The organism is Streptomyces sp. NPDC006552 (genome assembly GCF_040611655.1).
Taxonomy (GTDB): Bacteria; Actinomycetota; Actinomycetes; order Streptomycetales; family Streptomycetaceae; genus Streptomyces.
Genome location: NZ_JBEXOS010000021.1, coordinates 56376 through 98862 on the forward strand (window position 1 = coordinate 56376; position 42487 = coordinate 98862).

The 42487-nt window shown below is 72.7% G+C and carries 42 protein-coding genes (1 of these 42 running past the window's edge); 11 read left to right on the forward strand and 31 right to left on the reverse strand.

The features are described 5' to 3' along the window. Positions 1-441: the 3' portion of a DUF5995 family protein gene (locus tag ABZY33_RS15245; protein ID WP_356492021.1), read on the forward strand. It extends 276 nt beyond the left edge of the window; only the last 441 of its 717 coding nucleotides appear in the window; its start codon lies beyond the left edge, outside the window; it ends in the stop codon at positions 439-441. An 86-nt stretch (positions 442-527) separates the two neighbouring features. Further along, on the forward strand, positions 528-1457 hold the full coding sequence (locus tag ABZY33_RS15250; RefSeq protein ID WP_356492022.1) for an LLM class F420-dependent oxidoreductase: 930 nt from the start codon (positions 528-530) through the stop codon (positions 1455-1457). Positions 1458-1461: 4 nt separating this feature from the next. Here ABZY33_RS15250 and ABZY33_RS15255 read toward each other — a convergent pair whose 3' ends face one another. From ABZY33_RS15255 to ABZY33_RS15265, 3 genes are all read right to left on the reverse strand, one after another. After that, complete coding sequence (locus ABZY33_RS15255; protein WP_356492023.1) at positions 1462-3165, reverse strand: NAD(P)/FAD-dependent oxidoreductase; 1704 nt, start codon at positions 3163-3165, stop codon at positions 1462-1464. Positions 3166-3414: 249 nt separating this feature from the next. Then, on the reverse strand, positions 3415-3867 hold the full coding sequence (locus ABZY33_RS15260; RefSeq protein ID WP_356492024.1) for an Lrp/AsnC family transcriptional regulator: 453 nt from the start codon (positions 3865-3867) through the stop codon (positions 3415-3417). A gap of 10 nt (positions 3868-3877) precedes the next feature. Further along, entirely contained in the window at positions 3878-5359 is a 1482-nt protein-coding gene (locus tag ABZY33_RS15265; protein ID WP_356492025.1) for an amino acid permease, read from the reverse strand. 448 nt (positions 5360-5807) lie between these two features. Here ABZY33_RS15265 and ABZY33_RS15270 point away from each other — a divergent pair, with 448 nt between their 5' ends. Genes ABZY33_RS15270 through ABZY33_RS15300 form a run of 7 tightly spaced genes read left to right on the forward strand, consistent with a single transcriptional unit; the run spans position 5808 to position 10541 of the window. Then, positions 5808-6692, forward strand: a complete 885-nt coding sequence (locus ABZY33_RS15270; RefSeq protein WP_356492026.1) for an STAS domain-containing protein — start codon at positions 5808-5810, stop codon at positions 6690-6692. Further along, positions 6689-7090, forward strand: coding sequence for an STAS domain-containing protein (locus tag ABZY33_RS15275; RefSeq protein ID WP_356492027.1), 402 nt, complete (start codon positions 6689-6691; stop codon positions 7088-7090). Before ABZY33_RS15270 ends, ABZY33_RS15275 begins: the two co-directional genes overlap by 4 nt. Further along, positions 7080-7532 carry an ATP-binding protein gene (locus ABZY33_RS15280; protein WP_356492061.1) on the forward strand — a complete coding sequence of 151 codons (453 nt, stop codon included), beginning with the start codon at positions 7080-7082 and terminating at the stop codon, positions 7530-7532. Before ABZY33_RS15275 ends, ABZY33_RS15280 begins: the two co-directional genes overlap by 11 nt. Then, positions 7529-8542, forward strand: a complete 1014-nt coding sequence (locus ABZY33_RS15285) for an ATP-binding protein (protein WP_356492028.1) — start codon at positions 7529-7531, stop codon at positions 8540-8542. The genes ABZY33_RS15280 and ABZY33_RS15285 overlap by 4 nt, the downstream gene beginning before the upstream one ends. Beyond that, the gene (locus tag ABZY33_RS15290) at positions 8539-9777 is read left to right on the forward strand and encodes a PP2C family protein-serine/threonine phosphatase (RefSeq protein WP_356492029.1); all 1239 of its coding nucleotides are present in this window, start codon (positions 8539-8541) and stop codon (positions 9775-9777) included. The genes ABZY33_RS15285 and ABZY33_RS15290 overlap by 4 nt, the downstream gene beginning before the upstream one ends. Then, the gene (locus tag ABZY33_RS15295) at positions 9774-10166 is read left to right on the forward strand and encodes an STAS domain-containing protein (RefSeq protein ID WP_356492030.1); all 393 of its coding nucleotides are present in this window, start codon (positions 9774-9776) and stop codon (positions 10164-10166) included. Before ABZY33_RS15290 ends, ABZY33_RS15295 begins: the two co-directional genes overlap by 4 nt. 9 nt (positions 10167-10175) lie before the next feature. Then, positions 10176-10541: an ATP-binding protein gene (locus tag ABZY33_RS15300; RefSeq protein ID WP_356492031.1), complete on the forward strand. Its 366-nt coding sequence runs from the start codon at positions 10176-10178 to the stop codon at positions 10539-10541. A 19-nt stretch (positions 10542-10560) separates the two neighbouring features. On the opposite strand, the gene ABZY33_RS15305 is transcribed toward ABZY33_RS15300, so the two are convergent. From ABZY33_RS15305 to fmt, 6 genes are all read right to left on the reverse strand, one after another. Then, a complete protein-coding gene (locus ABZY33_RS15305) occupies positions 10561-12003 on the reverse strand; it encodes a GuaB1 family IMP dehydrogenase-related protein (protein ID WP_356492032.1) in 1443 nt (480 codons plus the stop codon). 167 nt (positions 12004-12170) lie between these two features. After that, complete coding sequence (locus tag ABZY33_RS15310; RefSeq protein ID WP_356492033.1) at positions 12171-12470, reverse strand: barstar family protein; 300 nt, start codon at positions 12468-12470, stop codon at positions 12171-12173. Positions 12471-12534: 64 nt separating this feature from the next. Beyond that, positions 12535-13515, reverse strand: coding sequence for a sugar-binding domain-containing protein (locus tag ABZY33_RS15315; protein ID WP_356492062.1), 981 nt, complete (start codon positions 13513-13515; stop codon positions 12535-12537). Positions 13516-13672: 157 nt separating this feature from the next. Continuing rightward, the gene (rpe, locus tag ABZY33_RS15320; protein ID WP_356492034.1) at positions 13673-14356 is read right to left on the reverse strand and encodes a ribulose-phosphate 3-epimerase; all 684 of its coding nucleotides are present in this window, start codon (positions 14354-14356) and stop codon (positions 13673-13675) included. 110 nt (positions 14357-14466) lie between these two features. Then, positions 14467-15837, reverse strand: a complete 1371-nt coding sequence (locus tag ABZY33_RS15325) for a transcription antitermination factor NusB (RefSeq protein WP_356492063.1) — start codon at positions 15835-15837, stop codon at positions 14467-14469. Between the two features lie 244 nt (positions 15838-16081). Next, positions 16082-17011 (reverse strand): methionyl-tRNA formyltransferase, encoded by a 930-nt coding sequence (gene fmt, locus ABZY33_RS15330; RefSeq protein ID WP_356492035.1) that lies wholly within the window; start codon positions 17009-17011, stop codon positions 16082-16084. A gap of 441 nt (positions 17012-17452) precedes the next feature. On the opposite strand from fmt, the gene ABZY33_RS15335 reads away from it, so the two are divergent. Then, positions 17453-17995 (forward strand): hypothetical protein, encoded by a 543-nt coding sequence (locus tag ABZY33_RS15335; RefSeq protein ID WP_356492036.1) that lies wholly within the window; start codon positions 17453-17455, stop codon positions 17993-17995. 197 nt (positions 17996-18192) lie between these two features. On the opposite strand, the gene ABZY33_RS15340 is transcribed toward ABZY33_RS15335, so the two are convergent. The 14 genes from ABZY33_RS15340 to pyrR all read right to left on the reverse strand — a co-directional run bounded on the left by ABZY33_RS15340 (position 18193) and on the right by pyrR (position 34670). Further along, complete coding sequence (locus ABZY33_RS15340) at positions 18193-20340, reverse strand: primosomal protein N' (protein ID WP_356492037.1); 2148 nt, start codon at positions 20338-20340, stop codon at positions 18193-18195. A gap of 105 nt (positions 20341-20445) precedes the next feature. After that, positions 20446-21654, reverse strand: coding sequence for a methionine adenosyltransferase (metK, locus tag ABZY33_RS15345; protein WP_356492038.1), 1209 nt, complete (start codon positions 21652-21654; stop codon positions 20446-20448). 211 nt (positions 21655-21865) lie between these two features. Next, entirely contained in the window at positions 21866-23074 is a 1209-nt protein-coding gene (gene coaBC / locus ABZY33_RS15350) for a bifunctional phosphopantothenoylcysteine decarboxylase/phosphopantothenate--cysteine ligase CoaBC (protein ID WP_356492039.1), read from the reverse strand. Between the two features lie 92 nt (positions 23075-23166). Next, entirely contained in the window at positions 23167-23439 is a 273-nt protein-coding gene (gene rpoZ, locus ABZY33_RS15355; protein ID WP_005319902.1) for a DNA-directed RNA polymerase subunit omega, read from the reverse strand. Positions 23440-23489: 50 nt separating this feature from the next. Continuing rightward, positions 23490-24047, reverse strand: a complete 558-nt coding sequence (gene gmk / locus ABZY33_RS15360) for a guanylate kinase (RefSeq protein WP_356492040.1) — start codon at positions 24045-24047, stop codon at positions 23490-23492. 61 nt (positions 24048-24108) lie between these two features. Beyond that, entirely contained in the window at positions 24109-24432 is a 324-nt protein-coding gene (locus ABZY33_RS15365; protein WP_026246651.1) for an integration host factor, read from the reverse strand. A gap of 236 nt (positions 24433-24668) precedes the next feature. Further along, complete coding sequence (gene pyrF / locus ABZY33_RS15370; protein WP_356492041.1) at positions 24669-25517, reverse strand: orotidine-5'-phosphate decarboxylase; 849 nt, start codon at positions 25515-25517, stop codon at positions 24669-24671. Next, the gene (locus tag ABZY33_RS15375) at positions 25514-26620 is read right to left on the reverse strand and encodes a quinone-dependent dihydroorotate dehydrogenase (RefSeq protein WP_356492064.1); all 1107 of its coding nucleotides are present in this window, start codon (positions 26618-26620) and stop codon (positions 25514-25516) included. The genes pyrF and ABZY33_RS15375 overlap by 4 nt, the downstream gene beginning before the upstream one ends. 65 nt (positions 26621-26685) lie before the next feature. After that, positions 26686-29994: a carbamoyl-phosphate synthase large subunit gene (carB, locus tag ABZY33_RS15380; RefSeq protein ID WP_356492042.1), complete on the reverse strand. Its 3309-nt coding sequence runs from the start codon at positions 29992-29994 to the stop codon at positions 26686-26688. Further along, positions 29987-31129, reverse strand: a complete 1143-nt coding sequence (gene carA, locus ABZY33_RS15385) for a glutamine-hydrolyzing carbamoyl-phosphate synthase small subunit (protein WP_356492043.1) — start codon at positions 31127-31129, stop codon at positions 29987-29989. Before carA ends, carB begins: the two co-directional genes overlap by 8 nt. After that, positions 31126-31716: a hypothetical protein gene (locus ABZY33_RS15390; RefSeq protein ID WP_356492044.1), complete on the reverse strand. Its 591-nt coding sequence runs from the start codon at positions 31714-31716 to the stop codon at positions 31126-31128. Before ABZY33_RS15390 ends, carA begins: the two co-directional genes overlap by 4 nt. Beyond that, positions 31713-33002, reverse strand: a complete 1290-nt coding sequence (locus ABZY33_RS15395; protein WP_356492045.1) for a dihydroorotase — start codon at positions 33000-33002, stop codon at positions 31713-31715. Before ABZY33_RS15395 ends, ABZY33_RS15390 begins: the two co-directional genes overlap by 4 nt. Before the next feature lie 2 nt (positions 33003-33004). Beyond that, positions 33005-33982, reverse strand: a complete 978-nt coding sequence (locus ABZY33_RS15400) for an aspartate carbamoyltransferase catalytic subunit (RefSeq protein ID WP_356492046.1) — start codon at positions 33980-33982, stop codon at positions 33005-33007. A gap of 106 nt (positions 33983-34088) precedes the next feature. Then, entirely contained in the window at positions 34089-34670 is a 582-nt protein-coding gene (pyrR, locus tag ABZY33_RS15405) for a bifunctional pyr operon transcriptional regulator/uracil phosphoribosyltransferase PyrR (RefSeq protein WP_356492047.1), read from the reverse strand. Positions 34671-34913: 243 nt separating this feature from the next. On the opposite strand from pyrR, the gene bldD reads away from it, so the two are divergent. Further along, a complete protein-coding gene (gene bldD, locus ABZY33_RS15410) occupies positions 34914-35414 on the forward strand; it encodes a transcriptional regulator BldD (RefSeq protein ID WP_338694408.1) in 501 nt (166 codons plus the stop codon). Positions 35415-35536: 122 nt separating this feature from the next. On the opposite strand, the gene ABZY33_RS15415 is transcribed toward bldD, so the two are convergent. From ABZY33_RS15415 to ABZY33_RS15450, 8 genes are all read right to left on the reverse strand, one after another. After that, positions 35537-36985: an aminotransferase class V-fold PLP-dependent enzyme gene (locus ABZY33_RS15415; RefSeq protein ID WP_356492048.1), complete on the reverse strand. Its 1449-nt coding sequence runs from the start codon at positions 36983-36985 to the stop codon at positions 35537-35539. A gap of 100 nt (positions 36986-37085) precedes the next feature. Then, entirely contained in the window at positions 37086-37520 is a 435-nt protein-coding gene (gene nusB / locus ABZY33_RS15420; protein WP_356492049.1) for a transcription antitermination factor NusB, read from the reverse strand. Between the two features lie 2 nt (positions 37521-37522). Then, positions 37523-38089 (reverse strand): elongation factor P, encoded by a 567-nt coding sequence (gene efp / locus ABZY33_RS15425; RefSeq protein WP_356492050.1) that lies wholly within the window; start codon positions 38087-38089, stop codon positions 37523-37525. 72 nt (positions 38090-38161) lie between these two features. Then, the gene (locus tag ABZY33_RS15430; protein ID WP_356492051.1) at positions 38162-39280 is read right to left on the reverse strand and encodes an aminopeptidase P family protein; all 1119 of its coding nucleotides are present in this window, start codon (positions 39278-39280) and stop codon (positions 38162-38164) included. Positions 39281-39651: 371 nt separating this feature from the next. Continuing rightward, complete coding sequence (locus tag ABZY33_RS15435; RefSeq protein WP_356492052.1) at positions 39652-40500, reverse strand: Pro-rich N-terminal domain-containing protein; 849 nt, start codon at positions 40498-40500, stop codon at positions 39652-39654. A gap of 135 nt (positions 40501-40635) precedes the next feature. Beyond that, complete coding sequence (gene aroB / locus ABZY33_RS15440) at positions 40636-41727, reverse strand: 3-dehydroquinate synthase (protein ID WP_356492053.1); 1092 nt, start codon at positions 41725-41727, stop codon at positions 40636-40638. Further along, a complete protein-coding gene (locus ABZY33_RS15445) occupies positions 41724-42239 on the reverse strand; it encodes a shikimate kinase (protein WP_356492054.1) in 516 nt (171 codons plus the stop codon). The genes aroB and ABZY33_RS15445 overlap by 4 nt, the downstream gene beginning before the upstream one ends. Further along, positions 42236-42487: chorismate synthase (locus ABZY33_RS15450; RefSeq protein ID WP_356492055.1), on the reverse strand; the 252-nt coding region annotated here is incomplete at its 5' end. The genes ABZY33_RS15445 and ABZY33_RS15450, both read right to left, overlap by 4 nt.

A 42487-nucleotide genomic window follows, 5' to 3' on the forward strand; every position in this document is an offset into this window, starting at 1 on the left:
CGCGAGCCCGCGTGCTGGCGCCCCCTGCTGCAATTCCGCCGCCATCCCGGCGTCCGCCCTCTGCAGTTCGCGCTCGCCGGCATCAACGCCCACATCGGCCACGATCTGGCGCTGGCCGTCGTGGACGCCTGCCGCACGCTCGGCTGCCCGCCGGCCGCGCTGGAGGACGAGTTCGAACGCGTCGGCGACCTGCTCATCGCCCTGGAGGAGCACATCCGCGAAGAGCTGATGCCGGGCCCCGACCTCCTCCAGATCGCCGACCCGCTCACCCACCTGCTCGGCTCCTGGAGTCTGGAGCGGGCGCGCGACGCGGCGTGGAGCACCGCCCGCGCCCTGTGGGCCCTGCGCGAACTGCCGTCCGTGGCGGACGAGTTCGCCTACCGGCTCGACACGTCGGTGGGGCTGGTGAGCCGCATGCTGCTCACCCCGCTCCCCGACTGACCCGTCTCCTTCTCTCCGGAACTCGTCGGCGGTGACCGCGCGTTGAACGGTGCGACACCCGGTGCGCATGCGACGAAGGAGTACCTATGGCGACCCGACTCGGCCTCGGCCTCCCGCAGATGCGGCAGTACGACATCGGCCGCGACATCCCGGACGTGGCGCGCGCCGCGGAGGCGACGGGGTACGAGAGCCTGTGGGTCTTCGAGCGCGTCCTGTTCCCCGAGCCCGCCCGGCAGGGGCTCTACGGCATACCGGGGCTGCCCTGGCCGGACCGGTACCGGTCGGTCGCCGACCCGCTCGTCTGCCTCGCCCTCGCCGCCGCGGCCACCTCGCGCGCCCGGCTGGGCACGAGCGTGCTGGTCGCGCCGTTGCACGTCCCCTTCCAACTGGCCCGCTCGCTCGCGTCGCTGGACGCGGCGAGCGGCGGCCGGGTCGTCGCCGGACTCGGCACCGGCTGGTCGCACGACGAGTACGCGGCCGCGGCGGTGGCCCCCTTCGAGCGGCGCGGCGCGGTCCTGGACGAGCTGATCGCCGTGTGCCGCGCGGTGTGGGGCCCCGACCCGGTGGCGTACGAGGGCGAGTGGACGACCGTCGCGCCGTCGGTGGTGGGGCCCAAGCCCGCCGGTCCCCTGCCGATCCTGCTCCCGGCGGGCGGCCCGCGGGCCGCCCGCCGCCTGGTCGACCGGGCGGACGGCTGGATGCCCGCGGCGGCCGGCGTCGAGACGCTCACGCGGCAGTGGACAGAGCTGAGGACGCTCGCGCAGGAGCGGGGCCGCACCGCGCCCCTGCAGAGCGTGCTGCGCGCCAACACGCTGTACACGCGCGACCCCTGCTCCGGTGCCGACCGCCGGCCCTTCCAGGGCAACGTGGACCAGATCGTCGAGGACCTGGTCGCGCACGCCGAGGTGGGGTTCGAGGAGATCCTCCTCGACCTCCAGGGCGACCTGCGCGACGCCCAGGAGCTCAAGGACCTCGCGGCGGAGGTGTACGAGAAGGCCCGCGCCGCCGGGGTGTGACGGGCTAGTCCTCCGGGAGTTCGACCGGCGCGATCGCGTCGTACACGTCGCCGGGCCCGGGGTTGGTCGCGTCGGTGGCGCCGCCGAGGTGGTGCATGACGCCCCACACCGCGTTGAGCGCGGTCTGCACGGCGCCCTCGGCCCAGCCGGCCGTCCAGGAGATGTCGTCACCGGCGAGGAAGATGCCGCGCCGGTCCGCGGGCAGCCGGTCCTGCATGAAGTGGGTGAACAGGCGCCGCTGGTAGCGGTAGTGGCCGGGCAGGTTGGCCTTGAACGCGCCCATGAAGTAGGGCTCGTTCTCCCAGGAGACCGTCACCGGGTTGCCGATGACGTGCTTGCGGATGTCGACCTTGGGATAGATCTCGCCCAGCGACTTGAGCATGACCTCCATCCGTTCGCCCGCGGAGAGCGGCAGCCACTTCAGGCTGTCGTCGCACCAGGTGTAGGAGAGGCAGATGACGGCGGGCTTGTCCGGCCCGTCGTCCAGGAGGTAGGTGCCGCGCGTCATCCGGTCGGTGAGCGTCATCGACATGGTGTCGCGGCCGGTCGTCTCGTCCTTGTCCAGCCAGAACGGCCGGTCGACGGGGACGAACAGCTTGCTGGACTCCATGTAGTGGGTCCGCTCGATGGCCGTCCAGTGGTCGATCGGGAAGAGCGCGTCGTCGCAGGCCACCTTGGACAGGAGCATCCAGGACTGCGCGGTGAAGATCGCGGTCCGGTACGTGCGGATGTCGCCGTCGGCGTCCGTGACGGTGATGTGGTTCCCGGCGGTACGGGCGAGCCGGGTCACCGCGGGCCGCGGGGTCCGGCGCGCGTGCAGCGACGCGAGCGAGGTGCCGGGCGCCCAGTGCACGATCTTGGCGGGCTCGCGCTCCCACAGCCGCAGCGGCAGCTGCTGGGAGCCGCCGACGATGCCGCGGTGGTGGTCGTCGGCCTCGGTGTAGACGACGCGCAGGATCTCCAGGATGGAGTTGGGGAAGTCGGTGTCCCAGCCGCCGGTGCCGAAGCCGACCTGGCCGAAGATCTCCCGGTGCCGGAAGGACTTGAAGGCCGCGGAGTCGCACAGGAACCCGTAGAACGTCTGGTTGTCGAGCTTCTCCACGAGCTGCGACCAGATCTCCCGGATGCGCGGCACGTCGCGCTCGCGCATCGCCTGGTTCATGTCCGTGAAGTCGGCGCCCTCCTCCAGGCAGGCGTTCCACGCGGCGGCGACGTCACGGTAGACCTGCGGCAGGTCGTCGATCGTCTCGGCGTAGTGGCTCTCGCCCTTGAGGTCGACGACGGTCGAGGGGGTCGCCGGGGAGAGCGGGTTGGGGAACGGCCGGGTCTCGAGGCCCACCAGGTCGATGTAGTGCTGCAGCGCGGTCGACGACGGCGGGAAGCGCATCGCGCCCATCTCCGCGCTCAGCCCGGCGGCGTCCGGCGGCGTCCCGTCGAAGCCGACCGTCCGCAGCCGCCCGCCGATCTGGTCCGCCTCGTACACGACGGGCTTGAGGCCCATCTTCATCAGCTCGTACGCGGCGACGATGCCGGAGAGGCCGCCGCCGATGACCGCGACCTCGGTGCCGTGCTCGGTCGCCGGTATCTGGCCGAGGCCGGCCGGGTGCGCAAGGAAGTCGTCGTACGCGTACGGGAAGTCCGGCCCGAACATGGTGATCGGCGGCTGCGCTCGGGTGTGCTGGACGGCGGTGGGCACCGTGGACGTCATGGGGTACGGACTCCTTGCGGATACGCGGGTACGCGGGTACGGGTGCGCGGCGACGACGGCAGGGCTGTGCTCAGCGACGGACGGCGTACGAACGGCGAGAGAGGGGCGGCCGGGGCTGCCCGCGACCGTTACGACGGTACGTTTGCGCCGGTGCGGCGGGGAAGACCGGACCGTTGCGTCTGTGCGTGCGATCCGTTGCGCGGGCCGGAGCCGAAACGGTGATTCGTTGCGCGGGGGCGGCGGCCCGGCTCAGACGGGCGAGCCCGAGGTGAAGCGGCGCATCAGCGGCGAGAGCACGAGCACGGACTTCGTCCGCTCGACGAAGGGCTCCCCCGCGATCCGCTCCAGGACCCGCTCGAAGTGGCGCATGTCCGAGGCGAAGACCTGGACCAGGGCGTCCGCCTCACCGGTGACGGTGGAGGCGGCCGCGACCTCGGGGTACCGCTCCAGACCCCGCCGGATCGCGTCCGGCGAGGTGTTGCGGCGGCAGTAGATCTCGATGAACCCCTCGGTCTCCCAGCCGAGCGCGGCCGGGTCGACCCGCACGGTGAACCCGGTGATCGCGCCGGTGGCCCGCAGCCGGTCCACGCGCCGCTTCACGGCGGGCGCGGAGAGGCCGACCAGCATGCCGATGTCGGCGTAGGAGCGGCGGGCGTCCTCGGCGAGGGCGTGCACGATGCGTTCGTCGAGATCGTTCAGCAAGGCAGGCGGTTCACTTCTGTGGTTCTGCGGCATCCGCGGGGGCGGCGAGACGGGAGCGTCGCATCCCGTAGCAGAAGTAGAACACGAGGCCGATGGCCATCCAGACACCGAAGACGATCCAGGTGATCTCGGACAGCGAACCCATCATCCACAGGCAGAGGGCGAAGCCGATGACGGGCAGGACCGGCATGAGCGGCACCCGGAAGGTGCGCGGCATGTCGGGCCGGGTCCGGCGCAGCACGATCACCGCGACGTTGACCAGGGCGAAGGCGAAGAGGGTGCCGATGCTCGTGGCGTCGGCGAGCTGGCCCAGCGGGACGGCGGCGGCGAGCACCCCGCAGAAGAGGGAGACGAGGACGGTGTTGACGCGCGGCGTCCCGCTCTTGGCGTGCACCTTGGAGAAGGCCTTGGGCACGAGTCCGTCGCGGCTCATCGCGAACAGGACGCGGGTCTGCCCGTAGAGCACGGTCAGCACGACCGACGCGATGGCGATGACCGCGCCGGCGGCCAGCAGGGTCGCCCAGAACGACTGGCCCGTCACGTCCTTCATGATCCCGGCGAGCGCGGCCTCGGAGTCGTTGAACTGCTTCCAGGGCCTGGCCCCGACGGCCACCGCGGCGACCAGGACGTACAGCGCGGTGACGATGACGAGCGAGAGCATGATCGCGCGCGGCAGGTCGCGCTGCGGGTTCTTGGCCTCCTCGCCGGCCGTGGAGGCGGCGTCGAAGCCGATGTACGAGAAGAAGAGGGTGGCGCCGGCGGCGCTGACCCCGGCCATGCCGAGCGGCATGAAGTGCTCGTAGTTGCCGGACTGGAAGCCCTTGAGGCCGATGGCGCAGAACAGCAGCAGGGAGACGATCTTCACCGCGACCATGATCGTGTTTGCGCGGGCGGACTCCTTGGCGCCGCCGAGCAGGAAGACCATGGCGAGCAGCACCACGATGAGCGCGGGCAGGTTGAAGACGCCGCCGTCGCCGGGCGGCGCCGAGAGCGCGTCGGGGAGGGTGACGCCGATGGTGCCGTCGAGCAGCTCGTTCAGGTACTGGCCCCAGCCGACGGCGACGGCCGCGACGGACACCCCGTACTCCAGGACCAGGCACCAGCCGCAGATCCAGGCGATCAGCTCGCCCATCGTTGCGTATGCGTACGAGTACGAGGAGCCCGCGACCGGGATGGAGCCGGCCAGTTCGGCGTAGGAGAGAGCCGAGAAGAGAGCGGTCAGGCCCGCGATGACGAACGACAGGGTGACGGCGGGTCCGGCCTTCGGGACGGCCTCGCCGAGGACTACGAAGATGCCGGTGCCCAGCGTCGCGCCGATGCTGATCATGGTCAGCTGCCAGAGTCCGAGCGAGCGCCGCAGCGAGCCGCCCTCGCCCTGTCCGCCCTCGTCCACCAGGCGTTCCACCGGCTTGCGGCGCATCAGGCGGGCACCGAGGCCCGCGGTTGCGGTCTCGGTCTGCGGGGTGCGCGGGGGTGCGCCGTGGTCGAGCACGGACTGGCTCCTTCATCGCTGCCGGTTGGGGTCGGGCGGGGCGTGGGAGCGCATGGCGGCGGTCACACCCGGACCGGGGACCGTCGCGCAGGCCGTTCCCCGCCGTGCCGCCTTCAGCGCATGACTCTAAGGGACGGAGCTTCCCAGCTGTAATGCAGCAACCTTGCGCGCCCACGGGTGATCGTTGCGCGGATCGGCGCCGGGCGGGGGTTCGTTGCGACGTCCGTTTCGTCTGTTGCGCTCGCTGTGTCGAGCGTCACATGCGACGCCGGGGAATGAAGAGGCGTTCCGCGGGTACGCGGGCGGGCCGTCCCAGGCGTCGGCCGGCCTCGGCCTCCGCCCGGGACGCCGCTGCGCCGACCCCCGGGTTGGGGCAACAAACGTTCGATGTGTGCATGATGTGGAGACGGCACACGGCCGCCAGAGAAGAACGGTGTGAGACGGGCTTGTGAGTACCAGCGAAACCGACATCCGCAATCTGCTGCTCGAGGCGCTGCGCGACCAGGAGGGGCAGATCGCCGACCGGTGGACGCTGCTCCAGCTGGAGCAGGCGGCCCTCGGTACCGACATGACCGAGAGCGAGCTGCGCGAGGAGGCGCATCTGCTCATCGACGCCCTCACCGAGGCGCTGGCCAGCGACACGCCGGTCGCACGGCTCGTCACGTCCCACCACAACCTGCGGACGACCGTGGTCCAGCTCTCCCTGCGCCGGGTGCGGGCCGGGGCGACCCCCACCGACACCTCCCTCGCCGTCCTCTCCCTCAAGGAGGCGCTGCTCGCGGCGGTGCAGCACACCACCCGCGACAGCAGCGAACTGTTCTCGGCCGCCGTCGTGGTCAACCGGATGCTCGACGCGGCGGGCGCTCTCTCCTTCGAGACCTACGTCGAGGGGCGCGAGGAGATCATCCAGCGCCAGAGCCGCCAGCTGATGGAGCTCTCGACGCCGGTCGTGCGGCTGTGGCGCCAGGTGCTGGCCGTCCCGCTGATCGGCACGCTGGACACGGCCCGCACCCAGATCGTCATGGAGTCGCTGCTCCAGGCGATCCAGGACGACGAGGCCAAGATCGCCATCATCGACATCACCGGGGTGCTGACCGTCGACACGGCGGTCGCCCAGCACCTCATGCACACGGTCAACGCGGTCCGTCTGATGGGCGCTGACTGCGTCATCAGCGGCATCCGGCCGCCCATCGCCCAGACCATCGCCCAGTTGGGAATCGACCTGTCCACCATCCTGACCCGCGCGACGCTGGCCGACGCGCTGGCCGACGCGGTGAAACTGACCGATCAGCCGGACGTCGGCTTCACCGTGACCGGATCGGCACCGCGGTGACCACCCCGCGCCCCACGGGCGTTCCCATCCTGCGGCTCGCCGACGTCCTGGTGACCGGGCTCCTGAACGAGCTGGACGACCGGTCCGCGGTCGCCTTCACCGACGAGCTGACCGAGCGGATCGTCGCCGACCGCGCCCGCGGCGTGCTCATCGACATCTCCCGCCTCGAACTCATCGACTCGTTCGTGGCCCGCACCCTGATGGAGCTCACCAACATGGCCCGGCTCCTGGGCGCCCGGGTCATCGTCGCGGGCATGCGTCCCGCCGTCGCCATCACCCTGGTCGAGCTGGGCATCCAGCTCACCGGTGTGGAGACGGCACTCAACGCCGAGCAGGGGCTGACCGCGCTCGGCTGGCAGCGGACCCCGGAGGGCCCAGGCCGTGACCATGTCGGATGAGCTCGCCGCACACCTGCGTCCCGCGGCGGCGGCCCAGGTGACCGTCCGCCGCCAGTACGAAGTGCGCTCCGAGGACGACCTCCTGACGGTCCGTCACGCCGTGCGCGCGGCCACCGTCGAGTGCGGTTTCGGCCTGGTCGACCAGACCCGGGTGGTCACCGCCGCCAGCGAACTGGCCCGCAACGCCTACATCCACGGCGGCGGCGGCACCCTCACCGTGGAGCTGCTCAAGCGGCGCGGCGGTGACGGCATCCGGCTCGTCATACAGGACGAGGGACCGGGCATCCCCGACATCGGTGCCGCGATGACGGACGGCTGGACCTCCGGCAACGGCCTGGGCCACGGCCTGGGCGGTGCCCGGCGGCTGATGGACGAGTTCCACCTCGACACCCGGCCCGGCCTCGGCACCACCGTCACCGTGGCGCGCTGGACGGTGCGGTGACGGTCTTCGCCGACGCCGCCGTGACCGCGCACGTCGTCGTCGACCACTCCAGCGCCGTGCACCACGCGGCGACGCTGGCCAGGGACGCGGCGCGGGCGGCCGGTCTCGGCCCCACCCCCGTCGAGCGGGCCACGGTCCTGACCAGCGAACTCGCCGGGAATCTGCTGCGGCACGCGGTCGGCGGGGCCGTCTACGTGCAGCGGCATCCGCAGGGCGGCGGGATCGACGTGGTCGCCGTCGACCGGGGCCCCGGCATGACCCGCCCCGACCGGGCCATGGTCGACGGGTACAGCACCACCGGGACGCTCGGCTCCGGCATGGGCGCGCTGCGCCGGCTCGCCGACGAGCTGACGCTGCGCACCCTGCCCGGCGCCGGCACCCTGATCTGCGCCCGCTTCCTGCACCCCGACGCCGGTCCGGCCCGGGCCGACGTCGGCCTGCTCTGTCTGCCCCTGCTCGGCGAGGACGAGTGCGGGGACAGCGCGGCCGTGGCGGATGCGCCGGGCGGCCGGACGGCGGCCGTCGTGGACGGGCTCGGCCACGGCGCCGAGGCCGCCGAGGCGAGCGCCGCCGCCGTGCGGGTCTTCCACGAGGGCCCCGAGCGGCCGCTGCCCGAGCTGCTGGCGGCGATGGACCGGGCGCTGCGCGGTGGCCGCGGCGCCGCCGTCGGCCTGATCCGGCTGCGGCCCGGCACCCTCGAACACTGCGGGGTGGGCAACATACGGCTGCTGCTCGTCGGCCACGACGGCACCGGCCCCCGGGCCGCCGGGCAGCCCGGCGTCGTCGGCTGGAACATGCCGCGGCCGCGGCCGGTCACGCTGCCCATGCCCGACACGAGCGCGGCGGTCCTGCACAGCGACGGGATCGCGGCGCGCTGGGCGGAGACGGCCACGCCGTTCCTGCTGGGGCTGCCGCCCCGGCTGCTCGCCGCCGCTCTGGGCCATGGCTATCGTTCGGTCCGGGATGATGCGACCGCCCTCGTCACCGGGGCGGCTAGGAGGAGTTCATGACCGACCGGGCAGCCGCGCCCGCTCAGCGCACCACCCACCGTACGGCGGCCGAACTGCGTGCCGCCGTACGGGCGTTGGCGGTCACCTTCCGGCTCTCCGCCGAGCTGCGCACCCGGCTGGCGCTCTCCGTGGCGCGGGTCGCGGAGTCCGAACTGCGGGCGGGACGGCCCGTGACGCTGGAGTCGGCGTACGAACAGAGCACGCACCGCCAGTCCCTGACGGTCCGTCTGCACGCCCCGCGGACGCCGTGGGCGGCACCGGTCGAGGCGCTGCCGCTGCCCGCCGTGCACGAGGCGGGAACCACGGTGTGGCGCGTGCCGCTGCCCGGACAGCGCCGCCCGCCGGACCTGGAGTCCGCCGCGCCCTCCCCCACCGAACTCCTGGAGGAGGAGCTGCGGGTCGCGGTCGCCCGCGCCGACGCCCTGGAGGCGGACCGGCGCCGGCTCACCCACGAACTGGACGAGACCAACAGCGGGGTCCTCGCCCTCTACGTCCAGCTGGAGGAGCGCGACGAGCAACTGCGCCGCGCCCACGGCCAGATGCTCCGCGAGCTGGAGGACGCGCTGCGCCCCGGGCCGATGAAGGTCGACGGGCTCGAACTGGCCATCCACTACGCGCCCGCCGGCACCGACGCCCCGACCGGCGGCGATCTGTACGACTGGTTCCAGCTCCCCGACGGCACCGTGCACATCACGGTCGTCGACGCGCTCGGCCACGGCCTGACCAGTACCAGCAGCGCCCTGAACGTGACGCACGCCGTCCGCACGCTCGCGCTGGAGGGCCACCCGCTGGAGACGATCGTGGCCCGCACCGACGAGATCCTGCTCCCCTACGACCGCGAGCTGATGGCGACGGTCCTGCTGGCCCGGATCGATCCGGGGTCGGGCCACATCGTCCTCGCCAACGGCAGCCATCCGCCGCCCCTGGTCGTCTCCGAGGACGGCGAGGCCCGCTTCCTTGAGGTACGCGGCCGGGGCATCGGCTACCCGATGGCCGGCAGCGACCGGCTCTGGCACGAGGACCTCGCCCCCGGCGACCTGCTCGTGCTCTACACCGACGGCCTGACCGAGAGCCGTCGCGACCCCTACGAGGGCGAGCGCCGGCTCGTGTCGGCGGCCGTCCGCCACCGGGGCCGCCCGACCGAGGAGATCCCCGGCGCGCTCGCCGAGGAGATGCACACCGTGATCCTGCACCCGGACGACACACTCGCACTGACCGTACGGAGAAGCCGATGACGCACGCGGCACCCGAGTCCATACCCGACGGGCCCCGCGCCGTCCTGTCGTGTACCGGCGCGGACGGGCCGGAGGGACCCGTCGTGACGCTCACCGGCGACCTGGACTACGAGACGGCCCCCGAGCTGCTCGCCGCGGTGACGGCGCTCGCCGCCCCGGCCGGCACCACCGTGACCCTCGATCTGTCGGGCGTGGAGTTCCTCGACTCGGGCGGCATCAACGTGCTGCTGCGGGCCCGCGCCGCGCTCCAGGAGCGCGGCGCCGAACTGGCCGTCCGCCGCCCCTCCGCCGTCGTCGAGCGGATCTTCCACATCACGGGCCTCGACACCGTCCTCGCCCCCGCCCCGCAGGCCGCGGCCGGGGACCTTGAAGATCCGGCGGTGGGGTAGCTGTCCGCTATGGAGATCGTGGTGGACGGCCCCGTGACGGGGACACAGGCCAGGAGCGCGGCAGCCGGGTTCCTCGCCGAGTACTGCCCGTGGGCCGACGCCGACGCGGTCCTGCTCGTCGTCTCGGAGCTGGTCACCAACGCGGCCCGGCACACCGGCGCCCTCGGGCGCCTGCGGCTGCGGGTGGACGCGGGCGGCCTGTCGGTGGCCGTGGAGGACGGCGACCCGCGCCCGCCGGTGCCGCGCACCCCGGACCTGGGCGGCGGAGGCGGCTTCGGCTGGCACATGGTGGAGCGGCTGGCCGAGCGGCTCGCCGTGCTGCCGGCGCCGGGCGGCAAGTGCATCGAGGCGGCGTGGGCGGCACCGGCCCGCTGACCGGCGCCGCCCCGCGCGGTCAGCTCCAGCTGGCGTGCAGCGGCTTGCCCTCGGCGTAGCCGGCGGCGGACTGGATGCCGACGACGGCCTTCTGCGCGAACTCGGCGAGCGAGTGGGCACCGGCGTACGTGCAGGACGAGCGGACGCCCGCGATGATCGAGTCGATCAGGTCCTCGACGCCCGGGCGCTCCGGGTCGAGGAACATCCGGGAGGTGGAGATGCCCTCCTCGAAGAGCGCCTTGCGGGCGCGGTCGTAGGCGGACTCCTCGGAGGTCCGGTTCTTCACGGCCCGCGCGGAGGCCATGCCGAAGGACTCCTTGTAGGCGCGGCCCTTGGCGTCGTGCTGGAGGTCGCCCGGGGACTCGTAGGTGCCCGCGAACCAGGAGCCGATCATCACGTTCGACGCGCCGGCGGCGAGCGCCATGGCGACGTCGCGCGGGTGGCGGACGCCGCCGTCGGCCCAGACGTGCTTGCCGTACTTCGCGGCCTCGGCGGCACACTCCATGACGGCGGAGAACTGCGGCCGGCCGACGCCGGTCATCATCCGGGTGGTGCACATGGCGCCGGGGCCGACCCCGACCTTGATGATGTCCGCGCCGGCCTCGATCAGGTCCTTGACGCCCTCGGCGGCGACGATGTTCCCGGCCACGATCGGGACCTGCGGGTCGAGCGCGCGCACGGTCCGCACGGCGCTGATCATCGACTCCTGGTGGCCGTGGGCCGTGTCGATGACGAGGGTGTCGACGCCCGCGTCCAGCAGCTGCTTGGCCTTGCCCGCCACGTCGCCGTTGATGCCGACGGCGGCGGCGACGCGCAGCTTGCCGTCCGCGTCGGTGGCCGGGGTGTAGAGGGTGGCGCGCAGGGCGCCGGTGCGGGTCAGGATGCCGGCGAGCTTGCCGTCCTTGCCGACCGCGGGGGCGTAGCGGCGGTTGGCGCCGTCCAGCTTGTTGAAGGCGTCGCGCGGGTCGATGTCCGCGTCGAGCAGCAGCAGGTCGCGGGACATGACCTCGGAGAGCTGGGTGAAGCGGTCCACGCCGGTCAGGTCCTGGTCGGTGACGACGCCGACGGGGCGCAGCTCGTCGTCGACGACGACGCCCGCGTTGTGCGCGCGCTTGGGCAGCAGCGCGAGGGCGTCGGCGACGGTCTGCGTCGGCGCCAGGATGATGGGGGTGTCGAGCACCAGGTGGCGGGTCTTGACCCAGGAGATGACCTCGGTGACGACCTCGATCGGGATGTCCTGGGGGATGACGACGAGGCCGCCGCGGCGGGCCAGCGTCTCGGCCATCCGGCGTCCGGCGATCGCGGTCATGTTGGCGACGACCAGCGGGATCGTGGTGCCCGTGCCGTCCGGCGAGGAGAGGTCGACGGCCTGGCGGGAGCCGACGGCGCTCCGGCTCGGCACCATGAAGACGTCGTCGTACGTGAGGTCGTACGCGGGCTTGATGTCATTGAGGAAACGCACGTGCGGACATCCCAGTCGGTAGAAGGGGCCCCCGGGAGGAGCCCTCCGGGGCACAAAGCACGTACTTCATTTTCCCACGGCTGCCGCGGCTCCGTCTCCGGGCCGAACGTCCCAAGGTCGGGGCGCCGCCTCAGATGATCATCCAAGCGAGGCGGGGCGCGGGCGGCTCAGCCGAGGCCGAGCGCCACCGTGAGGGCGCCCGGAGTGCCGCGCCGGCGCCGTACCGCCTCGGTGAACACGTCCCGGGCCGTCGCCCACTCCCGTGGACGGCGGTCCGCGAAGCTCTGCCATCCGGTCACGACGATCACCAGGCCGTCCCCGGTCCCGGGCCGAAGACCCGGGTCGGCGAGACAGTCGGCCAGCGCATCCCAGTTCCGCCCGAACCAGTCGGGCAGGTCCAGGGCGACGGCACAGCGCTCCATGAAGGCGGCCTTGTCCGTGACGTCGCTCAGCTCAAGGAAGCGCACGGCCGCCTCAAGCCCCTCCGGCGATCGAGGAGCGGGGTCCGGGACAGAGCCCCGGGACACCGGCTCACTCATCCGGATCGGCCCGCTGCAGCGCCGGCTTCGGCGCGGCCCCCGCCGCCAGCAGGAAATCGGCCGCGGCGGTGTCGGTGACCAGACTGGTCACCAGCCCGGACCGCAGCACCGCGTCGATGGCGGCGGCCTTGCGCTGGCCGCCGGCGATGGCGACGACCTCGGGTATCCGCCGCAGCCGGTCGGTCTCGACCGTGATGCACCGCTCCCCCAGGTCACGCCCGACCCGCCGGCCCTGCGCGTCGAAGAGGTGGGCGGACATCTCGGCGGCGACGCCGAGGGACGCGTAGTGCGCGCGCTCCTCGTCGCTGAGCATGTCGTGCACGGTCGAGATGCCGGGCTCCCAGGAGCCGATCGACACACAGGCCACGGTGACCTTGTCGAAGTACTCGAAGGCGCGGGCGATCCCGGTCTGGTTGCGCAGCGCCGACGCGGTGGCGGCGTCCGGCAGCAGCATGGGCGCGTAGATGGGGTGCGCGTCCCCGCCCGACACCTGGGCGGCGCGCCGCACGGCCTCCACCGAGCCGCGCTCGGCGGTCCCGGCGTCGTACACGCCCGTCAGCTGCACGACGGTGCAGGGCGGGAGCCGGTCGAGGGCGGCGGCCATGTGGATGGTGGAGCGGCCCCAGGCGAGGCCGAGGACGTCGCCCTCGTTCACCAGTTCGCCGAGCAGGTCCGCGGCGACCTCGCCGAGGTTCTCCGGGTCGGGGGACTCCTCCGCCTCGGCGGGCGACTCCACGACCACCGCGTGCCGCAGGCCGTACCGGGCGCGCAGCGCGTCCGAGCGCTCGGCGTCCAGCTCGGCCGGGACCCGGATCTCGATACGGACGAGATCTCGCTCCAGGGCGGTCTCCAGGACCCGGGCCACCTTGAAGCGGCTGACGCCGAACTCCTCGGCGATCTGGATCTTGGACTTGCCCTCCAGGTAGAAGCGACGGGCCATGGCCGCCGCCTGCACCAGCTCCGCGGGTCCCATCCGCAGGGCTGACCGACCTGCCGATGATGCGGACACGGCGATCTCCTCACTGCTCTTCTGCACGACTCACTGCGTTCACAACCGGGATACGCCGTTCATCCTTGCAGATCCTGCGGGCTTGATCAGCCCTGATGGACGGCGTTCACGTATCCGTGGCTCAGTGGTCGCATGCCCACGCCGCCGATGCCGTCGCGCCCCGCGCCTGGGTGCGCAGTGCACGGACCGCCTCGGCCGGGTCGTCCGCCCCGTATACGGCCGATCCGGCGACGAAGACGTCCGCCCCGGCCTCGGCGCACCGCTCGATCGTCGACGCGGAGACGCCCCCGTCGACCTGGAGCCACAGTTCGAGGCCGTGCTTGGCGATGAGCTGCCGGGTCCTGCGGATCTTCGGGAGCATGAGGTCGAGGAAGGCCTGGCCGCCGAAGCCGGGCTCCACCGTCATGATCAGCAGCATGTCGAGCTCGGGCAGCAGGTCCTCGTACGGCTCGATGGGCGTGGCCGGCTTCAGGGCCATGGAGGCGCGGGCGCCCTTGGCCCGGATCTCGCGGGCCAGGCGGACCGGGGCGGCGGCCGCCTCGGCGTGGAAGGTGACGGAACCGGCCCCCGCTTCGACGTACTGCGGTGCCCACCGATCGGGGTCCTCGATCATCAGATGGCAGTCCAGCGGCGTCTGCGTCGCCCGTGCCAGGGACTCTACGACCGGCACGCCCAGCGTGAGGTTGGGGACGAAGTGGTTGTCCATGACGTCGACATGGAGCCAGTCGGCGCCCTCGACGGCCCGCGCCTCGTCGGCGAGGCGGGCGAAGTCCGCGGACAGGATGCTGGGGTTGATCTGAGCCATGCCCCCACCCTGCCATGTCCGGCGCCCCGCGCCCGCCCCGGTCCGTACCTGTCCGCCCAACCGATGCCGAGCCGTGCCCTGCCGGGCCGCCGCAGCCCGGCCCCGCGGGGTCAGGCGGTGCGGCGGATCAGCGCCAGGTACATGGCGTCGGTGCCGTGCAGATGCGGCCACAGCTGGACGTCGGGGCCGTCCCCGATGGCGGGCACACCCTGCATCAGCGGCCGCGCGTCGAGCAGTTCGGCGCCGCCGGCGGCCTTCAGCACGTCGTCGACGACGGCCCGCGTCTCGGCCAGGTGCGGCGAGCAGGTCGCGTACCCGACGACACCGCCGACGCGCACGGACTCCAGCGCCATCGTCAGCAGGGACCGCTGGAGCGGGGCGAACCCTTCGAGGTCCTGCGGACGCCGCCGCCAGCGTGCCTCGGGGCGGCGGCGCAGCGCGCCGAGCCCGGTGCAGGGCACGTCCACCAGGACCCGGTCGAAGGTGCCGGGCCGCCACGGCGGGCGGGTGCCGTCGGCGGCGATCACCTGGTAGGGCCCCGGGTTCCCGTCGAGCGCCTTCGCGACGAGCCCGGCGCGGTGCGGCTGCTTCTCGGCGGCGAGCAGCCGCGCCCCGCGCTGTGCGGCGAGCCCGGCCAGCATCGCGGCCTTGCCGCCGGGGCCCGCGCAGCCGTCGAGCCACGTCTCGTCCGGGCCCTCCAGCGGCGCGTTCGCGAGAGCAAGGGCGACCAGCTGGCTGCCCTCGTCCTGGACCCCGGCCCGCCCGGAGCGCACGGCGTCGAGCGCCCCCGGCTCCCCGCCCTCGGCCAGCCGCACCGCGTACGGGGACCAGCGTCCCGGCAGCCCGGACTCCTCACCGACCTCGGCGAGGACGGCCTCGGCCGTGGTCCGCCCGGGCCGGGCCACGAGCGTCACCTCGGGCCGTTCGTTGTCCGCCTCCAGCAGGTCCTCGATCCCGGCGCGGCCGCCGCCCAGGGAGTCCCAGAGCGCGGAGACGACCCATCGCGGATGCGAATGCACCACGGCGAGGTGTTCCTCGGCGTCCTCGGCGTAGGGCGGCGCGACCCGCTCCAGCCAGGTGTCGAGATCGTCCCGCGAGACCTTGCGCAGCACGGCGTTGACGAACTTGGCCCGGCCGTCGCCGAGCACCACGCGGGCCAGCTCGACGGAGGCGGAGACCGCGGCGTGCGTGGGGATACGGGTGCCGAGCAGTTGGTGCACGCCGAGGTTCAGCACGTCGAGCACCGGCGGGTCGACCTCGCGCAGCGGCCGGTCGATGCAGGCCGCCACGATCGCGTCGTACGTGCCCTGGCGGCGCAGCGTCCCGTACACCAGCTCGGTGGCGAGCGCGGCGTCCCGGGCGTCGAACTTCCCGGGCCCCTCCTTCTCGCGCGCCTTGCGCAGCAGCGGCGGCAGCACGAGGTTGGCGTAGGCGTCCCGCTCGTCGACGGCGCGCAGCGCCTCGAAGGCGAGGAAGCGCACCGGGTCCTTCTGCGGACGCCGGTGCGGCTTGCCGGTCCTGCCCGGCTTTGCGGACTTCCCGGTGCCCCCGCCCCGGCCGGCCGGGCCGGACGTGCTGGGGCGGCGGTTCGACGAGGTCGGCTGGTCGCTCAAAGGTGCTCCGCTGGTGGGGTCGTACGGGCGGTACGCCGAGGTCGTACGCCGGAATGAACCCTCCCAGCCTACGTCGCGGCGGCCCGTCCGGCGGTCCGGCCCCCGGGCGGGCTCAGCCGAGCCGCTCGCCCGTGGTGATGCGCACCCCGCGCGCCCAGTCCGCGGCGGCCATCGGCTTCTTGCCCTGGGCCTGCACCCACAGCAGTTCGACGGCGTCCGAGCCGGTGCCCACGTACAGGTTCTTCTTGCCGACGCCCAGCTCGCCGGGGGCGAGGTCCACCTGGTCCGGTGCGAGCACGGCCGTGCGCACCTTCAGCCGCTCGCCGCGGAACTCCGTCCAGGCGCCCGGCGCGGGGGTGCAGCCGCGCACCACCCGGTCGACGCGGAGCGCGGGCGCGCTCCATTCGATCCGGGCGTCCTCGACGGTGATCTTCGGGGCGAGCGAGACGCCGTCTGCGGGCTGCGGCACGGCCCGCAGGGAACCGTCCTCGATGCCGTCCATGGTGGCCACGAGCAGTCCGGAGCCCGCGAAGGCGAGCCGGGTCAGCAGGTCACCGCTGGTGTCGGTGGGGCGGACCGGCTCGGTCACCGTGCCGTAGACGGGCCCGGAGTCGAGCCCCTCCTCGATGAGGAAGGTGGAGGCGCCGGTGATCTCGTCACCCGCCATCACGGCGTGCTGCACGGGCGCGGCTCCGCGCCAGGCGGGGAGCAGCGAGAAGTGGAGGTTGACCCAGCCGCGGGCCGGCACGTCCAGGGCGACCTTCGGCAGCAGCGCCCCGTAGGCGACGACCGGGCAGCAGTCGGGGCCGATCTCGCGGAGCCGGGCGAGGAACTCCTCGTCACGCGGCCTGCCCGGCTTGAGCACCTCGATCCCGGCTTCCTCGGCCCGCTCGGCGACCGGGCTCGCGACGAGGCGGCGGCCGCGCCCCGCGGGGGCGTCCGGGCGGGTGACGACGGCGGCGACCTCGTGCCGGTCGGAGGCGATCAGGGCGTCCAGAGCGGGTACGGCGACCTCGGGGGTGCCGGCGAAGACGAGCTTCATCAGGGGCTGGGGCCTTTCGTGTGCATCAGGCTGGATCAGGGAACGGGGTCCGGTGCGTGTGCTCGCAAGGCGGAGGACCGAGTGATGGCGGAGCCATCGCGACGGACGACAACGCCGCGAGCGCGCGTGCCGGGGCACGCGAGCCCAGCCTGATCCACAGGAGAGGCCGTAACGGCCTCTCGGGGCAGGGTCACGGGCAGCGCACCAGTCTATGGCGGCCCGGCCGCGGCCACACATGGGGCGCACGCCTGAACGTGCGCCCCGCGCATATGCGGATGCGCCCGAACAGCGTGACCCCGTACTCGATGGCGCGTTGGTCAAGAGAGAGTTGACCAGTCCAGGGGCCGTGATCACTCGTGTGATCACTCGGTCGGCAGCGGAAGTTGTCGCTGCGGCGAGCGCGGCCCCCTCCTTTTCACCGCCGGTTCGAGAGGCTTGTCTATGGCCGACCACGCAACCCACGACGCCCAGGCACGGGCCAGCCTGCACCTGCTGGTGCGGGACATCGAGCGGGTCCGCCGGCAGGTGGACGCACTGCGCACCCTCACCGCGCAGCTCGGCAACGTCTACCGCCCGCGCCGCTCCGGCCCCTCCGCGGGGTTCGTCGTCTACGGACGGGCCCCCGCCCCGACCGTCCGTCTCGCCCAGGAGTTGCGCGACAGCGTCGAGACCCTGGTGACCGCCGCCGTGGACTTCGACCGTTCGCTGGGCTTCTCGTGGGACGCGGTGGGTTCCGCGCTGGGCGTCACCAAGCAGGCGGTGCACCGCCGTTACGGGGCCCGCAGGGCCGTCACGCAGGCCGCCGCCGACGCCGAGCGGGCCGCCGACACGCCGGCCGCCCCGCGCCCGGCGCTGCCGCTCGGCGCGGGCCCGCTGCCGACGGTGCCCGCCGCCCGCGCCATGCCGAGCCAGCCCACCGCGGGCAGCCCGGCGCTGCGCGACGAGGCCCGGCCCGGCGCGTTTCCCGGCCCACGGAACGGTTGAGCCAAGCTTTTCGGACTGCCTCCCCGCCTCGGCTGCGGGGAGGCAGCGCTGCGTCGGACGCCGTGCGCAACTCCCGCTGACGCCGTCGCACCTGACGCCGTCGCACGAACCCGGTCGACGCCCCCGAGTCCCCCTCAAGGAACGCCTTCACGTCACTCTCGGCTGACGGCCGCACGTCACCCCCGGCTGACGCCCGGTCAGCCGATGTCGAGGGGGTCCACCCGTACGCGCACCGGCTCGACCCCGCCGCGGGCCATCCGCGCGGCCTGCGCCTGCTTGAGGGCGCGGGCGAGCGCGGCCCCGCTGCCGGGCGGCACCCGCACCAGGACCCGCTCGCCCGGCGCGGCGGCCGGCGGCGCCCCGGGCCGCCGGGCGGCGCCCGGTCCGGAGGCGGGCAGCGGCACCGGACCCAGCACCTCGGCATCCCCGGGCAGTTCGACCGCGCCGAGGAAATCCTGGAGCGCGGCTGGGGTCCCGCTCACCGACGCCATCCGGGAGACCGGCGGGAAGCCCAGCTCGGCCCGGTCCGCGAGTTCCCGCACGGCGTGCCCGGCCGGGTCCCAGCGCACCAGGGCCTGCACCGGACGCAGCGTCGGCTCCGCCATGATCACCACGGTGCCGCCCGCCTCCTGGGGCCGGACCAGGGCCGCCGCGGCGATCCAGCGGCGCAGCGCGTCCTCCCCCGCCCGCAGGTCGGGCCGGCCCAGCATGGCCCAGCCGTCGAGCAGCAGCGCGGCCGCGTACCCGCCCTCGGCGACGGGCTCGGCGCCGGGCGTGCTCACCACGAGGGCCGGCTCGCCCGGCACCGTGTCGAGCACCTGCTCGCGCCCCGAGGTGCGCACCGGCACCGTGGAGAAGGCCCGGCCCAGCTCCTCCGCGGTGCGCCGCGCCCCGACCACCTGGGCCCGCAGCCGGGTGCCCCCGCAGGTGTCGCACTGCCAGCCGGCCTCCGACCGGCCGCACCAGCCGCAGGCCAGCACACCGGTGGCCTCCCGGGCCTCCAGCGGGCCCGCGCAGTGCCGGCACCGGGCGGGCTCCCGGCACCGCTGGCAGGCGAGCCGGGGCACGTACCCGCGCCGTGGCACCTGGACCAGGACCGGCCCGGTGCGCAGGGCGGCCCGGGCCACGTCCCAGGCGATGCTGGGCAGCCGCGCGGCCCGCGCCGCCTCGTCCCGGGCCTCGTCCAGGTCTCCGACGGTGCGCACCAGCGGCGCGGCGCGGCGCACCGCTTCCCGGGGCGCGGCGACCGCCGCCGCCCAGCCGCTGCGCACCAGCTGGGCGGCTTCGACGGTGCAGCTCCAGCCGCCGAGCAGGAACGCGCAGCCGTCCCGGGTGGCCCGCAGTTCCAGGACCTCGCGGACGTGCGGGAAGGGCGCGCGCTCGTCGCTGTGGTGTCCGTCCCCGTCGTCCCACACCACGACCAGGCCCAGGTCCCGTACGGGCGCGAACATGGCGGCCCGCGTCCCCACCACGGCCCGCACGGCGCCCCGGCGCACGGCGAGCCACTCCTGATAGCGGCGCTGCTGCCCGGCGTCGGCGGTGAGCAGGGCGTGCTGTCCCTCCCCCAGTGCCTCCCGCAGCGCGGCGTCGATCCGCGCCGCGAGCCGCACGGTGGGGGCGACCACGAGAGCGCCCCGCCCCGAGGCGAGGGTCGCCTGGACGGCCCGGGCGATCTCGGCGGCCCACTCGGGCCCGGGCAGTGCGGTCCACACGGCTCGTGGCGCGCCGCCGGCGGCCAGGGTCGCCAGCAGGTCGGGCCCGCGCTCGTAGCGCTGCCACGATCCCGGCGCGGGGGCGGGCGGCGGGGGCGGCGGAGCCGGGAACCGGTGTGCCTCCGCCTTGGCGTGCCGCGGCGGCACCGCGAGTTGCAGCACGTCCGCGAGGCTGCCCGCGTAACGGTCGGCGACGGCGCGCGTCAGCCCCAACAGCCCGGGGTCGAGCACCTGTTCCGGCGAGACGACCTGCGCCAGGGCGGCCAGCGGCCCCTGGTACGCGGCCTCGGCGACCCGCTCCAGCAGGAACCCGTCGATCAGGCCACCGCCCTCGCGCCGGCCGTCCCGCACGTTCTTCGAGCCCGCGCCGAACCGTACCCGCACCCGCACGCCGGGCTGCGCGACGACGTCCAGCTCCTCCGGCACGGCGTACTCGAAGTACCGGTCGAGGTGGAGCACCCCCTTGTCGACGAGGACCCGGGCCACCGGCAGCTCCTTGGCGAGGGCCGCCCCGCGCCAGGTCCGCGGCTTCGCCTTCGGCGCCTTGGCCCGGCGCACGCTCTCCCGGATGAACGCCAGCTGCTCCGGCTCGCCGCCGCCGGGCTGTCCGGGCGTGTCGTTCTCGCTGCTCACAGCTGCATTCCTACCAGAGAGGACTGACACCGGACGGCCCGGGAAAACACCGGAGGCCCGGCCCTCCCGAAGGAGAGCCGGGCCTTGGCGGCGTCGGAGCCGGGACTACAGGCCCGCGGCCTTGCGCAGCGCGTCCACGCGGTCCGTCTTCTCCCACGTGAAGTCGGGCAGCGGGCGCCCGAAGTGACCGTAGGCGGCCGTCTGGGAGTAGATCGGGCGCAGCAGGTCGAGGTCGCGGATGATCGCGGCCGGGCGCAGGTCGAAGACGTCCGTGATCGCGGCCTCGATGGTGTCCGTGTCCACGGTGTTCGTGCCGAAGGTCTCCACGAAGAGACCGACCGGCTCGGCCTTGCCGATCGCGTAGGCGACCTGGACCTCGCAGCGCGCGGCGAGACCGGCGGCCACCACGTTCTTCGCGACCCAGCGCATCGCGTACGCGGCGGAGCGGTCCACCTTGGACGGGTCCTTGCCGGAGAAGGCGCCGCCGCCGTGGCGGGCCATGCCACCGTACGTGTCGATGATGATCTTGCGGCCGGTGAGGCCCGCGTCGCCCATCGGGCCGCCGATCTCGAAGCGGCCGGTCGGGTTGACCAGGAGACGGTAGCCCTCGGTCTCCAGCTTGATGCCGTCGTCCAGGAGCGCCTTCAGCTCCGGCTCGACGACGAACTCGCGGATGTCGGGGGCGAGCAGCGAGTCGAGGTCGATGTCCGAGGCGTGCTGGGAGGAGACCACGACCGTGTCCAGGCGGACCGCCTTGTCACCGTCGTACTCGATGGTGACCTGGGTCTTGCCGTCGGGGCGCAGGTAGGGGATCGTGCCGTTCTTGCGGACCTCGGAGAGGCGGCGCGACAGGCGGTGCGCGAGGTGGATCGGGAGCGGCATCAGGTCCGGCGTCTCGTCGCACGCGTAGCCGAACATCAGGCCCTGGTCGCCGGCGCCCTGCTTGTCCAGCTCGTCGTCATCGCCCTCGACCCGGTTCTCGTACGCCGTGTCGACGCCCTGCGCGATGTCCGGGGACTGCGACCCGATCGAGACCGAGACGCCGCACGAGGCGCCGTCGAAGCCCTTCTTCGAGGAGTCGTAGCCGATCTCCAGGATCTTGTCGCGCACGAGCTGCGCGATCGGCGCGTACGCCTTGGTCGTGACCTCGCCGGCCACGTGGACCAGGCCGGTGGTGATCAGCGTCTCGACGGCGACGCGGGAGGTGGGGTCCTCCCGCAGCAGCGCGTCGAGGATGGTGTCGCTGATCTGGTCAGCGATCTTGTCGGGGTGACCCTCGGTCACGGACTCCGAGGTGAACAGGCGACGGGACACAACGCTCCCTGTGGTTGCAGCGGCTGCTGGCTGATCATTGGTGGACTGCCGGGAGCTGCGCCCGGCGGTGTCCGAGACCAGTTTATCGGTCACGCTCGGCCGCCGGACCCCGCGTCTCGGTAGATGGAAACGCTGTGACCTGCGACACCGCATTCTCCGATACGACGAACGGTCTTCGGAAGACTACTGGGCGCCCGGAATCGCCGGGTTTTCAGACACGCCGGACGACCTCGTCCCAGATCCGGTCCGCGAGCGCCTCCTTGGGGCCGTACGGGACCGGCGTCTCGGTGCCGTCGGCGCCGAGGATCACGGCCTCGTTCTCCTCGGCGCCGAAGGTCTTGCGCTCCCCGACCTCGTTGACGACGAGCAGGTCGCAGCCCTTGCGGGTGAGTTTGGCGCGGCCGTTGGCGAGGACGTCGTCGGTCTCGGCGGCGAATCCGACGACCACCTGGCCCGCGCGCCGGCGGTCGGCGGCGACCTCGGCGAGGATGTCCGGGTTGCGGACGAGGGCGATCGGGGCGGGCTCCTCGCCGTCCTTCTTCTTGATCTTGCCGCTCGCGTAGACCTCGGGGCGGAAGTCCGCGACGGCCGCGGCCATGACGACCGCGTCGGCGTCGGCGACTGCCTTCAGGACCGCCTCCCGCAGCTGGACCGCGGTGCCCACGTGGACCACGTCGACGCCCGCCGGGTCGGGCAGCGCCGCGTTGGCCGAGAGCAGGGTGACCCGGGCGCCGCGGGCGGCCGCCGTGCGGGCCAGCGCGTAGCCCTGCTTGCCGGAGGAGCGGTTGCCGAGGAAGCGGACCGGGTCGAGGGGCTCGCGGGTGCCGCCCGCGCTGACGACGACGTGCTTGCCGGCCAGGTCGGGGCCGGCCGCGCCGGCGCCGCGGGCAAGCACTCGGCGGACGTACTCAAAGATCTCCACCGGGTCGGGGAAGCGGCCCTTGCCGGTGTCGACGCCGGTCAGGCGGCCGACGGCGGGCTCGATGACGAGGGCGCCGCGGCGGCGCAGCGTGGCGACGTTCTCCTGCGTGGCCGGGTGCTCCCACATCTCGGTGTGCATGGCGGGCGCGAAGACGACCGGACAGCGGGCCGTGAGCAGGGTGTTGGTGAGCAGGTCGTCGGCGAGGCCGTGGGCCGCTCTGGCGAGCAGATCGGCGGTGGCCGGGGCGACGACCACCAGGTCGGCATGCTGGCCGATACGCACGTGCGGGACCTCGTGGACGGACTCCCAGACCGCGGTGGAGACCGGGTTGCCGGAGAGCGCCGACCAGGTAGCGGCGCCGACGAAGTGCAGCGAGGCGTCCGTGGGGACGACGCGCACGTCGTGGCCGGACTCGGTCAGCCTGCGCAGCAGCTCGCACGCCTTGTAGGCGGCGATCCCGCCGCTGACCCCCAGAACGACCTTCGGCTTCGACTCCACCGGTTCTCCCCTGCGCTTGGACGACGTACGACTCCATGACACACCACAGGCCCGACAGCCGGGCTGTCGGGCCTGTGGGAAAGCCTGCGGACTTACTGCGCGGGGCCCTCGATGGCCTCGGACGTCAGCAGGCCCGCGTTGATCTCACGCAGGGCGATCGAGAGGGGCTTCTCGTGGACGTGCGTGTCCACCAGCGGGCCGACGTACTCGAGGAGGCCCTCGCCGAGCTGCGAGTAGTACGCGTTGATCTGACGCGCGCGCTTGGCGGCGTAGATGACCAGGCTGTACTTCGAGTCGGTTGCCTCGAGAAGCTCATCAATCGGCGGGTTGATGATGCCCTCGGGCGCGGTGATGGAAGAGGACACGCTCTGCCTTCCGATGGGGGCCGGGACCGGGGTCCCGAGTGAGGTAAATATCAAACAACTTTCATCAAGGCTAGCAGCTCACGCGCCACGTCCTCGACGGAGGTGTTGACCAGGGTGGTGTCGAACTCCGATTCGGCGGCCAGTTCGACCTTGGCGGCCCCGAGCCGGCGCTCGATGACCTCGGGGGCCTCGGTGCCGCGCCCGGTGAGCCGGCGGACCAGCTCCTCCCAGCTCGGCGGGGCCAGGAAGACCAGCTGCGCCTCGGCCATCGACTCGCGGACCAGGCGGGCGCCCTGGAGGTCGATCTCCAGCAGCACCGGTTCGCCCGCCTCGAGGTGATCGAGGACGGCGCGACGCGGAGTGCCGTAGCGGTTCCCCGCGAACTCGGCCCACTCCAGGAGTTCGCCGTTGGCGATCAGCTTGTCCATCTCCTCGTCGGTGACGAAGAAGTAGTGGACCCCGTGCTGCTCGCCGGGGCGCGGCTTGCGGGTCGTCGCCGACACCGAGAGCCAGACCCCGGGGTGTTCCTTGCGCATATGAGCGACGACCGTGCTCTTGCCGACCCCCGAGGGGCCGGAGAGCACGGTCAGCCGCGGACGTTCACTCATGCAGCGATTATTCCAGTTGTTCCGGACTGCCCGGACCAGCCCGGGGGCCGGACCGTGCCGCTCAGGCCCCGGTGCTGCCGAACTCGCGCTCCAGGGAGGCGATCTGGTTGGAGCCGAGACCGCGCACCCGGCGGGATTCGGAGATCCCGAGCCGCTCCATGATCTGCTTGGCGCGGACCTTGCCCACGCCCGGCAGGGACTCCAGGAGGGCGGAGACCTTCATCTTGCCGATGACGTCGTTCTCCTGGCCCTGCTTGATGACCTCGTGGAGGGAGGCGCCGGAGTGCTTCAGTCGATTCTTGACCTCGGCCCGCTCCCGGCGAGCCGCGGCGGCCTTCTCGAGCGCGGCTGCGCGCTGTTCAGGGGTAAGGGGCGGAAGAGCCACGCCTACGTCACCTCGGATGTCGAAACTGTCGGATACGGACCGGTGAGGAACCTACTCGCCCCACACCTCTCGACGGAGACTAGCGGCCAAGGCCGCCAGAGTCAGCGAGAACGAACGAAAAGTCCTGGTCAGCCTCGCACGAGCCGCGCATTCCCGACATAACAACCAGTAAATCGGTCAGGATTCGGACGCGGGGCCCGAGGTCGGCACGGAGTGCCACCCCCGGGCGCCTCTCCTCAGGCGCCGTCGACCGCCTCACGCACCTCGTCCGCGAACCGCACGGCCGCCTCGCGCAGCGCCGGGACGGAGGGTCCGGCCTTCAGGACGCCCCGGCTCACGTTCGGTACGACGTTGCGGACGGCGGAGCCGAACACGGTCGGCAGATCGGCGGCCGTGGCGCCCTGTGCCCCGATGCCCGGCGCGAGGAGCGGGCCGTTGACGGAGAGCTGGTAGGAGGACAGGTCCCCGAGGGTCGCGCCGACGACCGCGCCGAAGGAGCCGAGGGGCTCGGCCCCCGCGTTCTCCTCGGCCAGGTGCGCGAGCATCGTGGCGCCCACGGTGCGCCCGTCCGCGCGCACGGCGTGCTGCACCTCGCCGCCCTCGGGGTTGGAGGTGAGCGCGAGGACGAACAGGCCCGCGCCGGACGCGCGCGCCAGCTCGACCGCGGGCTTCAGCGACCCGTACCCGAGGTAGGGCGAGACCGTCAGCGCGTCAGAGAAGAGGGGGGAGTCCTGGTGCAGGAAGGTCTGCGCGTACGCGGCCATGGTGGAGCCGATGTCGCCGCGCTTGGCGTCCATGACCACCAGGGTGCCCGCGGCCCGCAGCTCGGCGACGGCGCGCTCCAGGACGGCGATGCCGCGCGAGCCGAACCGCTCGAAGAACGCCGACTGCGGCTTCACCACCGCGACCGTGCCGGCCAGGGCCTCGACCGTCGTACGGGTGAAGGACTCCAGGCCCGCGATGTCGTCGCCCAGACCCCAGGAGGTGAGCAGGGCGGCGTGCGGGTCGATGCCGACGCACAGCGGGCCGCGCTCGTCCATGGCGCGGCGCAGGCGGGCGCCGAAGGGCTGCTGCGGCTCGGTCATGCGGCTTCCGCCTTCTTCACGTCGGCGCCGACCGCGTCGGCGAGGGTGGCGTACGGGGAGGTGTTCAGCCGGGCGGCGAGGCCCTTGTGGATCGCGCGGGCGTAGAACGGGCCTTCGTAGATGAAGGCCGAGTAGCCCTGGATGAGCGTGGCGCCGGCGAGGATGCGCTGCCAGGCGTCCTCTGCGGTCTCGATGCCGCCGACGCCCACGAGGGTGACCTGGTCGCCCACGCGCGCGTAGAGGCGCCTCAGGACCTCCAGGGAGCGCTCCTTGAGCGGCGCTCCGGACAGTCCGCCGGCCTCCTGCACGACGTCGCCCCGGGTGGTGAGGCCCGTGCGGGAGATCGTGGTGTTCGTGGCGATGATGCCGTCCAGGCCGAGTTCGACGGCGAGGTCGGCGACGGCGTCGATGTCCTCGTCGGCGAGGTCGGGGGCGATCTTCACCAGGAGCGGGACGCGGCGTGCGCGCACGGTGCGGTCGGCGGCCTCGCGCACGGCGGTGAGCAGCGGCCGCAGCGCCTCGGTGGCCTGGAGGTTGCGCAGGCCCGGGGTGTTGGGCGAGGAGACATTGACGACGAGGTAGTCGGCGAAGGCGGCGAGGCGCTCGGTCGACTTCACGTAGTCGGCGGCGGCCTCCTCCTCCGGTACGACCTTGGTCTTGCCGATGTTGACGCCGACCGTGGTCTTGAAGACCGGGTTGCGGGAGGCCAGGCGGGCGGCGACGGCCAGCGAGCCTTCGTTGTTGAAGCCCATGCGGTTGATCAGCGCGCGGTCCTGGACGAGCCGGAACAGGCGCTTCTTGGGGTTGCCGGGCTGCGGCTCGCCGGTGACGGTGCCGATCTCGATGTGGTCGAAGCCGAGCATCGCCATGCCGTCCACGGCGAGGGCGTTCTTGTCGAAGCCCGCGGCGAGCCCGAAGGGGCCGTGCATACGAAGACCGAGGGCTTGCGTACGCAGCTCCTTGTAGCGCGGCGCGAGGGCGGCGGCCACGAAGGTGCGCAGGACGGGGGTGCGAGCGGCGCGGCGGATCCAGCGGAAGGCCAGGTGGTGGGCCTTCTCGGGGTCCATGTGCTGGAAGACGAGACGGAAGAACAGCTGGTACATGACGGGGTCCTCAGGAGGCCTCATGAAGAGGGGGACACCGTTGCCGGTGTCCCCCTGCTGGGTGGCTAGTCGCGGGCCGCGGTCAGGTGTTCCGCGTGTTCCTGCAAGGAGCGGACGCCGACGTCGCCGTGGGTGAGGGCGTCGATGCCCTGGACGGCGGCGGCGAGCGCCTGGACCGTCGTGAGGCAGGGCACGGAGCGGGCCACGGCCGCCGTACGGATCTCGTAGCCGTCGAGGCGGCCGCCGGTGCCGTAGGGGGTGTTGACGATGAGGTCGACCTCGCCCGCGTGGATCAGCTGGACGATGGTCTGCTCGCCGTTCGGGCCCTCGCCCTCGGACTGCTTGCGCACGACGGTGGCGCTGATGCCGTTGCGCCGCAGGACCTCGGCGGTGCCGGAGGTGGCCAGCAGCTCGAAGCCGTGGGCGACCAGCTCACGCGCCGGGAAGATCATCGAGCGCTTGTCGCGGTTGGCGACCGAGATGAACGCCCGGCCCTTCGTCGGCAGCGGCCCGTAGGCGCCCGCCTGCGACTTGGCGTACGCCGTGCCGAAGACGGTGTCGATGCCCATGACCTCGCCGGTGGAGCGCATCTCCGGGCCGAGGACCGTGTCGACGCCGCGGCCGCGGATGTCGCGGAAGCGCGACCACGGCATGACGGCCTCCTTGACGGAGATCGGCGCGTCGAGCGGGAGCGTGCCCCCGTCGCCGGTCTTCGGCAGGAGCCCCTCGGCGCGCAGCTCGGCGACGGTGGCGCCCAGCGAGATGCGGGCGGCGGCCTTCGCGAGCGGCACCGCGGTCGCCTTCGAGGTGAAGGGGACGGTGCGCGAGGCGCGCGGGTTGGCCTCCAGGACGTAGAGGATGTCCCCGGCCAGCGCGAACTGGATGTTGATGAGGCCGCGCACGCCGACGCCCTTGGCGATGGCCTCGGTGGAGGCGCGCAGACGCTTGATGTCGAAGCCGCCGAGGGTGATCGGGGGCAGGGCGCACGCCGAGTCGCCGGAGTGGATGCCGGCCTCCTCGATGTGCTCCATGACGCCGCCGAGGTAGAGCTCCTCGCCGTCGTAGAGGGCGTCGACGTCGATCTCGATGGCGTCGTCGAGGAAGCGGTCCACCAGCACGGGGCGGCTGGGGCTGATCTCCGTCGACTCCTCGATGTACGCGGACAGGCGGGTCTCGTCGTAGACGATCTCCATGCCGCGGCCGCCGAGCACGTAGGACGGGCGGACGAGGACCGGGTAGCCGATCTCGTCGGCGATCGCCTTCGCCTCCGCGAACGTGGTGGCGGTGCCGTGCTTCGGCGCCGGGAGGCCGGCCTCGGCGAGGACGCGGCCGAAGGCGCCGCGGTCCTCGGCGGCGTGGATCGCCTCCGGCGGCGTGCCGACGACGGGGACGCCGTTGTCCTTGAGCGCCTGGGCGAGGCCGAGCGGGGTCTGGCCGCCGAGCTGGACGACGACGCCCGCGACCGGGCCCGCGAGGGACTCGGCGTGCACGATCTCCAGCACGTCCTCGAGCGTCAGCGGCTCGAAGTACAGGCGGTCGGAGGTGTCGTAGTCGGTGGAGACGGTCTCCGGGTTGCAGTTGACCATCACGGTCTCGTAACCGGCGTCGCTGAGCGCGAAGGAGGCGTGGACGCAGGAGTAGTCGAACTCGATGCCCTGGCCGATGCGGTTCGGGCCGGAGCCGAGGATGATCACCGCGGGCTTCTCGCGGGGCGCGACCTCGGACTCCTCGTCGTAGGAGGAGTAGAAGTACGGCGTCTTCGCGGCGAACTCGGCGGCGCAGGTGTCGACCGTCTTGTAGACCGGGCGGACCCCGAGGGCGTGCCGGACCTCGCGCACGACGTCCTCGCGCAGGCCGCGCACCTCCGCGATCTGCTGGTCGGAGAAGCCGTGGCGCTTGGCCTCGGCGAGCAGCCGCGCGTCGAGGCGCTCGGCGTCCGCCAGCTCGTCGGCGATCTCCTTGATCAGGAAGAGCTGGTCGACGAACCAGGGGTCGATCTTCGTGTGGTCGAAGACCTCCTGGGGCGTGGCGCCGGCCCGGATCGCCGCCATGACGGTGTTGATCCGGCCGTCGGTCGGGCGCTCGGAGGCTTCGAGCAGCTCCTGCTTGTCGCCGACCGGGCCGACGAAGGTGAACTGGCTGCCCTTCTTCTCCAGGGAGCGCAGCGCCTTCTGGAACGCCTCGGTGAAGTTGCGGCCGATGGCCATGGCCTCGCCGACCGACTTCATGGTCGTGGTGAGGGTGGAGTCGGCGCTCGGGAACTTCTCGAAGGCGAAGCGCGGGGCCTTGACGACCACGTAGTCGAGCGTCGGCTCGAAGGAGGCCGGCGTCTTCTCGGTGATGTCGTTCGGGATCTCGTCGAGCGTGTAGCCGACGGCCAGCTTGGCGGCGATCTTCGCGATCGGGAAGCCGGTGGCCTTCGAGGCGAGCGCCGAGGAGCGGGAGACGCGCGGGTTCATCTCGATGACGATGACGCGGCCGTCTTCGGGGTCGATCGCGAACTGGATGTTGCAGCCGCCGGTGTCGACGCCGACCTCGCGGATGATCGCGATGCCGATGTCGCGCAGCCGCTGGTACTCGCGGTCGGTCAGCGTCATGGCGGGAGCGACGGTGATGGAGTCGCCGGTGTGCACGCCCATCGGGTCGAAGTTCTCGATGGAGCAGACGACCACGACGTTGTCGTTCTTGTCGCGCATCAGCTCCAGCTCGTACTCCTTCCAGCCGAGGATGGACTCCTCCAGGAGCACCTCGGTGGTCGGGGAGAGCGTCAGGCCCTGGCCGGCGATGCGGCGCAGCTCCTCCTCGTCGTGGGCGAAGCCGGAACCGGCGCCGCCCATGGTGAAGGAGGGGCGCACGACGACGGGGTAGCCGCCGAGGGTGTCGACGCCCTGGAGCACGTCGTCCATGGAGTGGCAGATCACGGAGCGGGCGGACTCGCCGTGGCCGATCTTCTTGCGGACCTCCTCGACGACGCCCTTGAAGAGGTCGCGGTCCTCGCCCTTGTTGATCGCCTCGACGTTCGCGCCGATCAGCTCGACGCCGTACTTCTCCAGGACGCCCTGGTCGTGCATGGAGATCGCGGTGTTGAGCGCGGTCTGGCCGCCGAGGGTGGGCAGGAGCGCGTCGGGGCGCTCCTTGGCGATGATCTTCTCGACGAACTCGGGGGTGATCGGCTCGACGTACGTGGCGTCGGCGATCTCCGGGTCGGTCATGATCGTCGCGGGGTTGGAGTTGACCAGGATCACCCGCAGGCCCTCGGCCCGCAGGATGCGGCACGCCTGGGTGCCGGAGTAGTCGAACTCGGCGGCCTGGCCGATGACGATCGGGCCGGAGCCGATGACCAGGACGGACTGGATATCGGAGCGCTTAGGCACGCTGGCCCTCCATCAGGGTGACGAAACGGTCGAAGAGGTACGCGGCGTCGTGCGGGCCCGCGGCGGCTTCGGGGTGGTACTGGACGGAGAAGGCCGGCTGGTCGAGCAGCTGGAGACCTTCGACGACCTGGTCGTTCAGGCAGACGTGGGAGACCTCGGCGCGGCCGAAGGGCGTCTCGCTGACCTTGTCGAGCGGTGCGTCCACGGCGAAGCCGTGGTTGTGTGCGGTGACCTCGACCTTGCCGGTGGTGCGGTCCTGCACCGGCTGGTTGATGCCGCGGTGGCCGTACTTCAGCTTGTACGTGCCGAAGCCGAGGGCGCGGCCGAGGATCTGGTTGCCGAAGCAGATGCCGAACAGCGGCGTCCTGCGCGCGAGGACGGCGCGCATCAGCGCCACCGGTCCTTCGGCGGTGGCCGGGTCGCCGGGGCCGTTCGAGAAGAAGACGCCGTCCGGGGCGACCGCGAACAGCTCCTCCTCGGTGGCGGTGGCGGGCAGCACATGCACCTCGATGCCGCGCTCGGCCATGCGGTGCGGGGTCATGCCCTTGATGCCGAGGTCGACGGCGGCGACGGTGAACTTCTTCTCGCCGACCGCCGGGACGACGTAGGTCTCCTTGGTGGCGACCTCCTCGTACAGGCTCGCGCCCTTCATCTGCGGCTGCGCCTGGACCTTCGCGATCAGCTCGGCGTCGGCCGGCAGCGTCTCGCCGGCGAAGATCCCGGAGCGCATGGAGCCGCGCTCGCGCAGGTGGCGGGTGAGGGCGCGGGTGTCGACGCCGCTGATACCGACGACGCCCTGGGCGACCAGCTCGTCGTCGAGGCTGCGCCGCGAGCGCCAGTTCGAGGGGATACGGGCGGGGTCGCGCACGACGTAGCCGGAGACCCAGATGCGGGCCGACTCGTCGTCCTCGTCGTTCCAGCCCGTGTTGCCGATCTGCGGGGCGGTGGCGACGACGATCTGGTGGGCGTACGACGGGTCGGTGAGGGTCTCCTGGTAGCCGGTCATGCCGGTGGAGAAGACGGCCTCGCCGAAGGTCTCCCCCACGGCCCCGTAGGCGCGGCCGCGGAACACGCGGCCGTCCTCCAGGACGAGTACGGCGGGAGTTTTGGCGGCTCCCCTGGTGGAGGTGATCATCGTGCGGTGCCTTCCGTCGTGATGTGCGTCTTGCTCATGTCGTTGATCGCGGTGACCCACTCGGCCTGCTCCGCGGCGTGGTCCGAGCGGAACCCGGAGTCGATCAGCTTGTCCCCGTGGGCCCAGGTGACGATCAGCAGACCGCCCTCCGTGAGGACCTTGCCGGCGATGCCCTTGTCGAGCCGGGCCTCGCGCAGGGCGTCCGCCGGGACGAAGAAGTCGCTCGCCCCGGGGCGGACGACGTCGAGTCCGGCCTCGGTCAGGGTCACCTCGGCGCGGCTGCGGGTGCCGAGGCCGTGCGCCACGATGCGGTCGAGCCACTGCCCGGCGGTGGTGGAGCCGTGGTACCGGCCGCTCATCGTCATTTTCGGCTCGCCGGGCGCTTCGGGCGACCGCGGGAGCGGGGCCAGGTCGCCCTGGAGGGTGCCGCGCCACTTCCAGCCCTGGCGCATCAGCCAGTAGACGAGGGCGATGAACAGCAGCAGTCCGACGATCCAGCCGATCCGGTTCGGCCAGTCCGTCACCTGCGCCGACTTCTCTTCGGCGGCCAGGCGGACGGTGTGGGTCAGGGGGGACAGTGGTGTCACGCGAGCTTCCCGTCGGCGAGGGTGGCCTTGCCCCGCAGCCAGGTGTGGGTGACGCGCCCCGGCAGCTCACGGCCCTCGTAGGGGGTGTTGCGGCTGCGGGAGGCGAAGCCCGCGGGGTCAACGCTTCCACGGTAGTCGGCGTCGACGAGAACGAGGTTGGCGGGCTCACCTGCCGAGACGGGGCGTCCGTGGCCCGTGGCCCGGCCGATCGCGGCGGGCTTGACCGACATCCGGTCGGCGACGCCCGCCCAGTCGAGCAGCCCGGTGTCGACCATGGTCTGCTGCACGACGGACAGGGCGGTCTCCAGGCCGACCATGCCCATGGCGGCGGCGGCCCACTCGCAGTCCTTGTCCTCGTGCGGGTGCGGGGCGTGGTCGGTGGCGACGATGTCGATGGTGCCGTCGGCGAGCGCCTCGCGCAGCGCCCTGACGTCCTTCTCGGTGCGCAGCGGCGGGTTGACCTTGTAGACCGGGTTGTAGGAGCGCACCAGCTCGTCGGTGAGGAGCAGGTGGTGCGGGGTGACTTCGGCGGTCACGTCGATGCCGCGGGACTTGGCCCAGCGCACGATCTCCACGGACCCCGCGGTCGACAGGTGGCAGATGTGGACGCGGGAGCCGACGTGCTCGGCGAGGAGCACGTCGCGGGCGATGATCGACTCCTCGGCGACGGCCGGCCACCCGCCGAGACCCAGCTCGGCGGAGACGGTGCCCTCGTTCATCTGCGCGCCCTCGGTGAGCCGGGGCTCCTGCGCGTGCTGGGCGACGACGCCGCCGAACGCCTTCACGTACTCCAGGGCGCGGCGCATGATCACGGCGTCGTGGACGCACTTGCCGTCGTCGGAGAAGACGGTGACGCCGGCGGTGGACTCGTGCATGGCGCCCAGCTCGGCGAGCTTCTGTCCTTCCAGGCCCACGGTGACGGCGCCGATGGGCTGCACGTCGCAGTAGCCGTGCTGCTCGCCGAGCCGGTGGACCTGCTCGACGACGCCCGCGGTGTCGGCGACCGGAAAGGTGTTGGCCATGGCGAACACGGCGGTGTAGCCGCCGGAGGCGGCGGCGCGGGTGCCGGTCAGGACGGTCTCGGAGTCCTCGCGGCCCGGCTCGCGCAGGTGGGTGTGGAGGTCGACGAGGCCCGGCAGCAGGACCTTGCCCCCGGCCTCGACGACCTCGTCGACACCGTCGGCGCTCAGCCCGGCTCCGACCGCGCCGATGACCGTCCCGTCGATCAGCACGTCCTGCGGCGCGCCGCCGAGCACCTTCGCACCGCGGATAAGGATCTTGCTCATGGTTACTTCTCCTCGGTACGGGAGTGGGTGACGGCGGGTTCGTTGCCGCCGAGCAGCAGGTAGAGGACGGCCATCCGGGTGTGGACGCCGTTGGCGACCTGTTCGATGGCCGTGCAGCGGTCGGAGTCCGCGACCTCGGCGGTGATCTCCATGCCGCGGACCATCGGGCCGGGGTGCATCACGATGGCGTGCTCCGGCATCTTCGCCATCCGGTCGCCGTCGAGGCCGTAGCGGCGGGAGTACTCGCGCTCGGTGGGGAAGAACGCGGCGTTCATCCGCTCGCGCTGGACGCGCAGCATCATCACCGCGTCGGACTTGGTGAGCGTGGAGTCGAGGTCGTACGAGACCGCGCAGGGCCAGGTCTCGACGCCGACGGGGAGCAGGGTGGGCGGGGCGACGAGGGTGACCTCGGCGCCGAGGGTGTGCAGCAGGTCGACGTTGGAGCGGGCGACCCGGCTGTGCAGGACGTCGCCGACGAGCGTGACGCGCTTGCCGTCGAGTCCCTGGCCGAGCCCGGCGTCGGCGCCCACCAGGCGGCGGCGCATGGTGAAGGCGTCCAGCAGCGCCTGGGTGGGGTGCTGGTGGGTGCCGTCGCCCGCGTTGATGACGGGGGCGTCGATCCAGCCGGAGGTGGCCAGCCGGTAGGGGGCGCCCGAGGCGCCGTGCCGGATGACGACGGCGTCGACGCCCATCGCCTCCAGGGTCTGCGCGGTGTCCTTCAGGGACTCGCCCTTGGAGACGCTGGAGCCCTTGGCGGCGAAGTTGATGACGTCGGCGGAGAGCCGCTTCTCGGCGGCCTCGAAGGAGATCCGGGTCCGGGTCGAGTCCTCGAAGAAGAGGTTGCAGACGGTCCGCCCGCGCAGCGCGGGCAGCTTCTTGATGGGCCGGTCGGCGACGCGGACCATCTCCTCGGTGGTGTCGAGGATGAGGACGGCGTCGTCACGGGTGAGGTCGGCGGCCGAGATGAGGTGTCGCATCATCGGGGGTGCTCCGTAGGGAGGTATCAGAGATGTCAGGACATGCGGGCGCGCGAGGGCACACCGGTCGGGGCGGTCGGCCCGGTGCGGGGCGGGCGCGCGACGGTGGTTACTGCTCGGCCGCCTTGGCGTCCCGCTTGGCACCCAGCAGCACGGCGTCGCGGCCGTCCTCCTCGGCGAGCTGGACCTTGACGGTCTCCCGCAGCGACGTGGGGAGGTTCTTGCCCACGTAGTCGGCGCGGATCGGCAGTTCGCGGTGGCCGCGGTCGACGAGGACCGCGAGCTGGACGGCGCGCGGGCGCCCGATGTCGTTCAGGGCGTCGAGGGCGGCGCGGATGGTGCGGCCGGAGAAGAGCACGTCGTCGACGAGGACCACGAGGCGGCCGTCGATGCCGTCGCCGGGGATCTCGGTGCGGGCCAGTGCGCGCGGCGGGTGCATGCGCAGGTCGTCCCGGTACATCGTGATGTCGAGCGAGCCGACGGGGACGGTGCGGCCGGTGATCTCGGCGAGCTTCTCGGCGAGCCGGCGGGCGAGGAAGACGCCGCGCGTGGGAATGCCCAGGAGGACCACGTCCTCGGCGCCCTTGGCGCGCTCGACGATCTCGTGGGCGATGCGGGTCAGTACTCGCGCGATGTCCGGGCCTTCGAGGACGGACCTGGCGTCAGGGTTCTGCGTGTTCTGCGTGTCCATACGAAACGGACCCCCTTCTCCGCCTCACGGGACGGATCTTAAAGGACGTCGGATTTGCGCCACCCAGCCTATCAGCCCCCGAACGGCGCCGATCACCTCCCCGAAGGTGCGAGAACGCCCGTTTTGGGAGAGAGTCGGTACGGACCATTCGGCTTGACGCGGCCAAGTAACGCTGCGTAACCTCACAGTGAGTTACCAGCCACGCGGCGCAGCCGCACAGTGATGCAGTGTCCGGGGAGCTATATGTCCAGCGAATACGCCAAGCAGCTCGGGGCCAAGCTCCGTGCGATCCGTACCCAGCAGGGCCTTTCCCTCCACGGTGTCGAGGAGAAGTCCCAGGGACGCTGGAAGGCGGTCGTGGTCGGGTCGTACGAGCGCGGCGACCGTGCGGTCACCGTGCAGCGCCTCGCCGAGCTGGCGGACTTCTACGGGGTCCCGGTGCAGGAGCTGCTGCCCGGCACGACCCCCGGCGGCGCGGCCGAGCCGCCGCCGAAGCTCGTCCTGGACCTGGAGCGCCTGGCCCACGTGCCGCCGGAGAAGGCGGGCCCGCTCCAGCGGTACGCCGCCACGATCCAGTCGCAGCGCGGTGACTACAACGGCAAGGTGCTCTCGATCCGCCAGGACGACCTGCGCACCCTCGCGGTCATCTATGACCAGTCGCCCTCGGTCCTGACCGAGCAGCTGATCAGCTGGGGCGTGCTGGACGCGGACGCGCGGCGCGCGGTGGCGCACGAAGAGGTCTGACCGGGGCCGGTAGCGAAGAAACGTCACATCCCAAGGGGCGGAGCCGTTCGGCTCCGCCCCTTGGGATGTTCCGGGGCCCGCGCGCCGGGAGCGGCCCCGCGCGGCGCCGCCTCCCCGGCGGTTCAGATCTGGTAGAGGCGACCGATGACCTCGGGCAGCAGCCGTTCGCTCAGCCGCGGCGGCAGCGCCTGGAGGACCGCGAGCACCGGTGCCATCCGTTCGGGCAGCCGGCCGTCCGGGCCGACACCGGCCAGGGCGAGCGCCGCCGCCACCTCCTGCGGGCCGAGCGTGTCCGGGTCGAGCGCGCCGGCCGCCGCGACGAGCGCCGGGTCGACCCGTGCGGGGCCGACGGCCCGCGCGCGCACGACCGCTTTCTCCAGGTCGGCGAGGAGCAGTCCCACGGTCTCCTCGTCCGCGACGGCGGCGGTCACCGTCAGATGCAGGGTGGCCGGGGAGGCCCCGAAGGCGGGCTGCGGTTGCAGGTACCAGCCGCTCCCCCGGACCTCGTCCGCCACGACGAACACGTCGACCTCCGGGTCGGCGGCGGCGACCGCGAGCAGCGACGCCCCGGGCCGCGCGAGCAGCCGCAGCCCCGCGATCCGCTCGACGCCGTCGGCGAGGGCGCGGGTCGCCCGGTGTACACGCGTCGACAACGCGGCGTAACCCTCGGCGCCGACGCGCTCGGTCACGGCCCAGGCCGCGGCGAGCGGTCCGGCCGGTTTGGTGCCCTGGAGGGTGGAGTTGACCACGGGGTAGCCGGGCCAGGAGGCGTGTGCGAACCAGCCATGACGGCGCAGTTCGGCGTCCCGGAAAAGGAGGAGCGAGGCCCCCTTCGGCGTGTACGCGTACTTGTGGAGGTCCACCGAGAGGGAGGTCACGCCGGGGACCGAGAGGTCGAACGCGGGGATGTGCGGCGCGTCCGGCGCGAGGTGGCCGGCCCGGACCGCCGCCCGCAGGTGGCCGAGGTACCAGCCGCCGATGCAGGCGTCGACGTGGCACAGGACCCCGCGCCGGGCCGCCTCGGCCGCCACCTCCGCGACCGGGTCCATGACGCCGTGCGCGTAGGAAGGCGCCGAGACGACGGTCAGGGCGGTGCGGTCGGTGAGGGCGGCGGCCATGTCGGCGGGGCGCACCGTGAACGTGGCCGGGTCGACGGGCACGCGCACCACCCGCAGCCCGAAGAGTTCGGCGGCCTTGTGGAAGGCGGCGTGCGCCGTCTCGGGCAGGACCAGCTCGGGGTCGCACACGCCCCGCGTGCGGCGGGCGTGCTGCCGCGCCGTCAGGACCGCGAGCAGGCAGCTCTCGGTGCCGCCGCTGGTGAAGGTGCCCGCGCCGCCGCCGAGCAGCGCCGTGGCCCGCCGCACCAGGTCGTTCTCCAGCTCGACGACGCTCGGGAACGCGGTCATGTCGAGTCCGTTGACCCCGGCGAAGGCCGCCTGCGCGGCGTTCGCCAGGTCATCGAGCCCGTCGAGCCCGGAGTCGTAGACATAGGCCATGGTGCGGCCGCCGCGGACGGGGAGGTCGCCCGCGCGCAGCGCCGCGAGGCGCGCCAGGAGGGGGTCGGTCGTCATGGCCGCAACCTAGCCAGGCCCCGGGAGACGCACCAGGCCCGAAGCAGAACATTGTTCAGGTTCTGCTTCGGGCCTGCGGTGTCACGTGCGCGCCGCGGCGTTATGCCTCGTCGCGGCGGAGCGAGGGCTTCAGGTCCTTGAACCGGGCCAGAAGTCCGTTGATGAACGCCGGGGAATCGTCGGTGGAGAACTCCTTGGCGAGCGAGACCGCCTCGTCGAGGACCACGGCGTCCGGCGTTCCGTCGACCCAGATCAGCTCGTAGGCGCCGAGCCGCAGGATGTTGCGGTCGACGACCGGCATCCGGTCCAGCGTCCAGTCGACGGAGTACTGCGAGATCAGCTCGTCGATGCGGCGGGCCTTGGGGGCGTACCCCTCGACCAGCTCCATCGTGTACTCGCTGACGGGCGGCTGCTGGGGATCGCTGTGCGAGTTCTTGATCCAGTCCGCGAGGACCGTCACGACGTCGGCGCCGCGCTGGTCCGCTTCGAACAGGATCTGGAAGGCGCGCTTGCGGGCCGTATTACGGGCAGCCACGGTTAGCTGTTCACCCGGCCGAGGTAGCCGCTGTCACGCGTGTCGACCTTGATCTTCTCGCCCTGGGTGATGAAGAGCGGGACCTGGATCTGGTGCCCGGTCTCCAGCGTGGCGGGCTTGGTGCCGCCGGTGGAGCGGTCGCCCTGCACGCCCGGCTCCGTCTCCTGGATGGTGAGCTCGACGGCGGCCGGCAGCTCGACGAAGAGCACCTCGCCCTCGTGCTGGGCCACCGAGGCGTTGAAGCCCTCGATCAGGAAGTTGGCGGCGTCGCCGACGGCCTTGCGGTCGACGTGCAGCTGGTCGTAGGTCTCCATGTCCATGAAGACGAAGTAGTCGCCGTCCATGTAGGAGAACTGCATGTCGCGCTTGTCGATCGTGGCCGTCTCGACCTTGACGCCGGCGTTGAACGTCTTGTCGACGACCTTGCCGGAGAGCACGTTCTTGAGCTTGGTGCGCACGAAGGCCGGGCCCTTGCCGGGCTTGACGTGCTGGAACTCGACGACGGACCAGAGCTGGCCCCCGTCGAGCTTGAGCACCAGGCCGTTCTTGAGGTCGTTCGTGGAAGCCACGGTTGCGGAATCTCCTGGACTGACGTGGACGACCCCGGGGCAGGTGCTCGGCCGCCGGCCGGATGGCTCCGGCTAGAGCGCGAGCAGCTCCTTGGTCGTGATGGTGAGTAGCTCGGGTCCGCCGTCCGCCTCGGGGCGGACGACGAGCGTGTCATCGATACGGACACCGCCCCGGCCCGGGAGGTGGACCCCCGGTTCGACGGTGACCGGCACACAAGCGTCCAGTTTACCCATGGCCGCGGGGGCCAGTTGCGGGTCCTCGTCGATTTCGAGCCCCACCCCGTGCCCGGTCAGCTGGGCGAGCCCGTCACCATACCCCGCCGCGTCCAGTACGTGGCGGGCGGCCCGGTCCACCTCGCGGCACTCCGCGCCGGGCACCAGCGCCTCCCGGCCGGCCCGCTGAGCGGCGAAGACGTGGTCGTACAGCTCGATCTGCCACGCGGCGGGCGAGGTCCCGATGACGAAGGTGCGGCCGACCTCGCAGCGGTAGCCGCGGTAGGTGGCGCCCAGGCACACGGAGAGGAAGTCGCCCTCCTCGACCCGGCGGTCGCTGGGGCGGTGGCCGCAGCGGCCGGAGTTCGGACCGGTGCCCACGCAGGTGGGGAAGGCGGGCCCGTCCGCGCCGTGGTCGACAAGTCGACGTTCCAGCTCCAGGGCGAGGTGGCGCTCGGTGCGGCCGACGAGGATCGACTCCAGCAGTTCGCCGAGGGCCTGGTCCGCGATCTCGGCCGCGATGCGCAGGCAGGAGATCTCCTCCTCGTCCTTGACCAGGCGCAACTGCTCGACCGCCCGGTTCAGGTCGGTCAGCAGCAGACCGGGCGCGACCGAGCCGATGGCGCGGTGGCGGGCCATCGTCAGGTGGTGCTCCTCGACGGCGAGCGAGTCGGCGCCCTGGGCGAGCGCCACATCGGCGGCGGCGACGGCGGGGTCGCCCGCGGGCGCGGCCAGGAGCTGCACCCGCAGCGCCTCGTCGGGCCGGCCTTCGGCGATCTGTCCGCTCGGGGAGCGCCCGCACAGCAACACGTCGCCGCTGCCGCCGGGGTCACGGCCGAGCAGCAGCACGGCGCCCGGCGGCGCCGCGCCGGTGAGATAGCGCACGTTGGCGGAGCGCGACACGAGAGCGGCAGCGCTGCCGCCCGCTGCCGCGCGCTCTCTGAGCCGGTTCCGTCGTGCCGCGTACGCCTCTGCCATGGGGCCGAGCGTACGAGCGTGAGGCCCTGACGGCCGTTTCAGCGCGTCCGGACGGGCGTCGCCGCGGGTGTCGCCGCGGGCGAGGGCGGGTTGACCTCTGCGGCGGGCTCACGGCTGGGGCGACTCACGGCTGAGGCGGTCACGGCTGGGGCGGCTCACGGCTTCGGCGGCTCACGGTTGGGCCGGTTCACGGCTGGGGCGGGCACACCGCTCGGGCGGGCGCACCCTGCGGACGGGCTCACTGCTCGGGCGGCCTCCCCGATGAAGCGGGTGCGCCACTGCGGCGGGCGCACCACTCGGGCGGGTGCACCGCTGGGGCGGGCGCACGTAGCCGGAACCACCCCTGGCGCGGGCGCATCAGCGTGGCGGGTTCACCACTGTGGTGGGCTCGCGATGGCGCGGGCGAGTACCTCGTCCAGGACCTGTGCCGTGCCGGCCACGTCGAGCTGCGAGTTGTCGATGATGGGGAGCCCCGATCCGTACCAGCCGGCCATCCGGCCGTGGATGCGGGCCACTTCCTCGTCGCTGAGGCGGCGGTTGCCGCTGCGCTGCGCGTTGCGCTCCAGGACGATCTCCAGGCCCGGGAGGAGGACGACGGGGAGCAGGCCGGGGCCGACGTGCCGCTTCCAGCCGCCGAGGCCGACGACCGGCCGGTCGGGGAAGACGGCGTCGTCGAGGATGCAGGAGATCCCGTTCGCCAGGAAGTTGCGCGCGGCGAAGCCGCAGGTGCGGCGGGCGAGGCGGTACTGCGCCTCACTGTTGTCGTTCCACCCCGTCTGCGGGTCGGCGAAGCCGGAGCGCACCCATTCACGGACGTCGTCGAGGCTGATGTGCGCGGTCGGGACGCGGCGGCACTCCGCCCAGTACTTGGCGACGCTGGTCTTGCCCGCTCCGGCGGGGCCGATGAGCAGCACGGCGAGGGTGGTGGCGCCCGGGTCGGCGGGGGCCTGCGCGGGCGGCGGGCTCGGCACGGCGACGGGGCCGCCGGGCGGGAGCTGGACATGGCCGGTGGTCTCCCGCGCCACGGGAGCCGGCGGGCCCGGGTGCGGTGCCTGGGCCGCCTGGGGGTGCGGCGGGACCTGCGGCGGATGCGCGGCGCCCGCGAAGCCCGGGGCCCCGGGGTGCTGCTGCTGGGCCGCCGGCGCCAGGGGCCAGGGGCCGGCCGGTCCATGCCCCGGTCGATGGGGCGGTGGCAGCGGAGACCCCACTGCGTGCTGCATCCGGTGCCACTCCGTCTCGTACAACCGTCACTGGGGCGCCGGCGATCAGGGCGCTACCGAACGGTACCGTCCCCGGCCGCCGTTGTGTGAACGGCCGGGGAGGTCGCGAAGTGCCCGGGGGCCGAACAAGCGGTGCTATTCGGCCACTTCGCCGTAGGCGGCGAGGAGGACGGCGGGGTCCGGGCCCTCCAGGACGGTGGGCTTGCCGAGGCCGTCCAGGACGATGAAGCGCAGCAGGTCGCCGCGGGACTTCTTGTCGACCTTCATCGTCTCCAGGAGCTTGGGCCACTGGTCGTAGCGGTAGCTCAGCGGGAGGCCGACGGATTCCAGCACCGTGCGGTGGCGGTCCGCGGTCGCGTCGTCCAGCCGTCCGGCCAGGCGGCCGAGTTCGGCGGCGAAGTGCAGGCCCACCGCGACGGCCGCGCCGTGGCGCCACTTGTAGCGCTCGTTCTTCTCGATGGCGTGCGCGAGGGTGTGGCCGTAGTTGAGGATCTCGCGCAGCCCCGACTCCTTGAGGTCGCCGGAGACCACCTCGGCCTTGACCTTGATGGACCGCTCGATCAGCTCGGCGGCGTGCGGGCCGGCCGGGGTGCGCGCGGCGGCCGGGTCCTCCTCGATGAGCTCCAGGATGCGCTCGTCGGCGATGAAGCCGGCCTTGATGATCTCGGCGAGCCCGGACACGTAGTCGTGGACCGGCAGTGAGTCGAGGGCGGCGAGGTCGCACAGCACACCGGCCGGCGGGTGGAAGGCGCCCACCAGGTTCTTGCCCTCGGCGGTGTTGATGCCGGTCTTGCCGCCGACCGCGGCGTCGACCATGGCGAGCACGGTCGTCGGGACGGCGATCCAGCGCACGCCGCGCAGCCAGGTGGCCGCCACGAACCCGGCGAGGTCGGTGGTGGCGCCGCCGCCGACGCCCACGACGACGTCGGAGCGGGTGAAGTTCGACTGCCCGAGCGCCTTCCAGCAGTACGCGGCGACCTCGGCGGTCTTGGCCTCCTCGGCGTTGGGCACCTGGATGGCGACCGCTTCGAAACCCTGTTCGGCCAGGTCGGCGCGGAGCGCCTCCCCGGTCTCGGCGAGCGCCTCGGGGTGCACGATGGCGACCCGCTTGGCCCGGTCCCCGATCAACGAGCCCAGCTCGCCCAGGAGCTGCCGTCCGACCAGCACCTCGTACGGCTCGGTGCCGGCCGTGCCGCCGACCTGGATCCGGGTCACTTCGTCGCTCATGCCTGCTTCAACTCCAGTGCGTCGAGGACGGCCTGGGCCACCTCGTCGGGACTACGGCCGTCGGTGGCCACGACCACCGAGGCCACCTCGGTGTACAGATGCCGCCGGCCCTCCATCAGCTCGCGCCACTGCTTGCGCGGGTTGACGGCGAGCAGCGGGCGGGCCACGTTCAGGCCGGTCCGCTGGACCGCCTCCTCGACGTCCATCGAGAGGTAGACGACCCGGTGCCCGGCGAGCAGCGCCCGGGAGTCCGCGTCCAGGACGGCGCCGCCGCCCAGGGCGAGGATCCCGTCGTGGTCGGCGAGCGCGGCCGCGACGGCCGCCTTCTCCAGCGCCCGGAAGTGCGCCTCGCCGTCGTCGACGAAGATCTCGGCGATGGCCTTGCCCTGCGCGGCCACGATGTCGTCGTCGGTGTCCCGGAAGACGCAGCCGAGCCGCTCCGCGAGCATGCCGCCCACGGTCGACTTGCCCACGCCCATCGGCCCGACGAGCACGACCTGCGGGCCGCTCACCGGATCTGGAGGTGGTCGAGGTACGAGGTCACGTTGCGGCGCGTCTCGGGCACGCTGTCGCCGCCGAACTTCTCCGCGACCGCGTCCGCCAGGACCAGGGCGACCATCGCCTCGGCGACGATGCCTGCCGCCGGCACGGCGGAGACGTCGGAGCGCTGGTGGTGGGCCTGGGCCGCCTCGCCGGTGGCGACGTCGACGGTGCGCAGCGCGCGCGGCACGGTCGCGATCGGCTTCATCGCGGCGCGTAC

Coding starts and splice junctions, on each gene's coding strand:
- ABZY33_RS15395 (WP_356492045.1), bottom strand. CDS start 33,002: ATGAGCAAGATCCTTATCCGCGGTGCGAAGGTGCTCGGCGGCGCGCCG.
- ABZY33_RS15375 (WP_356492064.1), bottom strand. CDS start 26,620: ATGTACCAGCTGTTCTTCCGTCTCGTCTTCCAGCACATGGACCCCGAG.
- ABZY33_RS15400 (WP_356492046.1), bottom strand. CDS start 33,982: ATGATGCGACACCTCATCTCGGCCGCCGACCTCACCCGTGACGACGCC.
- carA (WP_356492043.1), bottom strand. CDS start 31,129: ATGATCACCTCCACCAGGGGAGCCGCCAAAACTCCCGCCGTACTCGTC.
- ABZY33_RS15300 (WP_356492031.1), top strand. CDS start 10,176: ATGGAGATCGTGGTGGACGGCCCCGTGACGGGGACACAGGCCAGGAGC.
- pyrR (WP_356492047.1), bottom strand. CDS start 34,670: ATGGACACGCAGAACACGCAGAACCCTGACGCCAGGTCCGTCCTCGAA.
- ABZY33_RS15295 (WP_356492030.1), top strand. CDS start 9,774: ATGACGCACGCGGCACCCGAGTCCATACCCGACGGGCCCCGCGCCGTC.
- ABZY33_RS15250 (WP_356492022.1), top strand. CDS start 528: ATGGCGACCCGACTCGGCCTCGGCCTCCCGCAGATGCGGCAGTACGAC.
- ABZY33_RS15430 (WP_356492051.1), bottom strand. CDS start 39,280: ATGGCAGAGGCGTACGCGGCACGACGGAACCGGCTCAGAGAGCGCGCG.
- fmt (WP_356492035.1), bottom strand. CDS start 17,011: ATGAAGCTCGTCTTCGCCGGCACCCCCGAGGTCGCCGTACCCGCTCTG.
- aroB (WP_356492053.1), bottom strand. CDS start 41,727: ATGAGCGACGAAGTGACCCGGATCCAGGTCGGCGGCACGGCCGGCACC.
- ABZY33_RS15280 (WP_356492061.1), top strand. CDS start 7,080: ATGTCGGATGAGCTCGCCGCACACCTGCGTCCCGCGGCGGCGGCCCAG.
- rpe (WP_356492034.1), bottom strand. CDS start 14,356: ATGGCTCAGATCAACCCCAGCATCCTGTCCGCGGACTTCGCCCGCCTC.
- ABZY33_RS15415 (WP_356492048.1), bottom strand. CDS start 36,985: ATGACGACCGACCCCCTCCTGGCGCGCCTCGCGGCGCTGCGCGCGGGC.
- ABZY33_RS15315 (WP_356492062.1), bottom strand. CDS start 13,515: ATGGGACCCGCGGAGCTGGTGCAGGCGGCGGCCATGGCCCGTCGCTTC.
- pyrF (WP_356492041.1), bottom strand. CDS start 25,517: ATGACCGAGCCGCAGCAGCCCTTCGGCGCCCGCCTGCGCCGCGCCATG.
- bldD (WP_338694408.1), top strand. CDS start 34,914: ATGTCCAGCGAATACGCCAAGCAGCTCGGGGCCAAGCTCCGTGCGATC.
- gmk (WP_356492040.1), bottom strand. CDS start 24,047: ATGAGTGAACGTCCGCGGCTGACCGTGCTCTCCGGCCCCTCGGGGGTC.
- ABZY33_RS15335 (WP_356492036.1), top strand. CDS start 17,453: ATGGCCGACCACGCAACCCACGACGCCCAGGCACGGGCCAGCCTGCAC.
- ABZY33_RS15435 (WP_356492052.1), bottom strand. CDS start 40,500: ATGCAGCACGCAGTGGGGTCTCCGCTGCCACCGCCCCATCGACCGGGG.
- ABZY33_RS15255 (WP_356492023.1), bottom strand. CDS start 3,165: ATGACGTCCACGGTGCCCACCGCCGTCCAGCACACCCGAGCGCAGCCG.
- ABZY33_RS15290 (WP_356492029.1), top strand. CDS start 8,539: ATGACCGACCGGGCAGCCGCGCCCGCTCAGCGCACCACCCACCGTACG.